Annotated in this window: 52 protein-coding genes and 3 tRNA genes (1 of these 55 running past the window's edge); 34 read left to right on the top strand and 21 right to left on the bottom strand. The window is 66.6% G+C overall.

The genetic code is table 11. The annotated features are described in order from the left end of the window. Nucleotides 1-565 carry the start of a phosphomannomutase/phosphoglucomutase gene (locus DBZ45_RS00280; RefSeq protein WP_111901992.1) on the bottom strand. Its footprint begins 854 nt before the window's first position, so only the first 565 of its 1,419 coding nucleotides appear in the window; it begins with the start codon at nucleotides 563-565; its stop codon lies off the left edge, out of view. Nucleotides 566-693: 128 nt separating this feature from the next. On the opposite strand from DBZ45_RS00280, the gene DBZ45_RS00275 reads away from it, so the two are divergent. After that, nucleotides 694-2,910 carry a RecQ family ATP-dependent DNA helicase gene (locus DBZ45_RS00275; protein WP_111901991.1) on the top strand — a complete coding sequence of 739 codons (2,217 nt, stop codon included), beginning with the start codon at nucleotides 694-696 and terminating at the stop codon, nucleotides 2,908-2,910. Here DBZ45_RS00275 and DBZ45_RS00270 read toward each other — a convergent pair. The 3 genes from DBZ45_RS00270 to DBZ45_RS00260 form a co-directional block, all read right to left on the bottom strand. Beyond that, entirely contained in the window at nucleotides 2,855-4,330 is a 1,476-nt protein-coding gene (locus tag DBZ45_RS00270; RefSeq protein WP_111901990.1) for an MFS transporter, read from the bottom strand. The genes DBZ45_RS00275 and DBZ45_RS00270 overlap by 56 nt on opposite strands. Before the next feature lie 142 nt (nucleotides 4,331-4,472). Continuing rightward, nucleotides 4,473-4,560: transfer RNA gene (locus DBZ45_RS00265), tRNA-Ser, on the bottom strand. A 95-nt stretch (nucleotides 4,561-4,655) separates the two neighbouring features. After that, nucleotides 4,656-6,905 carry a prolyl oligopeptidase family serine peptidase gene (locus DBZ45_RS00260; protein WP_111901989.1) on the bottom strand — a complete coding sequence of 750 codons (2,250 nt, stop codon included), beginning with the start codon at nucleotides 6,903-6,905 and terminating at the stop codon, nucleotides 4,656-4,658. Nucleotides 6,906-6,966: 61 nt separating this feature from the next. On the opposite strand from DBZ45_RS00260, the gene DBZ45_RS00255 reads away from it, so the two are divergent. Then, nucleotides 6,967-8,973, top strand: a complete 2,007-nt coding sequence (locus DBZ45_RS00255; RefSeq protein WP_111901988.1) for an FAD/NAD(P)-binding protein — start codon at nucleotides 6,967-6,969, stop codon at nucleotides 8,971-8,973. A 108-nt stretch (nucleotides 8,974-9,081) separates the two neighbouring features. On the opposite strand, the gene DBZ45_RS00250 is transcribed toward DBZ45_RS00255, so the two are convergent. The 3 genes from DBZ45_RS00250 to DBZ45_RS00245 all read right to left on the bottom strand — a co-directional run bounded on the left by DBZ45_RS00250 (nucleotide 9,082) and on the right by DBZ45_RS00245 (nucleotide 10,542). Continuing rightward, a complete protein-coding gene (locus DBZ45_RS00250; protein WP_111901987.1) occupies nucleotides 9,082-9,903 on the bottom strand; it encodes a VOC family protein in 822 nt (273 codons plus the stop codon). Between the two features lie 115 nt (nucleotides 9,904-10,018). Further along, on the bottom strand, nucleotides 10,019-10,150 hold the full coding sequence (locus DBZ45_RS23355; RefSeq protein WP_262982840.1) for a hypothetical protein: 132 nt from the start codon (nucleotides 10,148-10,150) through the stop codon (nucleotides 10,019-10,021). 304 nt (nucleotides 10,151-10,454) lie between these two features. Beyond that, nucleotides 10,455-10,542: transfer RNA gene (locus tag DBZ45_RS00245), tRNA-Ser, on the bottom strand. A 113-nt stretch (nucleotides 10,543-10,655) separates the two neighbouring features. Between DBZ45_RS00245 and DBZ45_RS00240 the strand changes: the two genes are divergently transcribed. The 8 genes from DBZ45_RS00240 to DBZ45_RS00200 all read left to right on the top strand — a co-directional run bounded on the left by DBZ45_RS00240 (nucleotide 10,656) and on the right by DBZ45_RS00200 (nucleotide 17,960). Then, nucleotides 10,656-11,639, top strand: coding sequence for an NAD(P)H-quinone oxidoreductase (locus DBZ45_RS00240; protein WP_111901986.1), 984 nt, complete (start codon nucleotides 10,656-10,658; stop codon nucleotides 11,637-11,639). A 133-nt stretch (nucleotides 11,640-11,772) separates the two neighbouring features. After that, nucleotides 11,773-12,387 carry a PadR family transcriptional regulator gene (locus DBZ45_RS00235; RefSeq protein ID WP_111901985.1) on the top strand — a complete coding sequence of 205 codons (615 nt, stop codon included), beginning with the start codon at nucleotides 11,773-11,775 and terminating at the stop codon, nucleotides 12,385-12,387. A gap of 487 nt (nucleotides 12,388-12,874) precedes the next feature. After that, on the top strand, nucleotides 12,875-15,175 hold the full coding sequence (locus DBZ45_RS00225; protein WP_111901984.1) for a carbon starvation CstA family protein: 2,301 nt from the start codon (nucleotides 12,875-12,877) through the stop codon (nucleotides 15,173-15,175). Next, nucleotides 15,175-15,396, top strand: a complete 222-nt coding sequence (locus tag DBZ45_RS00220) for a YbdD/YjiX family protein (protein WP_111901983.1) — start codon at nucleotides 15,175-15,177, stop codon at nucleotides 15,394-15,396. The genes DBZ45_RS00225 and DBZ45_RS00220 overlap by 1 nt, the downstream gene beginning before the upstream one ends. A 2-nt stretch (nucleotides 15,397-15,398) precedes the next feature. Beyond that, nucleotides 15,399-15,863: a GNAT family N-acetyltransferase gene (locus DBZ45_RS00215; protein WP_146617419.1), complete on the top strand. Its 465-nt coding sequence runs from the start codon at nucleotides 15,399-15,401 to the stop codon at nucleotides 15,861-15,863. 38 nt (nucleotides 15,864-15,901) lie between these two features. Further along, nucleotides 15,902-16,552, top strand: a complete 651-nt coding sequence (locus tag DBZ45_RS00210; protein WP_111901981.1) for a bacterial proteasome activator family protein — start codon at nucleotides 15,902-15,904, stop codon at nucleotides 16,550-16,552. A 6-nt stretch (nucleotides 16,553-16,558) separates the two neighbouring features. Then, nucleotides 16,559-17,002: a hypothetical protein gene (locus DBZ45_RS00205; protein WP_111901980.1), complete on the top strand. Its 444-nt coding sequence runs from the start codon at nucleotides 16,559-16,561 to the stop codon at nucleotides 17,000-17,002. 112 nt (nucleotides 17,003-17,114) lie between these two features. Beyond that, a complete protein-coding gene (locus tag DBZ45_RS00200; RefSeq protein WP_111901979.1) occupies nucleotides 17,115-17,960 on the top strand; it encodes an aldo/keto reductase in 846 nt (281 codons plus the stop codon). Between the two features lie 113 nt (nucleotides 17,961-18,073). On the opposite strand, the gene DBZ45_RS00195 is transcribed toward DBZ45_RS00200, so the two are convergent. From DBZ45_RS00195 to DBZ45_RS00185, 3 genes are all read right to left on the bottom strand, one after another. After that, on the bottom strand, nucleotides 18,074-18,253 hold the full coding sequence (locus tag DBZ45_RS00195; protein ID WP_111901978.1) for a hypothetical protein: 180 nt from the start codon (nucleotides 18,251-18,253) through the stop codon (nucleotides 18,074-18,076). Nucleotides 18,254-18,292: 39 nt separating this feature from the next. Next, nucleotides 18,293-19,339 carry a hypothetical protein gene (locus DBZ45_RS00190; RefSeq protein ID WP_111902029.1) on the bottom strand — a complete coding sequence of 349 codons (1,047 nt, stop codon included), beginning with the start codon at nucleotides 19,337-19,339 and terminating at the stop codon, nucleotides 18,293-18,295. A gap of 94 nt (nucleotides 19,340-19,433) precedes the next feature. After that, entirely contained in the window at nucleotides 19,434-19,679 is a 246-nt protein-coding gene (locus DBZ45_RS00185) for a hypothetical protein (RefSeq protein WP_111901977.1), read from the bottom strand. A 437-nt stretch (nucleotides 19,680-20,116) separates the two neighbouring features. Here DBZ45_RS00185 and DBZ45_RS00180 point away from each other — a divergent pair, with 437 nt between their 5' ends. Together DBZ45_RS00180 and DBZ45_RS22565 are read left to right on the top strand one after the other, a co-directional pair. Continuing rightward, a complete protein-coding gene (locus tag DBZ45_RS00180; RefSeq protein ID WP_003801204.1) occupies nucleotides 20,117-20,380 on the top strand; it encodes a GlsB/YeaQ/YmgE family stress response membrane protein in 264 nt (87 codons plus the stop codon). 96 nt (nucleotides 20,381-20,476) lie between these two features. Further along, entirely contained in the window at nucleotides 20,477-20,671 is a 195-nt protein-coding gene (locus tag DBZ45_RS22565) for a hypothetical protein (protein ID WP_146617418.1), read from the top strand. A gap of 44 nt (nucleotides 20,672-20,715) precedes the next feature. On the opposite strand, the gene DBZ45_RS00175 is transcribed toward DBZ45_RS22565, so the two are convergent. Together DBZ45_RS00175 and DBZ45_RS00170 are read right to left on the bottom strand one after the other, a co-directional pair. Beyond that, nucleotides 20,716-21,036, bottom strand: a complete 321-nt coding sequence (locus DBZ45_RS00175) for a hypothetical protein (RefSeq protein ID WP_223256855.1) — start codon at nucleotides 21,034-21,036, stop codon at nucleotides 20,716-20,718. A gap of 16 nt (nucleotides 21,037-21,052) precedes the next feature. Further along, a complete protein-coding gene (locus tag DBZ45_RS00170) occupies nucleotides 21,053-21,445 on the bottom strand; it encodes a nuclear transport factor 2 family protein (protein WP_223256854.1) in 393 nt (130 codons plus the stop codon). 195 nt (nucleotides 21,446-21,640) lie between these two features. On the opposite strand from DBZ45_RS00170, the gene DBZ45_RS00165 reads away from it, so the two are divergent. From DBZ45_RS00165 to DBZ45_RS00150, 4 genes are all read left to right on the top strand, one after another. After that, on the top strand, nucleotides 21,641-22,276 hold the full coding sequence (locus DBZ45_RS00165; protein ID WP_111901975.1) for a hypothetical protein: 636 nt from the start codon (nucleotides 21,641-21,643) through the stop codon (nucleotides 22,274-22,276). Beyond that, complete coding sequence (locus DBZ45_RS00160) at nucleotides 22,276-22,515, top strand: helix-turn-helix domain-containing protein (protein ID WP_111901974.1); 240 nt, start codon at nucleotides 22,276-22,278, stop codon at nucleotides 22,513-22,515. The genes DBZ45_RS00165 and DBZ45_RS00160 overlap by 1 nt, the downstream gene beginning before the upstream one ends. Nucleotides 22,516-22,646: 131 nt before the next feature. Beyond that, nucleotides 22,647-23,120 carry an SRPBCC family protein gene (locus DBZ45_RS00155; RefSeq protein WP_111901973.1) on the top strand — a complete coding sequence of 158 codons (474 nt, stop codon included), beginning with the start codon at nucleotides 22,647-22,649 and terminating at the stop codon, nucleotides 23,118-23,120. A 14-nt stretch (nucleotides 23,121-23,134) separates the two neighbouring features. Then, nucleotides 23,135-24,133 (top strand): hypothetical protein, encoded by a 999-nt coding sequence (locus tag DBZ45_RS00150; RefSeq protein ID WP_223256853.1) that lies wholly within the window; start codon nucleotides 23,135-23,137, stop codon nucleotides 24,131-24,133. A gap of 380 nt (nucleotides 24,134-24,513) precedes the next feature. On the opposite strand, the gene DBZ45_RS00145 is transcribed toward DBZ45_RS00150, so the two are convergent. Beyond that, nucleotides 24,514-24,586 (bottom strand) — tRNA-Thr (locus DBZ45_RS00145). A 225-nt stretch (nucleotides 24,587-24,811) separates the two neighbouring features. Here DBZ45_RS00145 and DBZ45_RS00140 point away from each other — a divergent pair. Continuing rightward, nucleotides 24,812-25,582: an HAD family hydrolase gene (locus tag DBZ45_RS00140; protein ID WP_223256852.1), complete on the top strand. Its 771-nt coding sequence runs from the start codon at nucleotides 24,812-24,814 to the stop codon at nucleotides 25,580-25,582. 9 nt (nucleotides 25,583-25,591) lie between these two features. On the opposite strand, the gene DBZ45_RS00135 is transcribed toward DBZ45_RS00140, so the two are convergent. The 3 genes from DBZ45_RS00135 to tmk all read right to left on the bottom strand — a co-directional run bounded on the left by DBZ45_RS00135 (nucleotide 25,592) and on the right by tmk (nucleotide 29,022). Then, nucleotides 25,592-27,166, bottom strand: a complete 1,575-nt coding sequence (locus DBZ45_RS00135; RefSeq protein WP_190242949.1) for an alpha/beta hydrolase — start codon at nucleotides 27,164-27,166, stop codon at nucleotides 25,592-25,594. Between the two features lie 63 nt (nucleotides 27,167-27,229). After that, nucleotides 27,230-28,372 (bottom strand): DNA polymerase III subunit delta', encoded by a 1,143-nt coding sequence (locus DBZ45_RS00130; RefSeq protein ID WP_111901971.1) that lies wholly within the window; start codon nucleotides 28,370-28,372, stop codon nucleotides 27,230-27,232. Next, nucleotides 28,369-29,022 (bottom strand): dTMP kinase, encoded by a 654-nt coding sequence (gene tmk, locus DBZ45_RS00125; RefSeq protein ID WP_111901970.1) that lies wholly within the window; start codon nucleotides 29,020-29,022, stop codon nucleotides 28,369-28,371. The genes DBZ45_RS00130 and tmk overlap by 4 nt, the downstream gene beginning before the upstream one ends. 109 nt (nucleotides 29,023-29,131) lie before the next feature. Here tmk and DBZ45_RS00120 point away from each other — a divergent pair, with 109 nt between their 5' ends. Further along, a complete protein-coding gene (locus tag DBZ45_RS00120; RefSeq protein ID WP_111901969.1) occupies nucleotides 29,132-30,316 on the top strand; it encodes a trans-sulfuration enzyme family protein in 1,185 nt (394 codons plus the stop codon). 9 nt (nucleotides 30,317-30,325) lie between these two features. Next, entirely contained in the window at nucleotides 30,326-30,682 is a 357-nt protein-coding gene (locus DBZ45_RS00115) for a DUF2516 family protein (RefSeq protein ID WP_102972649.1), read from the top strand. Nucleotides 30,683-30,751: 69 nt separating this feature from the next. On the opposite strand, the gene DBZ45_RS00110 is transcribed toward DBZ45_RS00115, so the two are convergent. Continuing rightward, nucleotides 30,752-31,573 carry a class I SAM-dependent methyltransferase gene (locus tag DBZ45_RS00110; protein WP_190242945.1) on the bottom strand — a complete coding sequence of 274 codons (822 nt, stop codon included), beginning with the start codon at nucleotides 31,571-31,573 and terminating at the stop codon, nucleotides 30,752-30,754. 102 nt (nucleotides 31,574-31,675) lie between these two features. Here DBZ45_RS00110 and DBZ45_RS00105 point away from each other — a divergent pair, with 102 nt between their 5' ends. Continuing rightward, nucleotides 31,676-32,422 carry a phosphoglyceromutase gene (locus DBZ45_RS00105; RefSeq protein WP_111901968.1) on the top strand — a complete coding sequence of 249 codons (747 nt, stop codon included), beginning with the start codon at nucleotides 31,676-31,678 and terminating at the stop codon, nucleotides 32,420-32,422. A gap of 94 nt (nucleotides 32,423-32,516) precedes the next feature. On the opposite strand, the gene phoU is transcribed toward DBZ45_RS00105, so the two are convergent. Then, nucleotides 32,517-33,179 (bottom strand): phosphate signaling complex protein PhoU, encoded by a 663-nt coding sequence (phoU, locus tag DBZ45_RS00100; protein WP_111901967.1) that lies wholly within the window; start codon nucleotides 33,177-33,179, stop codon nucleotides 32,517-32,519. A gap of 203 nt (nucleotides 33,180-33,382) precedes the next feature. Here phoU and DBZ45_RS00095 point away from each other — a divergent pair, with 203 nt between their 5' ends. Both DBZ45_RS00095 and DBZ45_RS00090 read left to right on the top strand, forming a co-directional pair. Further along, complete coding sequence (locus tag DBZ45_RS00095; protein ID WP_111901966.1) at nucleotides 33,383-34,657, top strand: sensor histidine kinase; 1,275 nt, start codon at nucleotides 33,383-33,385, stop codon at nucleotides 34,655-34,657. Then, nucleotides 34,654-35,334, top strand: coding sequence for a response regulator transcription factor (locus DBZ45_RS00090; RefSeq protein WP_111901965.1), 681 nt, complete (start codon nucleotides 34,654-34,656; stop codon nucleotides 35,332-35,334). Before DBZ45_RS00095 ends, DBZ45_RS00090 begins: the two co-directional genes overlap by 4 nt. 163 nt (nucleotides 35,335-35,497) lie before the next feature. Here the strand turns inward: DBZ45_RS00090 and DBZ45_RS00085 are convergent, their stop codons facing one another. Then, the gene (locus tag DBZ45_RS00085; protein ID WP_223256851.1) at nucleotides 35,498-36,070 is read right to left on the bottom strand and encodes a hypothetical protein; all 573 of its coding nucleotides are present in this window, start codon (nucleotides 36,068-36,070) and stop codon (nucleotides 35,498-35,500) included. A gap of 324 nt (nucleotides 36,071-36,394) precedes the next feature. On the opposite strand from DBZ45_RS00085, the gene DBZ45_RS00080 reads away from it, so the two are divergent. The 6 genes from DBZ45_RS00080 to rlmB all read left to right on the top strand — a co-directional run bounded on the left by DBZ45_RS00080 (nucleotide 36,395) and on the right by rlmB (nucleotide 41,337). Beyond that, entirely contained in the window at nucleotides 36,395-36,877 is a 483-nt protein-coding gene (locus DBZ45_RS00080) for a CarD family transcriptional regulator (RefSeq protein WP_003801164.1), read from the top strand. Nucleotides 36,878-37,007: 130 nt separating this feature from the next. Further along, complete coding sequence (gene ispD / locus DBZ45_RS00075) at nucleotides 37,008-37,790, top strand: 2-C-methyl-D-erythritol 4-phosphate cytidylyltransferase (RefSeq protein ID WP_111901963.1); 783 nt, start codon at nucleotides 37,008-37,010, stop codon at nucleotides 37,788-37,790. Between the two features lie 23 nt (nucleotides 37,791-37,813). Continuing rightward, nucleotides 37,814-38,326 carry a 2-C-methyl-D-erythritol 2,4-cyclodiphosphate synthase gene (ispF, locus tag DBZ45_RS00070; protein ID WP_111902024.1) on the top strand — a complete coding sequence of 171 codons (513 nt, stop codon included), beginning with the start codon at nucleotides 37,814-37,816 and terminating at the stop codon, nucleotides 38,324-38,326. A gap of 100 nt (nucleotides 38,327-38,426) precedes the next feature. Further along, nucleotides 38,427-38,753, top strand: coding sequence for a hypothetical protein (locus DBZ45_RS00065; protein WP_111901962.1), 327 nt, complete (start codon nucleotides 38,427-38,429; stop codon nucleotides 38,751-38,753). Nucleotides 38,754-38,785: 32 nt separating this feature from the next. Further along, entirely contained in the window at nucleotides 38,786-40,243 is a 1,458-nt protein-coding gene (cysS, locus tag DBZ45_RS00060) for a cysteine--tRNA ligase (protein WP_111901961.1), read from the top strand. 92 nt (nucleotides 40,244-40,335) lie between these two features. Further along, nucleotides 40,336-41,337, top strand: coding sequence for a 23S rRNA (guanosine(2251)-2'-O)-methyltransferase RlmB (rlmB, locus tag DBZ45_RS00055; RefSeq protein ID WP_111902023.1), 1,002 nt, complete (start codon nucleotides 40,336-40,338; stop codon nucleotides 41,335-41,337). A 175-nt stretch (nucleotides 41,338-41,512) separates the two neighbouring features. Here the strand turns inward: rlmB and DBZ45_RS00050 are convergent, their stop codons facing one another. Beyond that, nucleotides 41,513-42,322: a carbon-nitrogen hydrolase family protein gene (locus DBZ45_RS00050; RefSeq protein WP_111902022.1), complete on the bottom strand. Its 810-nt coding sequence runs from the start codon at nucleotides 42,320-42,322 to the stop codon at nucleotides 41,513-41,515. Between the two features lie 114 nt (nucleotides 42,323-42,436). Here DBZ45_RS00050 and glgX point away from each other — a divergent pair, with 114 nt between their 5' ends. From glgX to DBZ45_RS00035, 3 genes are read left to right on the top strand one after another with little or no spacing between them, the layout of a single operon-like run. Continuing rightward, nucleotides 42,437-44,554, top strand: coding sequence for a glycogen debranching protein GlgX (gene glgX, locus DBZ45_RS00045; protein ID WP_111901960.1), 2,118 nt, complete (start codon nucleotides 42,437-42,439; stop codon nucleotides 44,552-44,554). A 16-nt stretch (nucleotides 44,555-44,570) separates the two neighbouring features. Beyond that, nucleotides 44,571-45,056, top strand: coding sequence for a ribonuclease domain-containing protein (locus DBZ45_RS00040; protein WP_111901958.1), 486 nt, complete (start codon nucleotides 44,571-44,573; stop codon nucleotides 45,054-45,056). A gap of 4 nt (nucleotides 45,057-45,060) precedes the next feature. Next, on the top strand, nucleotides 45,061-45,417 hold the full coding sequence (locus tag DBZ45_RS00035) for a barstar family protein (protein ID WP_111901957.1): 357 nt from the start codon (nucleotides 45,061-45,063) through the stop codon (nucleotides 45,415-45,417). A gap of 36 nt (nucleotides 45,418-45,453) precedes the next feature. Here DBZ45_RS00035 and glgP read toward each other — a convergent pair whose 3' ends face one another. Beyond that, nucleotides 45,454-48,072 (bottom strand): alpha-glucan family phosphorylase, encoded by a 2,619-nt coding sequence (glgP, locus tag DBZ45_RS00030; RefSeq protein WP_190242944.1) that lies wholly within the window; start codon nucleotides 48,070-48,072, stop codon nucleotides 45,454-45,456. A 131-nt stretch (nucleotides 48,073-48,203) separates the two neighbouring features. Here glgP and DBZ45_RS00025 point away from each other — a divergent pair, with 131 nt between their 5' ends. Genes DBZ45_RS00025 through DBZ45_RS00015 form a run of 3 tightly spaced genes read left to right on the top strand, consistent with a single transcriptional unit; the run spans nucleotide 48,204 to nucleotide 55,950 of the window. Continuing rightward, on the top strand, nucleotides 48,204-50,276 hold the full coding sequence (locus DBZ45_RS00025; protein ID WP_111901955.1) for an alpha-1,4-glucan--maltose-1-phosphate maltosyltransferase: 2,073 nt from the start codon (nucleotides 48,204-48,206) through the stop codon (nucleotides 50,274-50,276). Between the two features lie 6 nt (nucleotides 50,277-50,282). Beyond that, nucleotides 50,283-52,079 carry a maltose alpha-D-glucosyltransferase gene (gene treS / locus DBZ45_RS00020; RefSeq protein ID WP_111901954.1) on the top strand — a complete coding sequence of 599 codons (1,797 nt, stop codon included), beginning with the start codon at nucleotides 50,283-50,285 and terminating at the stop codon, nucleotides 52,077-52,079. A gap of 1 nt (nucleotide 52,080) precedes the next feature. Further along, complete coding sequence (locus DBZ45_RS00015) at nucleotides 52,081-55,950, top strand: 1,4-alpha-glucan branching enzyme (RefSeq protein WP_111901953.1); 3,870 nt, start codon at nucleotides 52,081-52,083, stop codon at nucleotides 55,948-55,950. Nucleotides 55,951-56,360 lie beyond the last annotated feature (410 nt).

The raw sequence follows: 56,360 nt of genomic DNA, 5'->3' as shown, positions 1-56,360 counted from the left end.
CGGCGTCCACCACCACCTTGAGCGGGCGCGAGCCGGAGAGGTCAACCAGCGTGCGCAGGTACTCGGCGTAGTCCTTCAGCACGTCCCGGACGCCGATCTGGCCCTGCGTTTCCGCAGCGGGAATGGAGCCCGTGTTCAGGTACTGCTCGGCGAGCGCCTGGATCTCCTTGAGGCCGGTTTCGGAGGAGATGGGGACGGCGCCGGCCTTGGCCATCTTGATGCCGTTGTATGCGGCGGGGTTGTGGCTCGCGGTGAACGTTGCGCCTGCGGCGTTCAAGGCTCCGCACGCGTAGTACAGCTCGTCCGTGGAGATCAGGTCCAGCAGCTGGACGTTGGCTCCCCGCCTGGCCGCACCGCTGGCGAACGCCTTGCTGAACTCGGGGGAGGACGGGCGCATGTCACCGCCCACCAGGACCGTCTGTCCCTCAAGGCCAAGCACGTCAACGAATGCTGCGCCCACGGCTTCGACGATTTCAGCCGTGATGGATTCGCCCACGATGCCGCGGACGTCATACGCCTTGAACGAGGCCGAAAGGTCAAAAGTACGGGTCTGGTCGCTAGTCACGGCACTTATCTTACGGGCACGCGGCCGGCGGCCTGTGAAGGGGAAGTCACAGAAGTGCGCGCCGGCTGTTGTCCACATGGCGGGTGCCCTGGGTTTGGTGTGTCAGAGGCGGCTGGGATACTGAATCAATGGCAAATAACCAGCACGCTCCTGTCCTTGCTTCTGCCCCCGGCCCCTCCGGTACCGGCGCCGGAAGGGACCAGGAAGCGGCGGCCACTGGGACCCGGGGTCAGGCCCTGTCGGTGCTGCGCGAGCTGGTAGGCCGGCCGGATGCCGACTTCCACGACGGCCAGTTTGAGGCCATAGAGGCGCTGGTCGACGGCGGCCGCCGGACGCTCGTGGTGCAGCGGACGGGCTGGGGAAAATCCGCCGTTTACTTCGTGGCGTCCCTGCTGCTCCGGCGGCGCGGGGCGGGACCCACTCTGATTGTTTCGCCGCTGCTGGCCCTGATGCGGGACCAGGTGGCCGCCGCCGCCCGGGCGGGTGTCCGGGCCGTGGCCATCAACTCAGCCAACCAGCTGGAGTGGGATACGGTGCGGGAGCAGCTTGCTGCCGACCAGGTGGATGTCCTGCTGGTGTCCCCCGAGCGGCTCACCAACCCTTCGTTCCGCGAGAACCAGCTGCCGGAACTCATCCGGCGCACGGGGCTGCTGGTGATCGACGAGGCCCACTGCATCTCAGACTGGGGCCACGACTTCCGGCCCGACTACCGTCGCATTGCCGACCTCATCGCCGAGCTGCCGGACGCCGTGCCCGTACTGGCCACCACAGCCACTGCCAACTCCAGGGTGGTCCACGACATCGAGGAACAGCTGGGCGACGGCGTGCTGACCATCCGCGGCGCATTGGGCAGGGAATCGCTGCGTCTCGGGGTCCTGGCGCTGCCCGATTCGCGCGAACGTCTCGGCTGGCTGCTCACGCACCTGGCTGATCTGCAGGGCAGCGGAATCATCTACACCCTGACGGTCTCCGCCGCAGAGGACACCGCCAGGCTGCTCGCGGAGGCGGGCCACGAGGTACTGGCCTATACAGGCCGCACTGACCCGGCAGACCGGGAGAGGGCGGAGCAGCTCCTCAAGGACAACCAGGTCAAGGCACTGGTGGCCACCTCTGCGCTGGGGATGGGCTTCGACAAGCCGGACCTTGGTTTCGTGGTGCACCTCGGCGCACCGTCGTCCCCGGTCGCCTACTACCAGCAGGTGGGCAGGGCGGGCCGTGGCGCCGCCAATGCGGACGTCCTGCTCCTGCCAGGGTCCGAGGACCGCGAAATCTGGCAGTACTTCGCCACGGCCTCCATGCCCTCCGAGGAGAAGGCCACCGCTGTGCTGACCGCGCTGGCTGAGGCGGGCTCGGCCGTGTCCACGGTGGCTTTGGAAGCCCGGGTGGACCTGCGCCGGACGCCGCTGGAACTCCTGCTGAAGGTCCTCGCCGTGGACGGTGCAGTGGAACGGGTGGGCGGCGGCTGGCGCTCCACCGGGATGCCCTGGACGTACGACGCCGAACGGTACCGCCGCATCGCGGAGGCCCGGGTGGACGAGCAGGACTCCATGGTCATCTACCAGGACACCGCCGGGTGCCGGATGGAGTACATCACCTCCGTCCTGGATGACGAGACGGCTGCCGCCTGCGGCCGCTGCGACAACTGCGCGGGGAGGTGGTTCCCCTCGGAGGTCGCCTCCACGGCCACGGAGGCTGCCGGGCAGACCCTCAGCCGTGCAGGCATCGTGCTGGAGTCCCGGCTCCAGTGGCCCAGCGGGATGGACCGCCTCGGGGTGCCGGTGAAGGGCAAGATCAAACCTGACGAAAACGTAGCGGACGGCCGGGTCCTCGCCAGGCTGACGGACCTGGGCTGGGGAGGGGCGCTGCGCGAACTCTTCGCGGCCGGGGCTCCGGACCGTGCCGTCGATCCCGGCATGCTGCAGGCCTGTGTCCAGGTGCTCCGCGAATGGGGCACAGGTGATTCCCGGATTCCGGGCTGGAGCGGCGCAGGCAGGCCGGCCGCGATCGTCAGCATGCCCTCGCGCAGCAGGCCCGAACTCGTGGACTCCCTGGCCCGTGGCATTTCCCAGATCGGCCGCATCCCGTACATCGGCCAGCTGCAGCTCGAGCACGGCGGGCCCACCGGCGGACGCGGCGGCAACAGCGCGTACCGGCTGGCCGGTGTGTGGGACCGTCTCGTGGTGGGGGAGTCACTGGCGGCAGAGCTCGCCGGCCTCGGCGGCGGCAGTGTGATGCTCATCGACGACCTCGTGGACAGCCGGTGGACCGTCACCGTCGCGGGACGCGCGCTCAGGCGGGCCGGTGCGGGCGCGGTGCTTCCGCTGGCACTGGCCCAGGCCGGCTGACCTCGGCCCCCGCGTGCCGGTGCAGCATAAGGCTGTCGGCGGTGCTGAGGAGCATCAGCACCGCAATTGACAGGAACGCGCCGCGGTAGGCGGCCACGCCGCTGCCGTCCGGTCCGGCCGACAAGATGGCGCCAAACCCGGACGAGAGCAGGGACTCCGACTCGAAGAGACGCAGCAGCAGGGCGCCCACCGCGATGCCGGCCCCCGTGGCCAGCTGCACAAGCGTCGCCGAGACGGCATTGGCCGAGGTCAGCTGCCCCGGCACGATGTCCGCGTACTGGACAGATGCGTATGCGGAGAAGCCGATGGATCGGAACGCCCCGCTGCACACGAGCAGCGTGAACACCAGCGGTTCAGGTGTGGCCGGGGTCAGCGTCGCGCAGAGGGCGAAGGTGGCAGCCGACGCCAGGGACGCGAACACCAGCACCGGCTTGAACCCGAAGCGCCTGATGAGCGGCGTCGTGGCGGGTTTGATGCCGATGTTCCCGATGAACACGGCGGCCACCATGATGCCCGCGTGCAGGGGGCTCCATCCGAATCCGTTCTGGAACATCAGCGGCAACAGGAACGGCACGGCACTAATGGTCAGCCGGTACATGAAGCCGCCCGAGTTGGTGGCCCGGAAGGTGCGGGTGCCGAACACCGTCAGGTCAAACAACGGGTGGGCCGCGCGTCGCATCCAGACGACCGCCGCTGCCAGCGCGAGAACCCCGGCCAGGATGCTGGGCCAGGTCCACAAGCCGCCGGGGTGGCCGCTGGCCAGTTCAAGGCCCGCCACCAGCGCGCCCACGCCGGCTGTCGTGAGGGCAAGCCCAAGCCAGTCCAGCCGGCGGGTCCGGTCGCCGGGAACGGCGGGAACCAGGCGCAGGGCGGCGAGGAAGGCCGCGGCGCCGAGCGGCAGGTTGATCAGGAAGATCCAGTGCCAGGACAGGTAGGTGGTCAGGGCGCCGCCCACGAGTGGTGCGAGGACCGGCGCCAGCAGCCCCGGCCAGACGAGGTAGGCGGTGGCGCGCAGCAGATCCGACTTTGGCGTCCCGCGAAGCACCAGCAGCGTACCGACCGGCACCATCATCGCCCCGCCCAGGCCCTGCAGGACGCGGCTGACGGTCAGCATCGTGAGGTCCTGGCTGGCGGCGCACAGCAGCGACGCCAGGGTAAAGACAGCGATGGCCAGGCAAAATATCCGCCGGGCCCCGAGGCGCTCCGCCAGCCAGCCGCTCAGTGGGATACCCATGGCCACTGTCATCAGGTAGGCGGTCATGGTGATGTTCACGCTGGCCGACGGCACCCCGAAGTCCCTGGCGATGCTGGGGATGGCGGTGGTCAGGACCGTGCCGTCGAGGAACTCCATGAAGAACGTGGCCGCCACCAGCAGGGCCAGCCTGGGGCTCCAGGCCTCGCTGGCAGAAAGCTTGTTCATGCAATCATCCTGACACCGGAAAGCGGTTTACTGCCTTGGGGGTCCGGCACTCGGACGGCCGCAACGGCAGGACTGGCGGCCACGCGGCAGGGAATGGGCCCGGGAACGCAAACGGCCCCGGTCCGAGGACCGGGGCCAAACGCGGAGACGGGGGGATTTGAACCCCCGGTGGAGTTGTGCCCCACACTTCATTAGCAGTGAAGCCCATTCGGCCGCTCTGGCACGTCTCCAATTGCTATTCCTAGCCCACCAAGGATACGCAGAACCGGCCATCCAGCGCAAAACGGCCGGGGAGGGTCACTGCAGAGTCCCGAAGGAGCCGTGGTCAGGCCGTGCCTTCTGCCAGCGCCTTCCACAGGAAGTGCTGGCTTCGGCCCTGCAGGGCGGCGGCCTGCCGGTTGTCCGAAGCTCCGGCGTGCCCGCCCTCCAGCGCTTCGTGGAACCAGACGTTGGGGATGCCCATGGCCAGCATGCGGGCAGCCATCTTCCTGGCCTGCACCGGGCCTACCCGGTCGTCGGACGTTGCGGTCCAGATGAAGGTTTCCGGATACTCCACGCCGTCCTTCAGCTGGTGGTACGGGGAGAAGGTCCTGATGAATTCCCAGTGCTCGGGCAGGTCGGGGTCGCCGTACTCGGCAATCCACGAGTGACCCGCCGACAGCTTGGTGTACCGGCGCATGTCCAGCAGCGGCACCCCGCAGGACACGGCGCCGAACAGTTCGGGATACCGCGTCAGCATGTTGCCCACGAGCAGGCCGCCGTTGGAGCCGCCGACGCAGCCGAGACGGTCACGGCTCGTGACGCCCCGGGAGATCAGGTGCCTGGCCACCGCGGCAAAGTCCTCGTAGGCGCGGTGCCGGTTTTCCTGCAGTGCGGCCCGGTGCCAGGACGGGCCGTATTCCCCGCCGCCGCGGATGTTGGCCACAACGTACACGCCGCCCCGGCTGTGCCCCTCCGCGAGGCCGTCGCCGGGAACTGCGGCAGTCCGCCGTTCCAGCCACGCCCGGCCGATGGTGCCGCTGTACGCCGGCGTGCGCGAGACCTCGAAGCCGCCGTAGCCGGAAAGCTGGGTGGGGTTCTGCCCGTCGAGCACCAGGCCGCGGGTGGCCACCTGGAAGTACGGCACCTTCGTGCCGTCCGCGGAGACGGCGAAGTGCTGCTGCACCTCGTAGTCCGCTTCATTGAAGAACGACGGCGATGCCTTCACTTCCGCGTGGCTGCTCACCACGCCAGCCGCTGGCGTTTCGCTGGAAGACTCGCCGGAAGCCCCGCCGTCGGCGGCGACCCCGGTGAGTGTCATGCGGGTCAGGGTGCCGCGGGTCAGGGTGCTGGGCGTCGTGAAGCCGGTGGCCACGAGCCAGAAGTCGTCCCCGCACCCGCCTTCCGCCTCGTCCTCGTCATCAACGGCGAAGGCATTGACGTCGTGCAGTGGCGGGCAGGCATCGAGCAGCGAGGACCGCCACGAGTCGGCAGGATCCAGCACGCGGATCTCCGAGGACACGTCCTTCAGCAGGTTCAGCAGCAGGAAGTTCCGGGTCCAGCTCCAGGACTGCAGGGACGTGTGCGCGTCCGGGGCGAAGAGGACCGTCAGCTCGCGCTCGCCGGCCAGGTACGCCTGGAAATCGGCGGCGAGCAGGGAGCCCGCCGCGTAGGTGGTCCCGCTCACCGTCCAGTCGCGCTGCGGCCTGAACAGCAGCCATTCCCGGTGCACGCCCGTGTTCACGTCGGTGGGCACGTCCAACTGCACCCAGCCACCGTCCTGCAGCACCGAGGTGCGGCGGTTGAAGAAGTCGATCCAGTCCACCGCGAACGTCCGCTCAAAGCCGGGCGTGGAGTCGTGGGCCACGATCGCCATCATGTGGTCCTCGGGGATCTCGAAGATGCGGGGCGCATCGCTCAGGGCCTGGCCCCGGCGCATCCGCACAGCGGTGCGGGCGTACGAGGACGCCGTGCGGGGGAGATCCGCTGCGGTGCTGGCGACCAGCAGCGTGTCCGCATCGAGCCACGAGACGTTTCCCTTCGCCGTCGGGAGATCAAAACCGCCGGCAGCGGGATCAACGAAGGTGCGGGTCTCGACGTCGAACTCACGGTAGCGGTTGGCGTCGCCGCCGTCGGGGGAGAGCGCCACCAGGGCGCGCCGGTACGGCTGCCCGGGTTCAGGCCGGAGCAGGTTTGCGCCGTGGAAGACCCATTCCACGCCGTCGGCGGCCGCCAAGGCATCCACGTCGAGCAGGACGTCCCACTCCGGGTCGTCGCTGCGGTAGCTGTCCCAGCTGGTTCGGCGCCACAGGCCCTTGGGGTTCTGCCGGTCCTTCCAGAAGTTGTAGTACCACTCGCCGTGCTTGCTCACCATGGCGATCTTGTCCGTCGAATCCAACACCTCGAGGATCTCGCCCTCGAGCCGGGCGTAATCGGCGTCCTCGAGCAGGTCCTCCGTGCGGGCATTCTGCTCGCGCACCCAGGCCAGCTGTTCCTCGCCGTAGATGTCCTCCAGCCAGATGTTCTCGTCGGTGGGCGCGGGGGCGGTGGGAGCGGCGCCGGAGGCGGGGGCAGAATCAGCTGCAGTGGTGGTCATGCGCCCATCCAAACAACATCCCCGCTCAGCTAGCAAGTCACATGCCGATACTCTGGAAAGCGTGGTTATTTCGCAGAGCATCCGGACGGCGCTGATCGGCGCCGGTCCGAGGGGTACCAGCGTGCTGGAGCGGCTGCTCGCCAACTGGTCCGCCGCCCGCCCTGCGGGAGCCCGCCTGCACATAGATGTCATTGACCCGTTTCCGGCCGGCCCGGGGCACGTCTGGCAGCCCGGCCAGTCCCGCCTCTACCTGATGAACACTCAGTCGTTCTACCCCACGCTGGTCCCCGAGGACACGGGGCTGGCGGCGCCTTTGGCCGGCACCACGTTCGACCGCTGGCGGGCAGCCCAGCAGCGCAGCCCCCTGCCGGAGCTCACCGATGACGAGCGGGCGGAGCTCGGCGTACTGGGATCCGGAGACTTCCCCAGCCGCGCCATCTACGGCCGCTACCTGCGGTCCACCGTCGAGGAGCTGCTCGCCGCGCTGCCCGACGGCGTCACGATCGAGATGCACCAGGCGACGGCTACCGCTGCGCGCCGGCAACCGGACGGAAGGTTCGAGGTCGAACTGGACCGGGGAGGACTGGACGCGGGCGAACTCGACGGCGGCGAACCGGACGGTGGCGGGACCCTCACCGTCGATTCGGTGGTGCTCGCGCTGGGCCACCTCGCGTCCCGCCTCAGCCCGGAGCAGCGCGAACTGCAGGCAGCCGCCGCTCAACTCGGCCTGCGCTACTTGCCGCCCGCCGTCCCGGCCGACGTCGACTGGAGTGTGATTCCCGCGCAGGAGCCGGTGCTGGTCCGCGGGATGGGCCTTAACTTCTTCGATGTGATGGGCCAGCTCACGGAGGGCCGGGGCGGAAAGTTCGTGGAGGCAGGGGACACCCTCGAGTACCTGCCTTCTGGCCAGGAGCCGATCATCTTCGCCGCGTCCCGGCGCGGAACGCCGTACCGGTCCAAGGCCACCCTCGCGGGCTACTACCCGGCGTCGGTCACGCTCCGCTACTTCACCGGGAAAGCACTGCAGAGGTTTGCGGCCGCCGGAATCGTTCCGGCATTCGACCACGACCTCTGGCCGCTGCTGCACCGGGACGCGCTCTGGGCCTACTACACGACCCTCGTGCGCTCGCAGCCGGACGCCGTGCAGGACCACGCCGCGTTCCTCAAGGAGCTGGACGAGGCCCTGCACCCGCATGCCCACAGCACCGGCCGGTGGGAAGCGGACTTTAACGCCGTCGTCGGCCGCCATGTCCGCCAGGGCGGCAGGCTGGACCTGCGCGGCCTGGCCGCCCCGCTGTCCGGTCGGAGCTTTGCTTCGCGTGCCGAGCTGGATGCCGCCGTCGTCGAGTACCTCGACGACGATGCCCGGCGCTCAGCGCTCGGCGAGGACGACCCCGTCAAGATGGCCATCGGCGCGCTGCACCACGGCCGCGCGGTGCTGAAATCGGTGGTGGCCGACGGCGGGATCACCGACGAGTCATGGGTCGCCGGCCTGCGGGGCTGGTTTGAGTCGCTGGTGGAGGGCCTGGCCAGCGGTCCTCCGGCGCTGCGCGCCGAGCAGCTGGCAGCTCTGGCACGAGCCGGAATTGTCAGCTTCGTGGGCCCGGACCCCAAGTTCGGCGTGGCCCGCGGAAAACGCGCCTTCACCGCCGCCTCGCCGTGGGTTCGGGGCGGTGCCGCGGAAGCACACACTCTGGTGGAGGCACTGGCCCCGGCCAACCGGGTGGCCCTGAACGAGTCCCGGCTGCTGGAACAGCTCCTCGCCGACGGGCTCGTCCGGCCTCGGACCATGATGACAGTGGAAGGCACCCCGGTGCAGGCCTCCGGGCTCGACGTCCGCCCGCACCCGTACCGGCCGGTTGCCGCGAACGGCGAGGTCACGGACCGGATGTACGTGCTGGGGCTGCAGCTCTCGGCTACGCAGTGGGGCACGGCCATTGCCGCCGAGGCGGCACAGCAGGCCGGCCCGGTGTACCCCAGCGGGCAGCGCACGCTCCGCGACGCCGACGAGATCGCCCGGGCCATCCTCGCCCTGGCCCCAAACGCTTCCTCACCTCCTGCCGCCTGATCTCAAACGCGTACTCACCTCCTGCCGGAGTGCCACCCTCGGGCGCACGAAAATGCCGGCCGGCAGCTTCCTTCGAAGCGGCCAGCCGGCATCCATTGGCGAACGTGACTACAGGGTGCCCTGTCCGCCTGTTTCGGCGTCGCCCGCGTTGCCCTGGCCGGTGTCGGCCACGAGCTTGAACCTCGCCCCGGTGGGGTCCGTCAGCGTGGCCAGCCGGCCGTGGGGTGTGTCATCCGGTCCGTCAAGGACCGTCGCACCCAAACTGACGGCCTTGTCGATGGAAGCGTCAGCGTCCTCCACCGCGAAATAGACCACCCAGTTGGAGGGGACTTCGGCGGGAAGGTCGGCCGACGCGTCATAGATCCCGGCTTTCGCCTCCCGGCCGGCGCCCAGGGTTGTGTACCGGAACTCCGGGGTGTCGCTCATGACGTCGGTGTCCCAGCCAAACACGTCCTGATAGAACTTCACAGCGGCGGAGTAGTCCTTGGTGTGAAGCTCGTGCCAGGCCGGGGCGCCCGGCTCGCCAACAAGCTCGTAACCGCGCATCTCACGCGGCTGCCACACGCCCACCGTGGCGCCGGAGGCATCCCCGAAGAACGCCATGTGGCCCTGTTCGGGCACGTCCATGGGCTCCATGTACACCTGGCCACCGTTTGCGGCAACCGCCGCGGCTGTGGCGGCGGCGTCGTCGGACCACAGGTAGGTGGACCACATGTCCGGCATACCCTCCTGGTCCTCCTGCTTCTGCATGATGCCGGCGACGGTCTTGCCGTTCTTTTGGGCGGTGATGTAGCCGCCGTACTTTTCCTGGTCTCCGGTCTGGAAGTCCCAGCCGAACAGTTCGCCATAGAACTGTTTCGCCTGGTTGGCGTCGGTGGTCATAAGGTCGACCCAGCAGGGGGCGCCGGGCGTGGGTTCGGGCGTAGGCATGGTCTGCTCCTGGTGTGGTTTGCGGGACGTTCCCGCAGGTCATGGAGGTGCTACGAACAGAACCGACACTATGCCGGGGGTGTGACACTTTCAATGGGGGTGAGACGGGGTGCGCTCAGCGCTGGTCTGAGTATGACGTGCCCGGCTCCTGGTCGTCGTCGGCCTCGATCCACTCCGTGAAGTCCTTCAGCGACATGCACCAGTAGTAATCCGAGTAGCGCAGGCTCTGTTTTTCAGCCTTGCTCATGACCTCGACCCCCACATGCAACGGTGGATGCGGAATCTCCCTCCCGCGGTCGCGGGATAGAGCGGTGCTGATACAAGTGAACGCCTTTCGGCAAGGGTGCGCATCAGTGGCGCGTACTCGAATTCTGCCGGGCAGGTACTCGGATTACCTGTTTTCCAGGCCCCCGTCCGAACCCCTACTTGCTGGTGGAAAGTGCCGCTGCCTGCCTACGCAAAAGGCCGGCCAGACCAACCTTTCGATTGGCCCAGCCGGCCTTCAAAATGGCCGTCATACCGGTGCTTTTCACACGGCGCCGGCCCCTGCGCGGAAGGTAAGAGATTCGAACTCTTGGTACGGGGTTACCGCACACTGGTTTTCAAGACCAGCTCCTTCGGCCGCTCGGACAACCTTCCCTGACTAGTAGTGTTTCATAGGCAGTTGGCTGCAACAAAAACCGCCGCGTGGCAGTTGTCGCCGCCGCACAGTATTTTTGGGGCAGGAATCAGCTAGAAATCGGGAGTTCGCCATGAAAGCCGTCTTTATCTCGGAGCCCGGCGGGCCGGAAGTGCTGGAAATCCGTGAGGTGCCGGCTCCGCAGCCGGGCCACGGTGAGGTCCTCATCGATGTTGTGGCGGCGGGCCTGAACCGCGCCGACGTCCAGCAGCGGAGGGGCTACTACCCGCCCCCGCCGGGTGCTTCGGAGATCCCCGGGCTGGAGGTATCCGGCAGGATCGCTGGTTTCGGCCCCGGCGTGGCCAAGCCGTTTTCTGTCGGGGACAAGGTGGTGGCACTGCTGTCCGGCGGCGGCTATGCGCAGCAGGTCGCGGTGCCGTCCGAGCAGGTGCTGAGGATTCCCGACGGCGTGGACCTGGTTACCGCTGCGTCCCTGCCTGAGGTGGCGGCGACCGTGTACTCAAACCTCGTCATGACCGCGCAGCTGCAGCCGGGGGAGACCGTCCTGATCCACGGTGCCACGGGAGGCATCGGCACCATGGCCATCCAGCTGGCCAAGGCATTGGGGGCCACGGTGGCGGCCACCGCCGGCACCGACGAGAAAGTCAGCACCGCCAAGGCCTTCCTTGGGGCCGACATCGCCATCAACTATGCGGAGGAAGACTTCGCCGAGAGCCTCCGCGCCCAAAACGGGGGCAAGGGTGCCGACGTCATCCTGGACGTAGTGGGCGCCAAGTACCTGCAGAAAAACGTTGACGCCCTGGCGGACTACGGCCGGCTCGTCGTCATCGGGCTGCAGGGAGGCGCCAAGGGGGAACTGGACCTCGGGCAGCTGCTGCGCAAGCGTGCCGCCATCGTGGCCACGGCGCTGCGCCCCCGCCCGACAGCCGAGAAAGGCGTCATCATGACGGCGGTCAGGGACTCCGTATGGCCCCTCGTCGCCGATGGGCGCATTCACCCGCTGGTGGCGAAGACCTTTCCGCTGGACCAGGCCAGGGCGGCCCACAAATACTTCGACTCCGGCGAGCACGTGGGCAAGGTCCTGCTGGTGATGTAGCGCCGCGCCCGCGCGGGAAGGGTAGATACTCAGTATTGCCACGCTGAAAAGCAAAGGCTAGGCTCGGAGGATACGCAGTATGCACGCGTCTTGGGGGCGCGTGCATACTGCCGACTTCCAGCCAAGGAGCCAGATGTCCATCCGCCACAGCCTCCTCGCCCTCTTGCAGGACCAGCCCCGTTACGGCTACCAGCTCAGGGTCGAATTCGAAGACCGCACTGGCTACACCTGGCCGCTGAACATCGGGCAGGTCTACACCACCCTCGACCGGCTGGAACGCGATGGCCTCGTTAGCAACGACGGCGGCGACGGCGAAGGCCACGTCGTGTACAGCATTACCGAAGCCGGCAGGGCGGAGGTGCAGGGCTGGTTTGCGACACCGGTGGAACGGGGCAACCCGCCGCGGAACGAGCTCGCCATCAAGCTGGCGCTGGCCGTCACCCTGCCCGGGGTAAACGTCGCAGCCATCATCCAGGCCCAGCGCACCGCTTCCATGCGTGCCCTGCAGGACTATACGAAATCCCGGCGGGACACCGCGGCCAACCAGCGGGCGGCGGACACGGCCTGGCTGCTGGTGCTGGATTCGCTGATCTTCCAGACCGAGGCCGAGATCCGCTGGCTGGATCTGTGCGAGGCCCGGATGATGCAGCTTGCGCAAGCCACCGGGGCGCGCAGCCAGGCACGTAAGCCGTCCAACGGGGTCACCGTGGAAGAGGCGGCTCCGCTCACAGCGGAGAACCGCCGGTGAGCGTGCAGGGGCCCCAGCAGATCCTGGAACTCGCGAAAGTCAGCAGGACGTTCGGGCACGGGGCCACGGCTGTTGCCGTGCCGGTTCCGTTCTACGGCGTCATCCCCCGGGCACCGCGTCCAGGCTGGGCATCCACTTCGAAAACTCCGTACTGCTCGCCCAACTGTCCGCCTACGCGGAAGCCGCCGAGCAGGACAGGCGTCGGCTGCCCTGGCGCACGTTTACCGGATCCAGGCCATGGGTTTCTACGTTGCCCGCCTGCCCGTGTCCTGGCGAAGCGCCGGCACCTGAGAAGCTTCTGACAGCCGCACTGGACCCCTGGAGCGGACGACGGCGGTACTGGCCAGGGCCGTCCGCTCACCGCGGCGTCGCGACCGCTCGGCGATTCCTCCGGCGGTGCTCCGCAAATGGCCGCGGTTGTAGCCCTACCCGTTGGTAGGGTGCCGGTGGCACACTCCGTGCCAACTGGGAATCTCAAGGAGGAGACATGGGCACCATGCCTGAGGACGGGACCCGAACGGCGGACGGGGAACTCGATCCCGCGCCCAACGGGTCGCTGCCGCCGACGTCGGTGGATGACGCGGTCCGCGACGCGGAGGAGCGCAGATGGACCCCTGCGAAGATCGCCACGTGGGTAGCCATCGCGCTCCTGGGCGGCGTGGCCTGGTTCATGCTGGCCATCGTCAGGGGCGAAACGGTCAACGCCATCTGGTTCGTGTTCGCCTCGGTGTGCACGTACCTGATCGGCTACCGCTTCTATTCGAAGGTCATCGAGCGCTACCTGCTCAAGCCTGACGACCGCCGCGCCACGCCCGCAGAGTACAAGGCTGACGGCAAGGACTACGTCCGCACGGACCGCAATGTCCTCTTTGGGCATCACTTCGCCGCCATCGCCGGAGCCGGACCGCTCGTGGGGCCCGTCATCGCGGCCCAGATGGGGTACCTCCCCGGCACTATCTGGATCATTCTCGGCGTCGTCCTCGCAGGCGCCGTACAGGACTACCTGGTCATGTTCTTCTCGATGCGCCGCGGCGGCCGTTCCCTCGGCCAGATGGCGCGCGAGGAACTCGGCGTCATCGGCGGCACTGCCGCCCTCGTGGCCACCCTGCTGATTATGGTGATCATCGTCGCCATCCTGGCGCTCGTCGTCGTCAATGCCCTGGGGGAGAGCCCGTGGGGCGTCTTCTCGGTGGGCATGACCATCCCGATCGCGCTCTTCATGGGCGTGTACCTGAGGTACCTGCGCCCGGGCAAGGTCATGGAGGTTTCCATCATCGGCTTCGTGCTGCTCATGGCCGCCATCATCGGGGGCGGCGCGGTGGCCGGCACGGAATGGGGCGCGGCGTTCTTCCACCTGGACAAGGTCACCATCGCGTGGGGCCTCATCGTCTACGGCTTCATCGCGGCCATCCTCCCGGTGTGGCTCCTGCTCGCGCCCCGGGACTACCTCTCGACCTTCATGAAGATCGGCGTGATCGCGATGCTCGCAGTGGCCATCATTGTGGTGCGCCCCGAAATCACCGTTCCCGCCTTCAGCGAGTTTGCGGGCCGCGAGAACGGTCCGGTCTTCTCCGGTGCCCTGTTCCCGTTCCTGTTCGTCACCATCGCGTGCGGCGCGCTGTCAGGCTTCCACGCCCTGATTTCCTCCGGCACCACGCCAAAGCTCATCGAAAAGGAACGTCAGTCCCGGTTCATCGGCTACGGCGGGATGCTCATGGAGTCCTTCGTCGCCATCATGGCGCTGGTCGCGGCCATTTCGATCGACCGCGGGATCTACTTCGCCATGAACGCCCCAGCGGCGCTGACCGGAGGAACCGTCGAGACGGCGGCGCAGTGGGTCAACGGACTCGGCCTGGCCGGCGTCAACATCACCCCGGACGTCCTCGCCCAGACCGCGTCGAACGTGGGCGAGGAAAGCATCGTCTCGCGTTCAGGCGGTGCGCCAACGCTCGCCGTGGGCCTGGCCCACATCATGCAGCAGTTCATCGGCGGCACCGGCATGATGGCCTTCTGGTACCACTTCGCCATCATGTTCGAGGCCCTGTTCATCCTCACCGCGGTCGACGCCGGAACGCGCGTTGCGCGGTTCATGCTGCAGGATTCGATCGGGAATTTTGCCCCGAAGTTCAAGGAGGCGTCCTGGCGTCCGGGCGCGTGGCTCTGCACGGCCATCATGGTGGGTGCCTGGGGTGCCGTGCTGCTGATGGGCGTCACCGACCCGCTGGGCGGCATCAACACCCTGTTCCCGCTGTTCGGCATCGCCAACCAGCTGCTGGCCGCGATCGCCCTGGCGGTGTGCATGGCCATCGCGGCGAAGCGCGGCTCGTTCAGGTACCTGTGGATCGTTGCCGTGCCGCTGGCCTTCACCGCCGTCGTTACCATCACGGCAAGCATCCAGAAGATCTTCTCCTCCGTCCCGGCCGTGGGGTACTTCGCCAACAACGCCGCCTTCAGCAAGGCGCTGGCCGACGGGAAGACCTCGTTCGGCACGGCCAAGACCACGGCGGCCATGGAGGCCGTGGTCCGCAACACCATGATCCAGGGCTGGCTGTCCGTCATCTTCGTGGTCCTGAGCATCATCGTCATCGTCACCGCGGTGCTTGCCACGGTGAAGGCCTTCCGCAACACCGCGGCCGGCGTCCCCAACGTCAACAACGAGGACCGGCCACATCCCTCGCGCGTCTACGCGCCCGCCGGGCTGATCCCAACCCCCGCCGAACGCGAGCTCATGGCGGAATGGAACAAGCTGCCCGCTGAAATGCGTGTTGAGCGGGCGGGGCACCACTGATGAGTGCTGCACCCGGACCGGCTGGCGTGCTTCATCCGGTGGCGGGGGCCTTCCGCGGCTTCGCACGGTACATGCAGGGTGTCATGGGCGCCGACGCGTACCGGAAGTACCTGGAGCACCACGCGGCGGCGGGCCACGGCACGCCGCCCCTGGACGAACGCGCGTTCTGGCGGGACCGGACTGACCGCCAGGACAGCAACCCGCAGGGCAGGTGCTGCTGACCATGCCAGTTCCGCCGGCCGGATTCGCCGTCCGCAGGATCGGGCCGGCGGACGCCGGCGCGCTCGTCGCGCTGGCCGCTACGGACAACCTCTTTGACGAGGATCCGGGCACCGCGCCGTCGGGGACAATAACCCCCGACGGCGCCCGGCACTTTCTCGCTGACCCATCGGTTCGCTTCTGGCTGGCGGAGGCCGGGGGACAGACGGTGGGATTCCTGCACTGCTGCATTCAGCGGCGGCGGACGCCCGGCCCCTGGGCGGAGTTGCTGCTGATGGAGATGGGAACCCATGCAGAGTGGCGCCGCCGGGGCATCGGGCGCGCGCTTATTGCAGAGATGGAGGCCTGGATGAGGCGCAATGGAGTGGCGGAAGTGTGGGTTCCGGCCAACACGTATGCCGTCGGTTTCTACCGCAAATGCGGTTTCGCTAAGGACGAAGGCGAAATCCTGGTCAAGGAGCTTCATTGAGTGGACTCGGCATTCCGGGCCCGTGAGAGTATGAACGCATGAGCGATCCCGAAGACACTCAACCCACCCGGACTGCAGAGGACGAGGAGCCGGTGGAGGGCACCACCCTGGATGATGAGGGCAACACCCTGGACGCGGGGACAACTGATCGCCCCGCCGAGGCGGAAAAGCCCAAGGCCGCCAATCTGCAGGACCTGGTGGATGAGCCCGCCAAGGTGATGCGGATCGGAACCATGATCCGGCAGTTGCTGGAAGAGGTGAAGTCAGCGCCTTTGGACGACGCCGCCCGGGGGCGCCTGGCGGAAATCCACGAGCGCTCCATCAAGGAGCTTGAGGACGGTCTGGCACCGGAACTGGTGCAGGAGCTGGAACGGATCAGCCTGCCATTCCCGGACGACGCCACTCCCTCTGACGCCGAGCTGCGTATCGCACAGGCCCAGCTGGTGGGCTGGCTGGAAGGCCTGTTCCACGGGATCCAGACGGCGATCGCCGCCCAGCACGCCGCCCGGGAACACACCCTGGCCCAGATGCAGCTAAAGCAGCTGCCGCCAGGCACGGTCATAGCACCCGGCGTGATCATCGGTGAGAACGGTGAGCCGCAGCGTGCCAAGGCGCCTCAGCCCGGTGCAGACCCGCTGCACCCGGGCCGGAAGGAAGACCCCGACCACGGCCCCGGCCAGTATTTGTAGGCCTCTTTGGGATTTTTTACGGCCGCCCGGCAAGGGCGGAAAGACGACGCGGAACTTGGCAAGGGCTTGTGGCGCCGTGCCCATGACCGGTTCCACCGCGGCCTCGACCGCTACCACCAGGTGCTCGAGGGTGTGGAGGACGCCCAGCTCTATGGAGAGCTGGTGGAGATCGCCAATCAGCTGGCCGGCCTCTCCAGCCGTGTCCGGGAGGTTTGCGTTGAGGCGCAGCGGCGGTCGCCCAGCGACGGGCTGGACATTCCGCATGCCCTCTCCGGTGTTCACCGCTCGCTGTCCAAGGCGGGCAACTCGCTGGCGGCCACCGCCGAGGCGGCGGCGATGCTGCGGCTTGCCGTGGGACCCGTGCCAGTTGGCGCGGCCTCGGTCTGGCGCCGGGCGGAGACGGTTTTTGAGCAGGTCGCTGACGCCGAGCGGCTCCTGTCGGAGTCGTGACGGGCGGTATTCGCCTGCCGCCGATATATTCCTTCTGACGGGCCGTTACGCGGCTAGCTTAGCTTCGTCATAATCCGTGCCCTTCCGGTTTGATTGTTGGCAGGATGGACAAATGACTTCTTCACCAACACTGACATTCAATGACGGCAACACCATTCCGCAGCTTGGCTACGGGGTTTGGCAGGTTGAAGACGACGTAGCCGAGAAGGTTGTCTTCCAGGCGTTCCAGGCCGGGTTCCGCCACATCGACACCGCCAAGATCTACGGCAACGAGTCCGGCGTCGGCCGGGCGATCGCCAGCTCCGGGCTGTCGCCGCAGGAAATCTTTATCACCACCAAGCTGTGGAACGCCGACCAGGGGTACGAATCCACGCTTGCCGCGTTCGAGGAGTCCCTGGAGCGGCTGGGCCTTGAAACGCTGGACCTGTACCTGATCCACTGGCTCCAGCCCAAGCAGGACAAGTACGTGGACACCTGGAAGGCGCTGATCGAACTTCAGAAGCGCGGCAAGGTCAAATCCATCGGCGTCTCCAACTTCACCGTCGAAGGTCTGCAGCGGATCATCGACGAGACCGGCGTGGTCCCGGCCATCAACCAGGTGGAACTGCACCCGTACTTCAGCCAGTCGGAGCTGCGGGAATTCAATGCCTCCCAGGGCATCCTGACCCAGGCCTGGTCCCCGCTGGGCCAGGGCGGCGAACTCTTGGAGGACCCGGTCATTGCGGGCATCGCACAGAAGCACAAGGCCACCCCGGCGCAGGTGGTCATCGCATGGCACCTTGCCATTGGAAACGTCGTCATTCCCAAGTCCGTCACGGAATCCAGGATCCGTGAAAACTTCGACGCGCTGAACGTCACGCTGGACGCCGAGGACGTTGCAGCCATTAACGGGCTGGACCGCACCGCGGACGGAAGCGGCAGGATCGGCCCCGACCCGGCTGTCTCTGACTTCGCCTAATTCCCACGCTGCCCACGGTGAGGCCCCGCTACGTTCGCCTAGGCGGGCGGGGCGGGGCCTCTCCGTGTTGATCGGAGTCGGCTTCAGGCTTGGCTGGTCAGGCCTAACCGGCGTCAGGCGGCGAGCTGTTCCTGCTGGACTGCGACGGCATCGACGATGGCCCAGCTGTCCTCGCCGGTGATGCTACGGCTGGCGAACAGCTCTGCCGCCGCCACGGTGTCGAAGACCTCGGTCCGGATCCGGCCGCAGTCGGCGTCGAAGTAAGTTACGTGGAACTCCTGATTATTTTCCATGGCTCCATGGTGCAACCGGGGTCTGACATTTTTGGCAGTTCAGTCCGGCGTGTTGCGGAGACGGAGAACACGTTCCTTGGCCAGCACGGCCGACCGCTCGCTTTTCTCCGCCGCCCGGGCGTACTGCTTCGCTTCAGCGGCGGCGGTCTCACGTTGCTTGCGCGCGGCATCGAGTGCGAGTTCCAGGGCCCGGAGCCGCTGCCGTGCCTCGTTAACGTCCGCTGTGAGCTGGACGAAGGCTGCCGCGGCGTCCTCCTGTGCCTGGGCGCGGCGTGCGGCCTCGCTGGCGGCATCGGCGGCCGTCTCCTCCGCTTCCGCCAGTGCCGCCTGCGCCTTCTCCAGCAGGGACGGTGGAACAGGGCGGGGAGCGCTGCGGACGGCCCGGAGCCGCGGCTGTTCGTGCTCTTCGGAGTGGGCCTTGTCCGCGGACTTCGGCGACTGTGTTCGTGCGCTCCGGCTGGCCGGAGCCGTCGTGGCGGAGGATGCCTCCCGACGGCTTTTCGGCCCCTCATCAACCGGGCGCCGTGCTCCGCTGGGTCGCACCGCCGGGAGCGGCGGAGGCGGCAGCTTGCCGAGGGCGGACGGAACCGCCACGGCGTCAGTCACATCAACCTGGTCAACGCCGTCAGCGGACAGCCCGCGGAGCAACAGCCCGCTTTCGACGGCGGCGGCAGCCGCCAGATCCGCCGTGGCGGCCCGCAGTGTCTCTTCCACTTCGGTGGCCACAGGTCCGCTGATCTTCCGGCCCTGTTCCTCAGCGGCGAGCCGTGCTTCACCCACCGCGGTGCCGAGAAGCTTCCGGCGTTCCTTGGCGAGTTCCCGCAGGGCTGCGGCGTCAAGGGAAGCCTGGGCCTGCTGCATGGTCTGGCCGAGGACCCTGAGCTGCTGAACTGCCTCGGGGCGATGGTGCGCCAGCATGTTGACGGTCCAAGCGGCCACGGATGGTTTCGGCAGGGTCCTGATCGCCTGGGCAAGGCGCTTGTCGGATGCGGCGGCATCCTTGGCGGCCGCAGTGCGGGCGGCGATGAAGTCGTCGAAGGGAAGCGCGTACAGGGCCTGGGCGGCGCGCTGCAGTTCCTCCTCCATGACAGCCATCATATGTTTCGGCACGCCGGTTTCGGCATGCCCTCATGCGGGCGGAGTTCCGGCAGGACCCCCTTCGGCCGGGCGGGGTTCCGCTCTAGTGGGCGGCCAGCCTGCCGCCATGGCCGCTCTGCCACCTGTCCAGCAGGTAGTGATAAAGCCTGAGGACAGCTTTGTAGAGGCCGATGGCCATTGCATTGATGAGTAGAAGGAGCACTTGCACGGCGCCGACCCCGAGCAGAAGCAGGCCGAAAACAGCGAGCGCCGGCAGGAACATAAGAAAAACGGCTATAGCGACGCCGATATAGCCGAGGGCATAACTGACGATTGTCGCCTGGTCCACTGGAATCCCACCACAACCAGCTCGGTAATTCCGGATGCTGCGTTCCCCTCTGCAGCTAGGGTGATGTGGTCCCCGGCTGCTCGTGCAGCCGGGGACCACTTAGCGGGAAGAAGATCCGCACGCTGATGATGCTGCACCTGCACACTTTGCGCTGTGGCGTTCTCTATTAGCTCGCCGCCCGATTAGCAGCCTTTGCGTGTACCGGTATCCCGTCCCAGTCTATGAGGCGTTGACTTACTACTGCCGGGGACCCCCTCCTTGACCTCAGTTTCCGATGCTGGATACCGATTTTTATAGCACCGCTCCAACAGCCCTGACAAGAGAATTTTCAGGGCACTGGCAATGGACGCTTGCCAGCTACTAAGCATGCTGATTAACTCATCTCTATAGCCGGTGCCACACCCGCGGTACCTGTCTGGTGGAAAGGAAAGTGCGTCATGGGAATTCTTGGATTTCTCCTGCTCGGTCTGATTGCGGGGGCCATTGCAAAAGCCATTCTTCCCGGGAGGCAGGGCGGCGGTTGGATTGTCACCCTCGTCTTGGGTGTTGTCGGGGCTATCCTCGGCGGCTGGATCGGTTCGCTGATCTTCGGTGGCGGCCTGGGTGACTTCTTCGACCTCCGGACCTGGCTGTTGTCCATCCTCGGGGCCGTCATTGTGTTGCTGATCTACGGCGCCGTCACTCGCAGAAGCCGGGTCTGACCTGATTTCATAGCACCATGATCTGCAAGTGGGGTCGGCCCAAGCGAGGGCCGGCCCCACTGGTTCCAGGGTCCCGCGGCCGGATGGGAGGTGGACGTGACGTACGCTTCGGAGGATTGGACGATGCGCCGTCAGGTCATGGACGTCATTATCGATGTTCTTTCGGCTGTTGCCACAGGCCCTGATGTGCGCGTCAGCCTGTTGCGCCACCTCGAAGAGAACCCCGGCAATCCGGAAAAGGCCCTGCTGGCCCACCTGTCGGACCGGAACATCGCCGACGACGTCGCGTAGCGACCTCCGGCCGCGAATCACACAGCGGTCGGAAACTGGGGAGGCTACCGCCGTGCCCGGAGTGCGCCGCGCAGCGCAAAGCCGACGGCACATACGAGCGGTACCAGGCAAGCGGTCAGCGACAGGGGATTTGGACGGAAAGTCAGCCGGCCGCCGTCGTCGTGGGTGTAAACCCCCAGGGGGAAGACGAATCCGCCTCCTCCGCCGCCGGAGCCCGCTGCGTCCGGATCGCCGCCTTCGGTGCCGCCGCCAAAGCCGAAGGAGACCAGCGCGACGGGAACGAGTTCTTTCCCGTCGAGCCGGATCGGCTCCCCGTAGGCCCTGGACACGCCCACATTTTTGAAGGATTCGGTGAGGGACGTCATCGCATCTGCCATGGCGTCAGGACCAGAATTCGGCGGCCTTGGCGGTGTCCTCCGGGAATTCATATGCCTCGCTGATTTTCCCGTCCTGGAGCGCGAATACGATGACGGCGCGTTGGTCCATGGCCGCCCCGTTGCGTTGTGCGTGCACCCTCTGGAAGCCCACCGTATGGTTTTCCCCGCCGATCAAATCGTCCAAATCAACTCTGATGGTGCCGTCAGATCGCGTGAACAGTTCGCCGAAGTAGGCGAGGATGGCGTCCAGGCCCTGCTTGTCACCGGACAGCCCGCCGCTTCCTCCCAGATGCCAGACGGCGTTCTCGGCAAACAGGCTGCGAAGGGTGTCCATGTCTCCTGCGCCGAATGCCTCGTAGCCCCGGCGGACCAAATCAGCATCTTCCCGGGTTCCCATTTCGCTGCCTCACTGTCGTTGTTGTTGGGTCCCAGCGAGGAAAGGTTAAGCCCGTGCGGGGACCATGTCGATGATCAATTGTTTGCTCCTTTTTGCCCTGTCCGGAGCAGCAGGTTGAGCAGCATTGACTCCGGCCTCTTCAAGCCCTAGGTTATCGATTGTCGTTATTAACGAGCTTCGATAACTGGGGGATTGATGAAAGCTACCAAGCGCGCCGTTCCGGCTCCAGGCCGGAAAATGATCGTGTCCAGAACAGATGCGCTTTTTCTGATGATTGCCTCGGCAGCGGCGGCAGTCACGACGACGGTGCTCACGGTGTCGGGCATCGTTGCTTCCGCTCCAGGTCCCGTGACGCTCACACTTCCTGTGGCTACGACGCGCCAAGCCGCGTCCGGACTGTCATTGGGGGCAACCGGACACTACACCGCCCTTGATGCAACCCTTCCGGTGCTTCCTTCCGGCCCGGCCGCACTGCTGGCTTGGGGTGGGGCCCTGAACCAACTCGGCATTCTTGCCGTTTTGGCGCTGATCTTCCTGCTGGCCTACCGGCTCCGGAGTGAACTTCTTTTCACCCGTGGTTCTGCGTGGCTCGTTGGCGCCGGGGGATTTGTCCTCGCACTGGCCGGGACGGTGGGGCAGATTCTCGATTCCATCGCGCGGAGCCGGCTGGCAGACCTGATCGGAGCGAGCGGGCGTGTGCCGGGGGAGTACTACCTCTTCTCTTTGGATTTCAACGTCGGTCCGCTGGTACTGGGCATCGCCTTGCTTCTTGTCGCCGGGGTCTTCGAGTTTGGCCGCAGGCTGCAGAAGGACACCGAGGGTCTGGTCTGATGCCGGCGGAGGAAGCCTCAGGAATCCATTGCCGGCTCGACGAGCTGCTGGCAGACCGCGGGATGACCCTGACCGAACTGAGCAAGCGGGTCGGCGTCAGCCTGGTGAACCTGTCGGTACTGAAAAACGACAGGGCCAAGGCGATCAGGTTCTCCACCCTGACGGCCATCTGTGACGTCCTGGAGTGCCGGGTCGGGGACCTCCTGGTTACCGCGGGCGGAGCCGCCGGCGCTCCCTGATCCCCAATCACCTGCAAGGTCTGGACACAGGAAGCCACCGGACCTACCGTTCAGATGGCGGTTGCTGTGGGGGACGACGGCGGCTGCCGAGGGTCCGAAGGCGGGCCACCCGTGATGACAGGAGGAAGCAGATGGAAACCGTTGAAGAGACCGTTGATGTCGCAGTTCCGGTCCATACGGCCTACAACCAGTGGACGCAGTTCGAATCATTTGCGCAGTTCATGTCCGGCGTCGAATCCGTTACCCAGCTGAGCAACACCACCAATCACTGGGTCACGAAGGTCGGCGGCGTGAAACGGGAATTTGATACGGAGATAGTCGACCAGGAGCCTGATGATCGGATCGCCTGGCGCAGTACCGATGGCAAGTCCCACGCCGGCATCATCAGGTTCACCCCCTTGGACGCCAATCACACCAAGGTAAAGGTCCACTTCGAATGGGCGCCGGAAACCGTCACGGAGAAAGCAGGCGCGGCCCTGAAGATTGACGAAATGCAGGTCAAGGCCGACATGCGGAAATTCAAGGACTTCATCGAGTCACGCGGCACGGAAACCGGCGGCTGGCGCGGCGAAGTCGAGGACAGCGGCCCCACCGGGCAGTTCTAGAAAAATCGCGGGCCGTGGACCTGTTGGATGGACAACAGGTCCTGGGCCCGTGCCCTGTTGCGCACGTTTTCCCTGCGCTGAAGTCGCCAGCGGGCGCGTTCCGTAAGGGCAACCGCCGCCGGCTGAGTGTCCTGGCGGCGGTTGCCATGGCGACGGCGGTCCCTGCGCTGGCGGCCTGCACCGTGCCGGAGCCACAGGAGTCTGCTGGACCGCTGCCGATAACGGTGGAGGTGTACCAGTCGCGCGACCAGTACGGCAAACAGGCCATCCAGCTCCTGCTCACCAACGTGTCCGGCAGGCCCCTGACAGTAGCCGCGGCGCAACTGGCGTCGCCACTGTTTCAGGGGGACATCCTGTGGGAGCCGGCGGGCGGCAGCCTCGAACTGCCTCCCGGCCAGCCCAAGAGCCTCCCTGCCCGGCTGCCGGCCCCGGTCTGCGGTCAGGACCCAGCAGCTACGCAGCAATCAAGCATTCAGCAGCCAGTCGCCACCGTGAGGTATTCGGAGCCCGGGCGGCCCGGTCTGCGGGAAGTGGCGCCGGTCGCCGTCGACCCCTTCGGGGTCCTGGAGCGGAACAACAGGGAGCAGTGCCTGGCGGCAGAGGTGGCCGCCGTGGCGGACATCGTCCTGGACCGCAGACTTGAGGTTGCGCCGGACTCCCGCACCGCCGTCGTCCGGCTGGTCATCACGCCGAAAGAAGCGGGCGGCGCCGGCACGGACCTCAGGTCGGTGACCATCGCGAATATCGACGGGACCACCCTGATTGCCGCACCGGCGGACGAGCCGTGGCCGCGTAACGTCCGCATCGTGCAGGGCGCCCCGCGCTCTGAACTCCGCCTGCGGATCCGTCCCGCCCGCTGCGATCCGCATGCGATCCCGGAGGACAAAGTCGGCACGCTGCTGCCCCTGCATGTGGGTGTGGGAGACCGCGAGGGGCAGCTGAAAATCGCCGCCGGCACTGCACTGCGTGGGCAGATCTACGACTTTGTGACGGCGGTGTGCGCCCCCGCCTAGCTGTCGTGGCGTCTGCCTTACGGATGGGCCCCCTCCGCCGCGGTTCTGGGGCCAAACGACGGAGGGGACGTGTGTGGGGTTATTTGTTGGCCCGACCTGCGGACTTAGGACGACCGGCCTTCGGTGCCGGTAACCAACACTCTGCCGTTGTTGACTCAAGGTCCCATCGGATGCCGATCAATTCTGGCTCAAGAAAACCCGCCCGCGGCGTGTAATGCCACGATTGGCCTAGGTCTCCGACGACGTGCGTGGATCCGGTGAAACGGATGTGTGCGCCGACGGGCGCCAAAGATGTGCCCGGGCGAATGGCGCTCTCGGGCTTAACCAGCAAAAAACCCCGCATCATCGCCGAAATCAACGACAATACGGGGTTCTTCCCGAGCTTCCTATCAGAATCGAACTGATGACCTTTTCATTACGAGTGAAACGCTCTACCGACTGAGCTAAGGAAGCACCGCACCAATCAGCCGGGAAACCGGCCGGTTCATGCAAGAGACAACTGTAATAGAGTCCCCGTGTCCGGGTCAAAATGAGCGCCCCGCTAGCGGCGATTGACGTTGGCAGGACGTTCATTCCGCCGTCGGATCCGGTTCAGGCCGCCCACAGCAACGGCGGGAATGCTGGGTCCGACAGTGTGTCGCAGCATACCTGCGCACCAGCGGCAAAGGAGCTCAAACCATGACACTTACCAGCACAGATTCAACCGGCAGCACAGGACGCACTGCCCTCTCGGCGGATGGGGAGGCGGCGGAGCAGGGCCATCCCGTCCGGCTGGCGGTGCTGGCCATGGTGGGAACAACCGTGTACGACGGCGGCCTCATGGACCGCGCGATGTCCCGCACGCTGGTAGAGCAGGGAGTCCCGGCCGGCTCTGCCCGTTTTGAAGGCATGCTGCGCTACGCGCGGGAGCGTTCCGGCATCTCCCGGATGACGGTTTTCGCCGAACTGTTCGACGACCCCCAGGCGGCCACAAGTGCCAACAAAAAGTTCGAGCTGAACTGCGATGAACTCATCGCCGACGGCGGAGTCCGGGCCGTCCCGGGGGCCGAGGACACCATCGGGTGGCTCCGGGGCGCCGGCATCAAGATCTGCCTGGCTACCGGCTTCGGGCGCCACACGCAGAACATGGTGCTCGAATCGCTGGGCTGGATGGGCCTGGCGGACCTCAGCCTGTGCCCCGCGGACGCCGGCAGGGGCAGGCCGTTCCCGGACATGGTGCTGACAGCGGTCCTGGCCCTCGACATTGACGACGTCCGGAAGGTGGCCGTGGTGGGGGACTCCGCCGCGGACATCCATTCCGGCCTGCGTGCCGGGGCTTCTATGGCTGCCGGGGTGCTGACAGGGTCGCACTCCGAGGCGGCGCTTCGCGGCGCGGGCGCCACCGACGTCCTGCCCTCCATCAAGGACTTCCCGGCACTACTGGAGTGGCGCGCATCCCAGGCAACCTGAGGTTCGGGGTCAGCAGACGGTGTTGTCCGCCGGCTCCTTGCCGTCCACGAGGTACTTGTCCACGGCGCTGGTGATGCAGGTGTTGGACCGGCCGTAGGCGGTGTGGCCCTCGCCCTTGAAGGTGAGCAAAGACGCGTTGCCCAGCTGCTTCCGCAGTTCGCTCGCCCACTCCACCGGCGTTGCCGGGTCGCCGGTGGTACCGACGACGACGATCGGTGCGGAGCCGCTGTACTTGACGGCTGACGGGGTGCGGACGTTCTTGTACGGCCAGTCCGCGCAGTTCGCCCCGCCGTAGGCGAAGAAGTAGCCCAGCGTGGGGGAGGCCTCACGAAGCCGCTGCTCCTCGGCACGCATGGCCGCGGGATCGCTGCTCGTGGGGTAGTCCAGGCAGTTGATGGCGCTGAAGGCAAGGGCCGTGTTGGACGTGTATTTGCCGCTGGGGGACCGGTTCGCACCCAGGTCGGCCAGGCGAAGCATGGGGCTGACGTCGCCCTTCATGGCCGCGTCCAGTGCCTGCGTCAGAGCCGGCCAGCTTTCGTTGGCGTACAGCGGAACGACGATGCCGCTGACGAAGGCATTGCCGCCCACCTGCCGGCCGTCCTTGGCCGTACGGGGAGTCTGGATCACGGAATTGATGAGGTCGCGGACCTGCTGGAGGCCGTCGTCGGCCGTTCCGCTCAGGGGGCACCCCTCCTCCCCGAGGCAATGTTCCACGTAGGCGCGCAGCGCCTTCTCGAAGGCCCGCGCCTGGCCCAGAGTCAGCTCCTCAGCGCTGAGGGACGGATCGATGGCGCCATCGAGGACCATGCGCCCCACATTGTCCGGGAAGAGCGACGCGTAGGTGGAGCCCAGGAAAGTGCCATAGGAAAAACCCATGTAATTGAGTTTCGAGTCGTTGAGCACGGCGCGCAGGACGTCCAGGTCCTTGGCCGCGCTGACAGTGTCAATGTGGCCAAGCACCGCGCCCGTTTGCTCAGCGCACTTGGCGGCGATGGCCTTGTTATCGGCGCGGAGGACTGCCAGCCCGGCGTCGGTTTCCGGCGTGTAGACCTTTGCCCTCGCCTCGTCCCGTTCCTTGTCGGTGAGGCAGGTGACGGGTGCCGAGCGCTTGACGCCGCGGGGATCGAAACCGATGAGGTCGTAGTTGGCGCGCACCGTCTCAGAGAAATTACTGTTGCCGGCGTCCCTGACGAAGTCGTAGCCGGATGCGCCCGGTCCGCCGGGGTTGACCAGCAGGCTGCCCTGCTTCTTGTTCCCGGTACTGGCGATCTTCACGGCAGCGAGTTCAATCGTGTCGCCGTCCGGTTTCGCGTAGTCCACCGGCACCTTGACCTTGGCGCACTGCAGCTTTTCCTCGCAGGGCTCCCAGACAATCGTCTGGGAGTAGAAGTCCTTCAGCCCTTCGGGCGCGGCCGCCGCTATCGAGGGGTCGGCCTGCCCGGTGGAGCCGCCCTGGGAGGACCCGTCCTTGGAAAAGCCAAGGGCACTGCACGATGCCAGCAGCAGGGCCAGCGCCATGGCGCCGGCCGCCCGCATCCCGCCCGCGAGGGTCCGGGGTCGCGAGGACAGGGGCGGTGCAGACATCATGCGGTGTTCTCCTTGTGGGCGGCGTCAGCTTGGTCAGGCAAAGGGCGGGCGGTGCGTGGCTTAGATCAGGCTCGCGGCCATTGACTCTACGGCCAACAGGGGTGCGACGTTGGTGGTGGTGATGCGCTTGCGGGCGTTGTTGATGGCGTCCATGCGGGCGAGTGTCACTTCCGGCCCGGACCGTTGGGCAAACTCCTCCAGCTCGCTCCTGAGTTCAACGTTCACGAGTTCGACGGCGTTCCCCAGCTGGATGATCAGAACGTCCCGGTAGAACGACAGAAGGTCGGTCAGCGTCCGGTCGAGTGAATCGGTGATGGAACGCTTGGCCCGTCTCTTTTGATCGTCCTCGAGCTGCTTCACCTGGCTGCGCATGGCAGGCGGCAGGGTCCCGGTCTCGGGAGCACCCAGCGTTGCCAGCAGGGCGGCCTTCTCGGCGGCGTCGCGCTCCTCATTGGAGCTGGTGGCCTCCGCGGTGGCGATCTTCACGAGTTTATCAGCCATCATCACAGCGGCCGTAATGCCGCGCAGGCCCAGCGGGAACCGGACGGTCTCCAGGCGCCGTTCCCGGGCCTCGCTATCCCGCGCCAAACGGCGGGCGATGCCCACGTGGCTCTGGGCGGCCCGTGCAGCCCGCTCAGCAAGGGCAGGGTCCACGCCGTCCCGCTTCACCAGCAGGGCAGCCACGTCTGCGGCGGGCGGAAGCCGCAGGGCCACTGCCCGGCACCTTGAGCGGATGGTCACCAGGACGTCCGCAGGGGAGGGGGCGCACAGCATCCAGATGGTGCGGGGGGTGGGCTCCTCGATGGCCTTGAGCAGCACGTTGGTGGTGCGCTCGGCCATGCGGTCGGCGTCCTCCACCACGATGATCCGCCAGCGGGCCGAGGACGGCCGGTTGCCGGCGGTGGCCACGAGTTCACGGGCCTCGTCGATGGTGATGGTCACCTTTTCGGTGCGCACAAAGGAGACGTCGGCGTGGGTTTCACCCAGGATGGTCAGGCACGCCGGGCAGGTGCCGCAGCCGCGATTGGTGACGTCGTCCTGGTCGCAGTTCAGCGCCGCGGCGAAGGCCTTGGCCGCATTGGAACGGCCGGAGCCCGGAGGCCCGGTGAACAGCCAGGCGTGCGTCAGCCCTTCACCCATGGCCGCCTGCCGCAGCTGGGTGACGACGGCAGGCTGGCCCTGCAGGTCGCCCCAGACGGTCACGGCTGCATGTCCCTTGTTGCAAGGAGCTTTTCGACGCGTTCCAGGATCAGTCCCGCGATTTCTTCGACGGGCTGTCCTGCCTCCAGCACCAGGTAGCCTTCCGGCCGGGCCGCTGCGAGGTCCAGGAACGCCTGGCGGATCCGCGCATGGAATTCGTCGGCTTCCGATTCCAGCCGGTCCTCCGCGGCATCGCCGGCGGTGCGGCGGCTGCGGCCCTCTGCCGGGTGGACATCCAGGAGCACCGTCAGGTCCGGCTGCAGACCGGACGTGGCCCACTCGTTGACGCTCCGCACGGCGTCTGTGCCGAGAGCGCGGCCGGCGCCCTGGTATGCCACGGAGGAGTCGATGTAGCGGTCCGTGAGCACCACCTCGCCGCGGGCCAGGGCCGGCCTGATGATCTGGCTGGCGTGCGCGGCCCGGGAGGCGGCAAAGATCAGGGCTTCGGTGTGGGCGTCGATGTGGCCGTGGCCGTGGTCCAGCACCAGGGAACGGAGCTTCTCCCCGATGGGCGTCCCGCCGGGTTCCCGGGTGCGCAGCACGGTGAGGCCGCGCGATTGCAGTGAACCGGCCAGCCGGGCCGCCTGGGTCGACTTGCCGGCACCGTCACCGCCTTCGAAGGCGATGAAAAGTCCGGAGCTCTGCGTATTCACTTATCCAGCCTACCGATTTCCACCGACGAAAATGCCCGGCGCCCGCTTCCGCATCCGGCCGGAAGGGGCCGCTTTCCCTGCGGGCAGGCACCCAACGTACCCTTTGACCATGAGTCTTTCCGATCAGCATGCCGCATCCCTGTCCGCCGAAACGGTGGTTGTGGCCGCCGGACGTCCGCCCCGTGAACACGATGCGCCCGTCAACCCGCCCATCGTGCTCTCCTCCACCTATTTCGGCACCGGCGCACTCGACGACGGCGACCGGGGCTACGGCCGCTACTCGAACCCCACGTGGGACCCGTTCGAAGAGGCCCTCGGCCAGCTCGAAGGCGCCTCGCTGCCGGGCCTCCTTTACTCTTCGGGCCTTGCCGCGGTCAGCTCCGCACTCTCCCTGATCCCCAACGGGGGCGTCCTGGTGATGCCGTCCCACAGCTATTCCGGTTCGCTGGTCATGGCCGCCGAACTGGCCGAAAAAGGCCTCCTGGAACTCCGCACCGTGGACATCGCGGATACCGAAGCTGTCCGGACCCAGATAGCGCCGCAGGACGGCAAGGCGGCGGACATGCTGTGGCTGGAAAGCCCCACCAACCCGATGCTCGGCATCGCGGACATCCGGGCCCTGACCCAGGCCGCCCACGACGCCGGCGCCGTCGTCGTCACGGACAACACCTTCTCCACACCTCTGGTGCAGCAGCCCCTCAGCCTGGGGTCCGACGTCGTGCTTCACTCGGTGACCAAGTACCTGGCCGGCCACTCCGACGTGGTGCTGGGCGCCCTGGTGACCTCTGACGCGGAACTGCGCGAAACACTTCTTCACCACCGCATCATCCATGGCGGCATCGCCGGTCCCTTCGAAGCCTGGCTGGCGTTGCGCGGCCTGCGCACGCTGGCCCTGCGGATTGAGCGTTCACAGGCGTCGGCAGCGGTGCTGGCCGAACGTCTCAGCGCACACCCGGCCCTGGAGAATGTGCGCTACCCGGGCCTCGTGTCGGATGCTGGCCACGATCTGGCCAAGTCCCAGATGACAGGCTTTGGCTCCATTCTCTGCATCCAGGTGGCCGCCGCCGGCGGGCTCAGCGCTTCCGAAACCGCGGACAAGCTGGTGCGTGCCCTGAACCTGTGGCTGCCGGCCACCTCCCTTGGCGGGGTTGAGTCGCTCATCGAGCGGCGGCGCCGTCACGCTGCGGAACCGGCCAGCGTCCCCGAGAACCTGGTGCGCTTGAGCGTCGGCATCGAAAACGTCGAGGACCTCTGGGCCGATTTGAAGCAGGCGCTGGACGCGCTGGACCGATAGGCTGGGCGGGTGGACGGACGACTACTGATTTTCTACGTTGAGAGCACGGTCTATTACATCCTGGGGCTGATCGCACTGGCCCTCGAGGTGTGGGCCTTCTTTGACTGCGTCCGCCACCGGCCCAACGCCTTTGAAGCTGTTGGCAAGCGGACCAAAACGTTCTGGCTGGCATTGACCGGCGGCAGCCTGGCCGTCGGTGCGCTGTCCGTGCTTGGCGGCGGATCCGGCGGCCTCCTCGGCCCGCTCGGCCTGTTTGGCCTCGGAGCCGTGGTTGCGGCCTCCGTCTACCTGGCCGACGTCCGGCCGGCCGTGAAGGACGCCGGCCGCGGCGGCAGCCGAAACATGGGCCCTTACGGCCCCTGGTGACCGTCCCCACCGGCACCCTAGGCTCGCAAGCTCGCCCAGGGAACCCTGCCGGCGTGGGCCCAGCACTACTTACTGCGGCGCGACGGCTTCCCAGCCGACGGTAAGTTCCCCCAGCCGCCAACGCGAGGGGCCATCCTGCACCGGCCAGCCGCCGTCGAGCAGTGCCCGGCACATGGCCGTCCACCGCTGCCTGTTCCCAAAGGGTGCCAGCGGCGCCGCCTCGAGCCATGCCCGGTCCATCGCCTGCAGCAGCGTGTGGATGCGTTCGCCGGCGACATTGCGGTGGATGAGGGCCTTGGGCAGGCGTTCCGCGATCTCGGACGGCAGCCCGAAACTCCCGAACCGCACTGACACGGTGAGACTCAGCGGCCGCTCAGCATCAAGGGCAATCCAGGCGGAGCGCCGGCCTATCTCGTCGCATGTCCCGTCGATGAACAGGCCATCCGGAGCCAGCCGCCCCTGCACCAGTGCCCAAATGCCGCGGACATCTGCTTCCTCGTACTGACGCAGCACGTTGAACGCCCGCACAAACACCGGATTCCCGGGCACCGGAAGTTCGAATCCGCCGTCGTGGAAACTCAGGCCAGGGCGCTCCAGGGCCTTCCCCGCACGCACGCGTTCCGGTTCAATTTCGATCCCGCAGACACGCACATCCGGGCGTACCGCGCGGAGCCGTTCAAAGAGTTCGACGGCGGTGGCCGGCGAAGCGCCGTAACCCAGGTCCACCACGAGCGGGTCAGCCGCCCTCCGGAGGCGCCACGCCTGCGGCCCGGCCAGCCACCTGTCCAGCCGGCGCATGCGGTTTGGGTTGGTGGTGCCGCGGGTCACGTTGCCCACCGGCCTGCCCCGGCTGCTCCGGTTGGTCACCACCCGCTCTGCTTTCTGCACCACGGCACCAGCTTAACCGGGAGCCCTGCCTACGGGATGCGGGCGGTCCTGCCGGGTGATGTAACTCTCGGCAGCCGTGGGCCGCGCTCGGCTAGGATGAAAATCATGACTTACAAGCTGATTCTGCTGCGCCACGGCCACAGCGAATGGAACGCCAAGAACCTGTTCACCGGCTGGGTGGATGTAGACCTGAACGACCAGGGCCGCGAGGAAGCAGCACGCGGAGGGGAACTGCTGGTTGAGAACAACATTCTCCCGGACATCCTCTACACCTCGCTCCTGAAGCGGGCCATCAACACGGCCAACATCTCCCTGGACAAGGCCGACCGTGGCTGGATCCCCGTCAAGCGCGACTGGCGCCTCAACGAGCGCCACTACGGTGCCCTGCAGGGCAAGGACAAGGCCCAGACCCTGGCCGAATTCGGCGAGGAACAGTTCATGCTGTGGCGCCGTTCCTACGACACCCCGCCGCCCGCACTGGACGACAGCAGCGAGTTCTCCCAGTCCCGCGATCCCCGCTACGCGGACCTCGGCGACAAAATGCCCCGCACCGAGTGCCTCAAGGACGTCCTCATCCGCCTGCTCCCGTACTGGGAATCGGACATCAAGGAAGACCTGAAGGCCGGCAAGACCGTCCTGGTTACCGCCCACGGCAACTCCCTGCGCGCCCTGGTCAAGCACCTGGACGGCATCAGCGATGACGCCATCGCCAGCCTGAACATCCCCACGGGCATCCCGCTGGTCTACGACCTGGACGAGAACTTCCAGCCGATCACCCCGGGCGGCACCTACCTCGACCCCGAGGCAGCCGAGCAGGCCATTCTGGCCGTCGCCAACCAGGGCAAGAAGTAAAGTTCGCTGCCTGTCGAAACCACAACGGACGACGCCGGCCGGTCACCTCAGGTGACCAGCCGGCGTCGTCCGCTTTAATGCACTCGGGTTTTTGTTAGCCGTGCTCGATGCTGTTCGGGTGCCAGGCGCCGGTCACGAGGTAGATGACCTTCTGCGCCACGGATACGCCGTGATCAGCGAACCGCTCGAAGTAGCGGCTGGCCAGTGCAACGTCCACGGTGGTGGCCGGGGATTCCTGCCAGTCGGGCCGGGCGATCGCCTTGAAGACACTGAGGTGGAGGTCGTTCACCGCGGAGTTGGCCTTGAGGATGTCGCGGGCAACCTCGAGGTCGCGGGTCTCCAGCAGCTGGGTGAGCTTGTTCGCGATCTCGATGTCCTGCTCGGCGAAGCTCTTGAAAGTCCCGGTCAGGGACTCCGGGATCACCATGGAGGGGAAGCGCAGCCGGGCCAGCTGGGCAATGTGGCGGGCGAGGTCACCCATGCGCTCCAGGGAGGCGCTCATCCGCAGCGACCCGACGATCATGCGCAGGTCGCTGGCCACGGGGCCCTGCAGGGCGAGGATGTCGATGGCGCGCTCGTCGAGGCTGTTCTGCAGGAAGTCGATCCTGGCGTCCGCGGCGATGACGTCCTGGGCCAGATCGACGTCGGCACTCTCGAACGACGTCGTTGCCTTGCCGATCGCTTCACTGACCAGCTTTGAAATCTCGATGAGGTCCTCGCCCACATGGGCCAGCTCCTCCTGAAAAACCTTGCGCACGTAGGCGTCCTTTCCTTGGAAACTCCGCCCCGCCGCGGCGGTCAGAATTTCGTGTCACCGTTCCGGCAGTCCAACCGCACACTCTTCCAGTGTTCGGTGAACTGTTACACACCTCAAGATGAACGTTAGCTGAATCCGCACCGCGTGGGCCGTTTATCGGATATCGGGGGTTCCCGGAAGCATAAGCTGGAGGCGTGGATCCAATGCTCTTAGGTGTTATCGCCGGCCTGCTGGGCCTGTCGTTCGGCGTCTTTGGCGTGCTCGCCTTCCGGGCCAGCGAGAAGCAGCGCGAGCTCGTGGACATCGAATACGACGAACCCGCGCTGCCCCATGGGTCCGCGGAAGTCCTCGCCGTCGTCGGGCAGGCGTTCGTGGTGGTGGACGCGATCGACGGCGTCGTCCGGGCCAGCCCGGCGGCCTACGCCTACGGCCTGGTGCGCGGCCACACGGTGGTGCACCGCGAGCTGCTGGACATGACGGCGAACGTCCGGCGCGACGGCGTCATCCTGGAGAGGCAGCTTGAACTGCCCCGGGGGCCGCTCGGCCAGGGAACCATCATCGTGCAGGTCCGGGCAGCGATGCTGGGTGAGGAATACATCGTCCTGCTGGCCGATGATCGCACCGAGATCACCCGGACCGAGGAGATCCGCAACGACTTCGTGGCCAACGTGTCCCACGAACTGAAGACGCCGGTGGGCGCCATCTCGCTGCTGGCTGAAGCGCTGGAATCGTCGGCCGACGACGAGGACGCCGTCCGCCGCTTCGCCAAACGCATGCACAAGGAGTCGGCCCGCCTCGCCGCGCTGGTGCAGGACATCATCGAGCTGTCACGGCTGCAGGGCGCGAACGTGGCGCAGCAGGGGCACCCCGTGGACATCAACGACGTCATCTCCGAAGCCGTCGACCGGTCGCAGCTGCCCGCCGAGAGCAAGAACATCCAGATCGTCATTGGCGGCCGTGCGGAGGCGAAGGTCTACGGCGACCAGGACCTGCTGGTGACCGCGCTGCGCAACCTCATCGACAACGCGATCCGGTACTCGCCGGAGAACACCAGGGTGGGCATCGGTGTGCGGTCCAGGGAAGGACTGGTTTCCGTCTCCGTCACGGACCAGGGCGAAGGCCTGTCACCTGAGGACCAGGAGCGGGTGTTCGAGCGTTTCTACCGGGTGGACGCAGCCCGGTCCCGCCACACCGGCGGAACCGGCCTGGGCCTGAGCATCGTCAAACACGTCGTTTCCAACCACGGCGGGGAAGTCACGCTCTGGTCCCAGCCCGGCCAGGGCTCCACGTTCACCCTCCGGTTGCCGGAGATGGAAGGGCAGGAAGACCCGTCCGCGCCGGAACCGCGCGCCGCCCGTACTGCCCAGGAAGCCGGCAACCTGGCCCCCGCCCCACCGCAGGGCCAGACCGACCGGCCGCAACACGCCACCGAACCACGCGACGCCGCCGGCGTCCACGAACGAGGAGCTAACGCTTGAGCAGGATTCTTATTGTCGAGGATGAGGAGTCGTTCAGCGATCCCCTGTCCTATCTACTGGGCAAGGAAGGATTCGAGGTGGAGGTCGTGGACAACGGCCTCGACGCCATCACGGAATTCGACCGCAACGGGGCAGACCTCGTGCTGCTCGACCTGCAGCTGCCGGGCCAGTCCGGCACGGAGGTCTGCCGGCAGCTTCGTCAGCGCTCCACCGTCCCGGTCATCATGCTGACCGCCAAGGACACCGAGATCGACAAGGTCGTCGGACTGGAGCTGGGCGCGGACGACTACGTCACCAAGCCCTACTCCTCCCGCGAGCTGGTGGCCCGCGTCCGCGCGGTGCTGCGGCGCCAGGGCGAACCGGAGGAACTCATCGCCTCCACCGTCCACGCCGGCCCGGTGCGGATGGACATCGAGCGGCACGTGGTGAGCGTCGGCGGCGAGCAGGTGTCGCTGCCGCTGAAGGAGTTTGAACTGCTGGAGATGCTGCTGCGCAACTCCGGTCGCGTGCTGACGCGGGGCCAGCTGATTGACAGGGTCTGGGGCTCCGATTATGTGGGCGACACGAAAACGCTCGACGTCCACGTGAAACGGCTGCGCAGCAAGATCGAGCCCGACCCGTCCCTGCCGCGGTACCTCGTCACCGTTCGCGGACTGGGCTACAAGTTCGAGCCGTAGGAGTTGGCTGCCGGCCCGGGCGAGGCGCCCGGGCGGCGTGCCTGGGCGGCGCGGGGCCGGCACACAAAAGCACCGATAATACGAAGAAGGAGGGGTTCCCGGCCGGGAACCCCTCCTTCTTCGTATTGCTGCTCTAGTAAGCGGCCGTCAGGGGCCCGCGCTGCTAGTGGCTTTCGGTGGGCGTGGCCGATGCGGTGTCGCTCGGCGCTGCAGTCTCACTCGGAGTGGCAGTCCCGCTGGGCGTGCCGCCCGGAAGGTAGGCGGCGTATTCCTTCAGCGTGCCGTCCACCACGGGAATCTTAACGGTCTTGTTGACGTTGGTGCCGTCCTCGGTCACCTGGACGTCCACGAGGGATCCGGGTTTGCCGCCGGAGGTGCTCAGGATGGCTTCGTCCGCGGATTCGTTCAGCAGGGTGTAGGCGTTCTGCTTGACGGAAACTTCAGTCTGCGCGCCTTCAGCTCCCTTAAGGGTGACCTTGACGTCCTTCGAGGAGGAGTTGTAGACGGCGCCGATGACGCGGCCCGGCTGGTTGTCGCCCGCAGAAACGATCAGCATGTTGCGCAGCTGCACCGGTCCGACCTCGGCCCGGGTTCCGTCGGAGGCAGCGTACTGGTGAGAGGTCTGCTGGGCGTTGATGTAGCCGCAGCCCGTCAGGGCCAGCAGGCCGGCACTCAGGGCGGCTGCTGCCATTGCCATCTTGCCGCTCTGGCCCCGGTTCATCGCAGTGAAACGCACGTCACGCACTCCTCGAAAAGTCTTGAAACAGTTTTCAGGCATAGCCTATCGGCAAAGAGGACCAAACAAGGATTCGGTCCCTCCACATGACCGCCCCTTCCGACGCCTCCTTGGGGGTCCTCGGGGCCGTCGATGGCACCCGCAACTACCCGCGCGTAACGCTTGTGGGCCCGCATGCGATGCACTATTGTTCGCATTCGTCAAGGGGTCTGAGCGACCGATTTCGGCTATTTTCCGCGGATTTACGGGGTTCTTCGACCGTTTCCGTGCCAGTCATATGCCTTAATCGTGATAAACTGGTCTGCGGGAAAGGGGAAAGTCCACATGGTTTTTGAGGTCGGCGAGACAGTAGTTTACCCTCACCACGGTGCAGCAAAAATTGAAGAAATCAAGATGCGCACTGTCAAGGGCGAAGAGAAGATGTATCTCAAGCTCAAGGTGGCTCAGGGTGATCTGACCATTGAAGTTCCAGCAGAGAACGTTGACCTTGTTGGGGTTCGCGACGTAGTGGGCAAAGACGGTCTGGAGCACGTGTTTGACGTGCTCCGTGCCGAGTTCACTGAGGAGCCCACCAACTGGTCGCGTCGTTACAAGGCAAATCTGGAGAAGCTTGCTTCCGGTGACGTCATCAAGGTTGCAGAGGTCGTCCGCGACCTGTGGCGCCGGGATCACGACCGGGGCCTTTCCGCAGGCGAGAAGCGAATGCTGGCCAAGGCCCGGCAGATTCTGATCTCAGAATTGGCCCTGGCTGAAAAGACCGACGAAGAGAAGGCTGCAAGCGTTCTCGACGAGGTCTTGGCTTCCTAACAAGAATTGAACCCCGGTGGCAGAGTGCCGCCGGGGTTTCTTCTTGCCCAAAAACACCCATCCCATAACCCCATCCACGGAGCACCTGGAAGATGGAGGGCGAGTGCGGCTGGGACGTAGGCTAGAGCGCATGAACACTGCACCCAAGCGCCCCGTGACCGCCGTGATCCTCGTCGCCGCCGGGTCCGGGCAGAGGCTGGGGTATGGCATGCCCAAGGCCGCCGTGCCGTTGGGCGGTGAACCGATCCTGATGCACGCGCTCCGCGGGATCGTCGCGGCAGGCATCGCCAGTCAGGTCTGCATCGCGCTGCCGGCCGGTGACGAGGCACTCCGCCGGCTCTGCGAAGACTTCCGGGTGGAGCTGGTCGACGGCGGCCCGCTCCTCACAATGGTCGACGGCGGGGCGTCCCGGGCGGATTCCGTCCGTTCCGCTCTGGCGGCCGTCGAGGACGGCACCGAAGCGGTTCTGGTCCATGACGCCGCCCGCGCCCTGGCGCCGGAGCAGGTTTTCCACCGGGTGGCCCAGGCTCTGGCAGCCGGCGCCGATGCAGTGATTCCGGTGATCCCGGTGGTGGACACGGTCAAGACGGTCGCCGCCACCGAGGGGCCAGCCACGGACATCGCACCTGAACTCGTCACCGGAACCGCGCCCCGGGAGGAGCTCCGGGCAGTCCAGACCCCGCAGGGCTTCAGGCTCTCCGTGCTGCGGCAGGCGCACCAGGCGGCCTCGGCCTTCGATGAGCGCCAGGCCGCCGCGGTGACCGACGACGCCATGCTGGTGGAGCTTCTCGGCGTGCCGGTGCACGCCGTCCGGGGAGCCAGCCAGTCGCTGAAAATCACCACCCCGCTGGACCTCATCATCGCCGAGGGCCTGCTCGAGGGGCCCCTCGGCGCCCGCTGGGTGGAGGGCTGACAAACCACATGACGGAAGGCGCCATGACCCACAACGCTTCACGCACCCCGGTACTCCTGCCCCGGACAGGCATCGGCATTGACGTGCACGCCTTTGCCCCGGACAGCGACCCGCAGCCGCTCTGGCTGGGCGGGCTTCTCTGGGAGGGGGAGCGGGGCCTCGCCGGCCATTCCGACGGCGATCCCGTGGCCCACGCGGCCGCCGACGCACTGTTCTCCGCATGCGGCATCGGCGATCTGGGCACTCACTTCGGCACAGACCGGCCCGAATTCGCGGGGGCCTCCGGAGTCACGCTTCTGGCCGAAGCAGCCCGGATCGTCAGGGCGGCAGGCTTCGAGATCGGCAATGTCGCGGTGCAGTTCGTGGGCAACCGGCCCAAGTTCGGCCCGCGCCGGGAAGAGTCCCAGCGCGTCCTCACCGAGGCTGCGGGCGCCCCGGTCACCGTTACCGCCACCACCAGCGACGGCCTCGGCTTCACCGGCCGCGGCGAAGGCATTTCCGCAGTGGCGACGGCCCTGGTCTACCCGGCGTCGTAACTGTCCCGCCGTCACCGGCCCACAGGGCGGCTGTCCGCACCTGCAGCCAAATCACCTACGCTGGAATAAGCACCAGTACCGCAATCCCAGGAGACCCGCCGTGAAAAAGCTGCTTCCCGCCGTCGTGATCGCAGGGATGCTGCTGGCCGGCTGTGCCGGCAGCCCCCGCATGAGCGTGGAGGAGAGCTGCAAGTTCCTGCAGGGCGACACGTTCAAGCCCACGGGCAACCAGCAGCAGCAGGCCGACCAGATCGCCAAGCACTACCAGGAGGTCGCCGACAAGGTGGCCCAGAACGTCGCCGACCCCATCCAGAAGATGGCCGACATCATGAAGCAGGTGGCCGGCACCTCGCTGGGAAACAAGAGTTCGGAGCAGACGGCTGAACTCGCCAGGCAGAACAACCGGATCGGCGAAGTCTGCAAGTAAGCGGGAACATTGGCATCGGCTAATCTGGAGCGGTGACCCTGCGCTTTTACGACACTGCATCCGCCGAAGTCCGCGATTTCGTTCCCCTGGTACCGGGCAAGGTAAGCCTGTATTACTGCGGTGCCACGGTGCAGGGCATGCCGCACGTGGGGCACATCCGCTCCGCCATCGCCTTCGACCAGCTCAGCCGCTGGCTTGAGTACCGCGGCTTCCGCGTCACGGTGGTCCGGAATGTCACCGACATCGACGACAAGATCCTCGCCAAGTCCGAGGCCTCCTTCCACCCTGACTTCGAGCAGGAGCCCGGGGCCGTGCCGGAGGAGGAATGGTGGGCGCTGGCCTACCGCTACGAGCAGGAGTTCCTCAAGGCCTACGACACCCTCGGCGTGTCCCGGCCCACGTACGAGCCGCGGGCAACGGGGCACATCCCGGAGATGCACGCACTGATCCAGCAGCTGATCGACCGCGGGCACGCGTACCCTGCCCTCGATGGCTCCGGGGACGTCTACTTCGACGTGCGCTCGTGGAACAAGTACGGCGCGCTGACGCGGCAGAAGATTGATGACATGCAAGGTGCCGCGGACGCGGACCCGCGCGGCAAGAAGGACCCCCGCGACTTCGCCCTCTGGAAGGGCTACAAGGAGGGGGAGCCGACGACGGCGAGCTGGGTTTCGCCGTGGGGCACCGGCCGTCCGGGCTGGCACCTCGAATGCTCGGCAATGGTCACGAAATACCTCGGCACCGAATTCGACATCCACGGCGGCGGCCTCGACCTGCGCTTTCCGCACCACGAAAACGAGATGGCCCAGTCCCAGGCGGCGGGCCACGGCTTTGCCAACTTCTGGATGCACAACGGCATGGTCACATATCAGGGCGAGAAAATGTCGAAGTCCGTCGGCAACACCGTCAGCCCGGCCGAGATGCTGGAAATCGCGCCGCCGCGCGTGGTCCGTTACTACCTGGGCCAGGCACAGTACCGCTCGGTGCTGGATTACCAGCCGACGTCGCTGCAGGAGGCCGCGGCCGCCGTCGAACGCATTGACGGTTTCATCAGCCGCGCCCTTCGGAGCACGATGACGCAAGACGGCGCTGCCGGCCTCTTCAGCCACGGCACCGTTCCGGAGGCGTTCGCCGCTGCCATGGACGACGACCTCAACGTCCCGCAGGCCCTCGCGGTTCTGCACGATACGGTCCGCGCCGGCAACTCAGCCCTCACCGATGGCGACCTGGCGGCGACGCGGCAGGCCCTGGCCAGCGTGACCGACATGCTGAGGGTCCTGGGCATCAGCGACGCCGCGCAGCCCGCCGTCGACGACCAGGCCACCAGTGCACTTGGTACGCTCATTGAAGCGCAGCTCGCCGCCCGCGCCGAAGCCCGTTCCAAGAAGGACTGGGCCGCCTCCGACGCCATCCGGGACACCCTCGCCGCGGCCGGCGTCCTGGTCGAAGACAACGCCGACGGCGCCACCTGGAGCCTGCAGCGCGGCTAGCCTCCCAGGCTCAGCGCCCGCCCGGTCAACGATTTGAGGCCAGTCAGTAGACTGGAGTCCAGACTTACTCAATACAACCAAGGGTGGAATTCATGGCCAACAAAGGTCGCCCGGGCGCAGTCCGCAAGCTCAAGAAGGGCCCCACCACCGGAACCGGTGGCCACGGCCGCAAGGCTCTCGAAGGCAAGGGGCCAACCCCCAAGGCCGAGGACCGCCCCTACCACAAGGCGCACAAGAACAAGCAGCTCGCGGATCGCTCCGCAGCCAAGCGGCCCGCTGGTGCCGGCGGCACCCGCAGTGCCGGTGCCCGGTCGGGCCCGAAGGGGCGTGCCACCGAAGAGGTCGTCACCGGCCGCAACTCCGTCGTGGAGGCGCTGCGCGCCGGCATTCCCGCCAAGGCACTGCACGTGGCCATCCGCATCGAGATGGACGACCGCGTCAAAGAGTCGCTGAAGATCGCCGCCGAACGGGGCATCCCGCTGCTGGAGACCGGCAAGCCCGAGCTGGACCGGATGACCGACGACGCCGTGCACCAAGGGCTCGTCCTGCAGATCCCGCCGTACGAGTACCAGGACGCCTACGACCTGGCCGAAGAGACCGTGGAAGGCTGGAAGAAGGGGCACATCGCGAACGCACCCCTCTTCGTCGCCCTGGACGGCATCACCGACCCCCGTAACCTCGGCGCGATCATCCGCTCGGTCTCGGCGTTCAGCGGCCACGGTGTCATCGTCCCCGAGCGCCGCTCCGTGGGCGTCACGGCCGCTGCATGGAAGACCAGCGCCGGCGCGGCTGTCCGCGTTCCCGTGGCCCGCGCCTCCAACCTGAACAACGCCATCAAGCAGTTCAAGGACATGGGCGTCTTCGTGCTGGGGCTCGACGGCGACGGCGACGTCTCGCTGCCGGACCTCACCGTTGCCACCGAACCCGTCTGCATCGTGGTCGGCTCCGAGGGTAAGGGCCTTAGCCGGCTCGTCAGGGAAAACTGCGACCAGATCGTCTCCATCCCGATCGACTCCGCCATGGAATCCCTGAACGCCTCCATGGCCGTCGGCATCTCCCTCTACGAAGTCTCCCGCCAGCGCTCCGCGAAGTAACCCCGGCCAAACGCTCTCTCAGTTCCTGCAGGGAAACACGAAACGCTTCCTCAGCTTTCGCAGGGAACCGGCAAACGCTTCCGCACCTGGGTGCGGAAGCGTTCCGTTTTAAGCGGCAGGAGCTGCAGGAGGGTTTGGGGATTTCCGGCAGGATCTGAGGAAGCGTTCTGGCGCCTTAGAACTCCCGGCGGTTGGCCAGGACCGGGAGCTTGGCGCGGGCTTCCTTGACCAGATCGGGATCCAGGTCGGCGAAGATCAGGCCGGGGGCGCCGTCGAGCTCTTCCAGGACCTGCCCGAAAGGCGAGACGACCGCGCTGTGCCCCACGCCCGTGGGCGCCGCGCCCCGCGGTTCGATGCCCTGGGTGGCGGGATCGCCCTGGCCGCAGGCGAGGACGTAAGTGGTGGTGTCCACGGCCCGGGCACGGGCAAGGAGCTGCCACTGGTCGACCTTGCCGGGGCCGGAACCCCAGGACGCGCAGACGATGTTGGCCACGGCTCCGCGGTCAGCGTTGGCCGTGAAGAGGGCCGGGAAGCGGATGTCGTAGCAGGTGGCCAGGCCAAAGGTGAGGCCGCCGACGTCGAACGTTACGGGGCCGGTCCCGGCGTCAACGGTGTCCGACTCCAGGAACCCGAAGGCGTCGAAAAGGTGCACCTTGTCGTAGCTGGCGTCCACGCCCGGCCCGGCCACCAGCAGCGTATTGCGCACCTTCGTCTGCCCTTCGGACGGCGCTGAACCTGGAGTGAACATTCCGGCAACGATCACTATCCCCAGCCGGTCAGCGATCGAGCGGACGCGGCTGGCCCAGGGGCCGTCCAGAGGCTCGGCGATGTCCAGCAGGGAATTGCCGAAGGCCCGCATCGTGGCCTCGGGGAAAACGACCATCTCGGCGCCGCCGTCCTTGGCGCGGCGGGCATACTCCTCGACCACGGTGAGGTTCCCGGCCACATCCCTGCCGGTGATGATTTGAGCCAATGCAATCTTCACGAAAACCTCCACGTCGTTGCGTCATTACAGCGTTTAGCGTGCCGCCACGTACCCCGCATGCGTAACATGCCGGAATAGATCAGCGATTTCGATGTGACAGCTAAGCTTTAATTGATGGTAATGCCCCTTTTAGACACAACCTCGATGGTGGACGACCCCCAGGCCTTTCCCCTCGGGGTCAGCGAAGCGCGCCAAGTTCCCGGCGCAGGCGGGGTCTCAGGCGGCCGCGCCCGCGTTGCGGTTTATGCGCCCGGCATCACCAAGCTGGAGGTGGCTTACCAGGCGCCCGGGCAAAGCTGGCGCCTTCAGACCCTCTCCGGCCTTCCGAACGGCGTCCACCACGGTGTGGTCGACGGATTCCCCGTGGGCTCACGGTACGGCTTCCGCGCCGTCCCCCAAGGCGAAGAGGTCCTGCCGCTTGCGGTTCCCACTGTTGATTTCGACGACGACGGCGGCAGCCGGCAACCGCTGTTGCTGGACCCCTACGGCCGGGCCGTCGACGAACGCGACGGATTCCTCACCAGTGTCAGGATGTCTTCGGACTTCGACTGGGCCGCCGACGAGAAGCCGAATACACCGTGGCGCAACACCATCGTCTACGAGGCGCACGTCCGCGGACAGAGCATGCTCCATCCGGACATCCCGGAGGCCCTGCGCGGCACATACGCCGGCATGGCCCACCCCGCCATGATCGAGCACCTCACCGGTCTCGGCATCACAGCCCTGCAGTTGCTGCCCGTGCATTTCCATCTGGACGAGCCACACCTCCAGAACCTCGGCCTCACCAACTACTGGGGTTACAACACGGCAGCGTTCTTTGCGCCGTCCCCCGGGTACGCCACCAAATCGGCCCAGGAAGCGGGGCCGCAGGCCGTCCAGGACGAGTTCAAGGGAATGGTCAAGCTGCTGCACGCCGCCGGCATCGAGGTCATCCTCGACGTCGTTTACAACCACACTGCCGAAGGCGGGCCGGACGGCCACACCCTGAGCTTCCGGGGCCTCGGCGAGCAGAAGTACTACCGCACCGACGGCAACGGAAAATACGTTGACACCACCGGCTGCGGCAACAGCCTGAACTTCGGCGAACCCCGCGTGATCCAGATGGTGCTGGACTCCCTGCGGTACTGGGTGAACGAGTTTCACATCGACGGCTTCCGCTTTGACCTCGCGGTCACGCTCTGCAGGAACGCAACCAACGAGTTCGATCCCCACCACCCCTTCCTCGTGGCGGTCGCCGCGGATCCGGTGCTCTCGCGCGTCAAACTGATCGCCGAACCGTGGGACGTGGGCTACGGGGGCTGGCAGACCGGCCGGTTCCCCAGCGGCTGGGTGGACTGGAACGACCACTACCGCGACGCCGTGCGCTCCTTCTGGGTGGCGGACCGGGCCGCCCTCGACAACGGAGGCCGGGGAGCGTCCGTCGCCCGGCTGGCCGATGCCCTGTCCGGCTCGGCGAGCCTGTTCGAACCATCGGGCCGCTCGCGGCTGGCTTCGCTGAACTACATCACCTCCCACGACGGTTTCACCATGACCGACCTCGTGTCCTACGACCGCAAGCACAACGAGGCGAACGGTGAACAGAACCGGGACGGGCATGGCGACAACCGAAGCTACAACCACGGCTTTGAAGGACGCACCGAGGACGAGGGCATTTTGGCGCGCCGCCACCAGAGCAAGCGCAACCTCATGGCCTCGCTCATGATTTCCCTCGGCGTTCCCATGATCACGGCAGGGGACGAGCTCGGCCGCACCCAGCAGGGCAACAACAACGCGTACTGCCAGGACAATCCCCTCACGTGGGTCGACTGGACCAGCACGCCGGAGTCCCATGCCATGCTGCGGAGCACCAAGCGCGTGATCCGCCTCCGCCGGGAGTTCCTGACCGCCCAGCCGCCCGACTACCCCGTCCGCGACGCCCGCTCGTACCTCTACTGGTACGACCAGGGCGGGCAGCCCATGACCATGGAACGGTGGAACGATTCCGGGAACCGGGTGGTTCAGCTGCTGCTCGGCTCCGATGACGGGCACGAGGCCGGGCTCATCGTGGTCAACGGCGGTCCCGAGGACATCGAGGTCACCCTTCCGCAGGTAACCAACGACGGCACCGGCAGGCGGGTCTTCGATCTGCGCCTCACCACGTCCGAGCTCCACGACCGGCGCCAGGGCACACTGGTCGCTTCCGGCGAGCCTGACGAGGTGCAGGCTTACACCATCAACATCTACCGCACATAACATAGAGGGAACGGGCATGCGCAGGCGTTGGAATGTCGGAACGCTGCTGCTGGGGCTTGCCGTGGCTGCCCTCGTGGTCTTCAACCTTTTCATCGCGCCGGGCGGCACGCCTCCCAGTGGAGTTCAGCCCAGTGGGGTTCCGGGAACGACGACGTCGGCACCTGCCGCAGCGCCGCCGTCGTCGGCCGGCAAAGGCACTGGCGTGCCGAACGTCTCCGGGCTCCCGATCATCCGGGAGTCCCAGCTACCGGCGGAAGGCAGGCGGACACTGACGCTGATCCGGCAGGGCGGACCCTACCCGTACCCCCGCGACGGCGTGACATTCGGAAACTTTGAACGCATCCTGCCGCGCAAGGCCGGCGGGTACTACAAGGAGTACACGGTGCCGACGCCCGGCGAGTCGGACCGGGGCGCCCGCAGGATCGTGGCGGGACAGGCCGGCGACAAGTACTACACGGCGGACCACTACGAATCGTTCAAGTTCATAGCAGAAGGCAAATAGCACCATGAAGATCTATTCCGGCGACACCTGGACCCTCGAGGAACTCCGGGACCAGGTAGCCGACGCCGGCCGCCGGAGCCTGCTGGTCCCTGCTGCCGACTCCAAGAAGTCCGTGCTCGCAGCCTTCGGCGAGGCGCTGGATTTTCCGGAGCACTTCGGCGTCAACCTCGATGCGCTCAACGACTCACTGCATGACTTCGCCGACGCCATTTCCGACGACGGCGCGAAGCCCCTGACCGTGATCTGGCAGGTCCCCGCAGCCTTCCGCGGCGACCGCTCATTCGGCGTCATCTGCGAGATCCTCCAGGACGCCGAGAGCTACGCCGGCGAGGACCTCGCCGTCATCGCGGTGCTGATCTAGCCCGCCTGGGCCCACGCCGTCAGGAGACGGTAGGGACTAGGCGTTGACGATCAGCCCCAGCTCGGCCCTGGACGCGAGGGCGTCGTGCTTGGGGAGCACCCGCACGGTGTAGCCAAAGGATCCGGAGCGGTCGATCACGATGGACCCGGCGAAGAGGTAGCGGCCGTTGCCGAGCTCCTCCTTGGCCTCCAGTTCCACCATGGTCACGTTGGCCAGCTCGTCGCTTTCGGCTGCCTGCCCGTAGGCCACCTCCACCGCCACGTCCTGCGGGGACAGGTTGTGCAGTCCCACGTAGGCATGGACCTGGAGGGTGTCACCGATCTGCGGGTCCTCGGAGACGCCCAGCGAGTCGACGTGCTCCACGTGCAGCTGGGGCCAGGCAGCGCGGACCTTGGCGACCCATGCCGCCAGCGCCTTGGCCTGTGCGTAGGAGCCTGCCACCGCCTCGCGTCCCGAAACCGCCGCGGGCCGGTACAGGACGTTGACGTAGTCCTGCAGCATCCGCTCCGCCGAGACCGCCGGACCCAGGTGGGCCAGCGTGTGCTTGATCATGGAGACCCAGTGCGTGGGGATCTTCTCGTGGCCGGACTCGGACGGCCCTGCGGCGCCGGCCGCCTCGGAGACGGTGTTGCCATAGAACCGCGGCGCCACCTGCGTCTCGAGCAGCTCGTACAGCGCCGCGGCCTCGATGTCGTCGCGCTCATCGGCGGACGCGCCGTTATTGGCCGTGGGGATCGCCCAGCCGTTTTCGCCGTCGTACATTTCATCCCACCAGCCGTCCAGGACGGACAGGTTCAGGGACCCATTGATGGCGGCCTTCATGCCGGAGGTGCCGCAGGCTTCGAGCGGCCGCAGCGGGTTGTTCAGCCAGACGTCGCAGCCCGGGAACAGCGTGCGGGCCATGGCGATGTCGTAGTTCGGCAGGAAGACGATGCGGTGCCGGACGGCGGGATCGTCCGTGAAGCGGACCAGGTCCTGGATCATCTTCTTGCCGGCGTCGTCCGCAGGGTGGGACTTGCCGGCGATGACCAGCTGGATGGGGTGTTCCTTGTGCAGCAGGAGCGCCTTCAAGCGCTCGGGGTCCCGCAGCATGAGGGTCAGCCGCTTGTACGTGGGCACGCGCCGGGCGAAACCGATGGTCAGGACGTCCGGGTCCAGCACCGAGTCCGTCCACGCCAGCTCGGCATCAGCCGCACCGCGCTTCTTCCACGCAGCCCGCAGCCGGCGCCGCACATCCTCCACCAGTGAAACGCGCATCTCGCGCCGGAGAGCCCACACCTCGGCGTCGGAGACGTTGTAGGCGAGGTCCCAGCGGCCCATGACCTCGGCTTCGGGTCCGAACCGCTCCCGGGCGAGCTTCGCGATCCGGGGATCCACCCAGGTGGGCACGTGCACGCCGTTGGTCACGGAGGTGATGGGCACCTCCGAGTGGTCGAATCCCGGCCACAGCGCCGAGAACATGCCGCGCGAGACTTCACCGTGCAGCTTGGCAACGCCGTTGGCGCGCTGTGCGAGGCGCAGGCCCATCACGGCCATGTTGAACACGAAGGGGTTGCCTTCGCTGAAGTTTTCGCGGCCCAGGTCGAGGATCCGCGAGGTGGGAACGTCCGGTGCCAGCCCGGCTTCGAAGAAGTGCTGGATCTGCGCGGCTTCGAAACGGTCGATGCCGGCGGGAACGGGCGTGTGGGTGGTGAACACGGTGGACGAGCGTCCGGCGGCGAGGGCCTCGTCGAAGGTGAGCGCCTGCTCGCCGGCCATCAGCTCCTGGATCCGTTCGACGCCGAGGAATCCGGCGTGGCCCTCATTCGTGTGGAACACCTCGGGCGCGGGCGTGCCGGTGAGCTTCTGGTAGGCGCGCAGCGCCTTGACCCCGCCCATGCCGAGCAGCAGTTCCTGCTGCAGCCGGTGGTCTCCGCCGCCGCCGTACAGGCGGTCGGTGATGCCGCGGGCGGCGTCGTCGTTTCCGGGAACGTTGGAATCCAGCAGCAGGAGGGGGACACGTCCGACGTCGGCACGCCAGATGTGTGCCAGAAGGCACCGTCCGTTGGGCAAAGGCAGTGAGATCTCCAGCGGCTTGCCGTTCCCGTCCGGGGCGGGCTCCCGCAGCAGGGTCAGGGGCAGGCCGTCGGGATCAATGACCGGGTAGGTCTCCTGCTGCCAGGCGTCCCGGGAGAGTGACTGCTTGAAGTAGCCGGCCTGGTAGAGCAGGCCGACGCCGATCAGCGGCACGCCGAGGTCGGAGGCGGCCTTGAGGTGGTCGCCGGCGAGGATGCCGAGGCCGCCGGAATACTGCGGCAGGACTTCGGTGATGCCGAATTCGGGGGAGAAGTAGGCGATTGAGGCGGGGGCGTCGCTGCCCAGCCCCTGGTACCAGCGAGGTTCCGTCAGGTACCGGTCCAGGTCCGCCGCTGCCGCCTGGACGCGGGCCACCACGTCCTGGTCGATCGCGAGCCGGTGCATCTCCTCACGGCCCACCAGGCCCAGGAAGCTGACCGGGTCGTTGCCGCACTGTGCCCAGACACGCGGGTTCAAGCTTTCGAACAGCTCCCGGGTGGGCCGGTGCCAGGACCAGCGGAGGTTCGTCGCCAACCGGGCCAGTGGCCGGATCGGCTCGGGAAGAACGGTACGGACGGTAAATCTGCGGATTGCCTTCACCTGCGCCACACTAACCGACCGGGTGAACGGCCGGAACCGCTTTTGATTACTTTCCGGTAAATGACGAATCGCTTCACTAATTAAGTTCGCAGGCTTAGCAATTCGCCCCATTTCTCGCTAACGTCGAGCTTGTGACGACTAACACGCGAACCAGTGCCCCAGCAAAGCAAACGCCGAAAGTTTCGGTCACGGAAGGCCTTCGGTTTGGCCGTTTCCCTATCACGGACGTTCAGCCTGTTGTCGAAGGGGGGAAGTTCCCGGCCAAGGCGCTGCCCGGTGAAGGAATCGTGGTCAGCGCCAGGTCCTTCCGCGAGGGCCACGACCAATTGGGCGTCAGCGCGGTCCTCTTGGATCCCAAGGGCAACGAGCGCCAGCGGGTCCGGCTCCAGCCGCCATCCGGTGACCGCGGCAAGGGAACCGACCTCTGGGAAGGCCTGCTCACCCCGGAATCCACCGGGAACTGGTCGTTCGTCATCGAGGCCTGGCACGACCGCTACGGCACGTGGCACCACAATGCCGAGGTCAAGGTGGACGCGGGCATCGATGTCGAGCTGATGCTTGCGGAGGGCGCCGCGCTGCTGTCCGAGGCGGCCGAGGAACCCGCCCGCGACGATGCGGACCGGCAGACGCTGCGCTCGGCAGCCACCATCCTTTCGGACACCTCCCTTTCACCCGAGGACCGCCTGGCCGCAGGTTTCAGCCGGGAGGTCGCCGGCGTGGTGGAGCGCGAGCCGATCCGTGAGCTTGTCACCGTCTCCGAACCGTTTCCCCTGCTCGTTGAGCGGGACCGCGCAGGCCGCGGGTCCTGGTACGAGTTCTTCCCGCGCTCCGAGGGCGCCGTGCGCGACCCCGGCACGGGCGCCTGGACGTCCGGCAACTTCCGGACTGCGGCCAAACGGCTGGATGCCGTGGCCGGCATGGGTTTCGACGTCATCTACATGCCGCCGATCCACCCGATCGGCGTGCAGCACCGCAAGGGCCCCAACAACACGCTGATCGCCGGCCCGAACGATCCCGGGTCGCCGTGGGCCATTGGCGCCAAGGAAGGCGGGCACGACGCCATCCACCCCGACCTCGGAACCTTCGAGGACTTCGACGCCTTCGTGGCGCGGGCGAATGAGCTGAATCTGGAAGTGGCGCTCGACCTGGCACTCCAGGCCGCCCCCGACCATCCCTGGGTCACCGAGCACCCGGAATGGTTCACCACCCGCGTGGACGGCAGCATCGCGTATGCCGAGAACCCGCCGAAGAAGTACCAGGACATCTTCCCGCTCAACTTCGACAACGACCCCGAGGGCCTGTCCAAGGAAATCCTGCGGATCGTCGAGCTGTGGGTCAGCCACGGCGTGAAGATCTTCCGGGTGGACAACCCGCACACCAAGCCGGTGTGGTTCTGGGAGTGGCTCATCGGCACGGTGAACAAGAAGGACCCGGACGTCGTCTTCCTGGCTGAGGCCTTCACCCGCCCCGCCATGATGCACGCGCTGGGCAGGGCAGGCTTCCAGCAGTCCTACACCTACTTCACGTGGCGCAACACCAAGAAGGAACTCGAGGAGTACTTCCACCACGTGAGCCGCGAGTCGGCTGCCTTCTTCCGGCCCAACTTCTTCGTCAACACCCCGGACATCCTCACCGAGTACCTGCAGTACGGCGGGCCGGCGGCGTTCAAGATCCGTGCTGCCCTGGCAGCCACCGCGAGCCCGCTGTGGGGCGTGTACGCCGGTTACGAACTGTACGAGCACGTGGCCCGGCCCGGCGCCGAGGAGTACATCGACAATGAGAAGTTCGAGTACAAGGCCCGCGACTGGGAAGCGGCCTCCGCCTCCGGCCGGACCCTCGCGCCGTACCTGACCAGGCTCAACGAAATCCGCAAGGCCCACCCCGCGCTGGGCGACCAGCAGAACCTCACCGTGCACCAGTCCACTGACGACGCCACGGTGGTCTACTCCAAGCACAAGACCCTCCCGGACGGCACGAGGGACACCATCATCGTGGTGGCCAACGTGGACCCGCACAGTGCGAGGGAAGGCATGGTCTCGCTGGATCTGTCCGCGCTGGGGCTCGACCCCGCAGACCTCACTCCGAACGGCGGATTCTGGGTGGATGACCTCATCTCCGGCGAGTCTTGGGAATGGGGCGAGTACAACTACGTGAGGCTGGATGCACATGTTGAACCTGCACACATCCTGAGCATCCGGAGGTAGCCGCCAGTGAGTTTCAGTCCGCAGGGCTCCACCCAACACTTCACCCCCAAGAGCACGTTTGAACTCAATGCACCGGGTTTGCAGCATGATCCGCTGTGGTACCGGAAAGCGGTGTTCTATGAAGTGCTGGTCCGGGGCTTTGCGGACGCCAACGGCGACGGTTCGGGCGACTTCCACGGGCTGATCGAGAAGCTCGACTACCTGCAGTGGCTGGGCGTGGACTGCCTGTGGCTGCCGCCGTTCTTCCAGTCACCCCTGCGGGACGGCGGGTATGACATCTCGGACTACAACTCCGTCCTGGACGAGTTCGGCACCATCAGCGACTTCAAACGGCTGGTGGCCGAGGCGCATGCACGAGGCGTCCGGGTCATCATCGACCTCCCCCTGAACCACACCTCGGACCAGCACCCCTGGTTCCAGGAGTCCAGGAAGGACCCCGACGGTCCCTTCGGCGACTTCTACGTGTGGAGCGACACGGACGAGAAATACCAGGACGCGCGCATCATCTTCGTGGACACGGAGGAATCCAACTGGACCTTCGACCCCATCCGGCGGCAGTTTTTCTGGCACCGGTTCTTCAGCCACCAGCCCGACCTGAACTTCGAAAACCCGAAGGTCATCGACGCCGTGTTCGACGTCGTGCGGTTCTGGCTGGACCAGGGGATCGACGGGTTCCGGGCGGACGCCATCCCGTACCTGTTTGAGGAGGAGGGGACCAACTGCGAAAACCTGCCGGCGACGCACGAGTTCCTGCGCAAGCTGCGGAAGATGGTGGACGAGAGCTACCCCGGGCGGGTCATCATTGCCGAGGCCAACCAGCCGCCCAACGAGGTGGTGGAGTACTTCGGAACCGAGGAGGAACCGGAATGCCACATGGCCTTCCACTTCCCGATCATGCCGCGGCTCTACTACGCACTGCGTGACCAGAAGGCCGCCCCCATCATCGAGACCATGCACGACACCCCGGCCATCCCGGAAGGTGCGCAGTGGGGAACATTCCTGCGCAACCACGACGAGCTGACGCTGGAAATGGTCACCGCCGATGAGCGGGCCGCTATGCTCGGCTGGTACGCACCGGACCCGCGCATGCGGGCCAACATCGGCATCCGGCGCAGGCTGGCGCCGCTGCTGGACAACTCCAGGGCGGAAATCGAGCTGATCAACGCCCTGCTGCTGTCACTGCCGGGCAGCCCGTTCCTGTACTACGGCGACGAGATCGGGATGGGCGACAACATCTGGCTCGAGGACCGTGACGCCGTCCGCACCCCCATGCAGTGGAATCCCGACCGCAACGCCGGGTTCTCCAACGCCGATCCCGGCAAGCTGTACCTCCCCGTGATCCAGTCGCTGGTCTACAACTACGCCATGGCAAACGTGGAGGCCGAGGCCGCCCATTCCGGCTCGCTGCTGCGCTGGACCCGGCAGATCCTCAGCGTGCGGAAGAACCATCCGGCGTTCGGGCTCGGGGCGTTCAGGCATGTGCAGGCCGACCACGAGGTGGTGCTGGCCTATCTCCGCGAACTGCCGGAGGGCAACACGGCGGGAGAGCCGGCCGAATCCATCCTGTGCGTTTTCAACCTTTCCCAGCACCCGGTGTCCTCCACGCTGAGGCTTCCGGACTTTTCCGGCCGGGGTCTGCGGGACGTCTTCGGGGGCCAGCCGTTCCCCGGCATCAGCGACGACGGCCAGCTGACGCTGACGCTGGGCAGCCACGACTTCTTCTGGCTGCGCGTGCGGGCCTCTGCTTCCAACCCAGCTTCACCCTTTACGCAAGCGATGCCGATACTGTCGATTGAGGGATGAGATGATCCAAACAACGCTGACACCCACACTCGAACACCTGCTCCGCGACTGGCTTCCGGCCCAGAGGTGGTTCCCGGTAAAGTCTCTGGACTTCACCCTGGCGCCGGTGGGCGGCCTGGTCCTGGATGACCCCACCGGCCAGGCCGGCCTGGAGGTGTTCCTTGCCTCCGTCGAGTCCAAAACGGCCGACGGCGTCTCCCGCACCGACGTCGTCCAGATCCCGCTCAGCTACCGCAGCCAGCCGCTGCCGGGCGCCGAGCGGGCCCTGATCGGTGAGAGCGACGATCCCGAACTTGGGCACCGCTGGGTCTACGACGCCGTCCACGACCCCGCCTTCATCGCCGCCTGGCTGGACCTGATCCGGACGGAGGAAGCCGCCGGCACGGCCAGCGGCCACCTTTCCGGGGGCGGGCAGCCGCTGCCGCAGGCCTCCGGGACGGTCCGTGTCCTGTCAGGCGAACAGTCCAACACGTCGGTAATAGTGGACGACGGCGATTCCGCGGCCATCGTGAAGTTCTTCCGGGTGCTTTCGGCCGGGCGAAACCCGGAGGTGGAGATCGGCGCCGCGCTGTCCGCGGCCCGCACCCCCGAGGTCCCCGCCACACTGGGCTGGGTCACCGGCGAGTGGTACCCGCAGGCTCAACTTCGCCAGGATGAGACTGCCTCAGGCGGTCCAGCCCGGGGCGAACTGGCAGTGGCCCACGAATTCCTGGCCGGCGGCCGGGACGCGTGGCGGCTCGCCGTTGACGCAGCGGCCGGGGGAGTGGACTTCACGGCCGAGGCGCATGCCCTTGGCCATGCAACGGCCACTGTCCACCGCAGGCTCGCCGAAACGCTGGGTGTTTCGGCCGAAGCGGTTCCGGGCGGGGACATTGCCCCCGGCGTAGCCCAGCGCGTGCGTCAGATGTGGGCGGAGGCGGGACCCGCCGTCGGGCCTTACGAAGAAGCGCTGGAAAGCCTGCTCAGCCGGCTTGAAGGCACCCCCGGCGGAGCGCTTCAGCGCATCCACGGCGACCTGCACCTCGGCCAGATCCTCCAGGTTCCCGGCGCCGAAGGCGGCCATGACCGGTGGGCCATCCTCGACTTCGAGGGGGAGCCGCTCCGGCCGATCTCCGAGCGCAACTTCCCCGACGCCCCGCTCCGGGACGTGACGGGCATGCTTCGCTCCTTTGACTACGCGGCGGGCGCCGCCGAAAGGGAGCAGCCGGACGTCCGCGTCCCGGACTCCTGGGTGGACGACTGCACCGAGGCCTTCCTGGCAGGCTACGCGGAAGTAACTCCCGGAACGGTGGACCGCAATTCGCCGCTCTTTGTGGCATTGTGGCTGGACAAGGCGCTCTACGAAGTCGTGTACGAGTTGCGCAACCGGCCGGGCTGGCTGGCCATTCCGGTGAATGCGGCCAGGCGGCTCCTCAGCACTAAAAGCTCCGGCGAACCGGCCGGAGCAGCAGCGGAAGGTAATAACATGACAGGCTCTGCACACACCGACAGCCCCCACGCACCGTTGCACGTGGACGCGCACACGCTCTCACGCGTCGCGGCCGGTGAACACCACGCCCCGCACTCGGTGCTTGGTGCCCATTTGGACGACTACGGACACGTGACCATCCGCACCGTCAAGCACCTCGCGGAAGCGGTCAACGTGGTGACCCAGGCCGGAACCGTGCCCATGACCCACGAGGCCGAGGGCGTCTGGGTGGCGGTGCTCGAGCCGCTGCAGCACGGTCACGTGCCGGACTACCGCCTTGAAGTGACGTACGAGGGCGCTGAGCCGGTGACCGCGGACGATCCATACCGCTACCTCCCCACCGTGGGCGAAGTGGACCTGCACCTGATCGGCGAAGGACGCCACGAAAAGCTCTGGACCGTGCTGGGCGCGCACGTGCAGCACTACAAGTCCGCAATGGGCGACGTTGACGGCGTGTCCTTTGCCGTGTGGGCGCCCAACGCCGAAGCGGTCCGGGTCAAGGGCGACTTCAACGCCTGGGACGGGCGGGAAAACTCACTGCGGTCCCTCGGTTCCTCGGGCGTCTGGGAACTGTTCATCCCGGGTGTCCCGGCCGGCGCCTGCTACAAGTTCGAAATCAAAACCAAGGGCGGTTACTGGGTAGAGAAGGCCGACCCGCTGGCCTTCGGCACCGAGGTGCCGCCGCTCACCGCGTCGAGGGTTGTCGAGTCCCACTACCGGTTCGAGGACGCGGACTGGATGAAGGAACGCGCCGCCCGGGATCCGCACAACTCGCCCATGAGCGTCTACGAGGTCCACCTAGGATCCTGGCGCCTGGGCCTGAACTACCGCGAGCTGGCCAAGGAACTCGTCGAGTACGTCAAGTGGCTCGGGTTCAGCCACGTCGAGTTCATGCCCGTGGCCGAGCACCCCTTCGGCGGCTCCTGGGGCTACCAGGTCACGTCCTACTATGCGCCCACCTCCCGTTTCGGGCATCCCGATGAATTCCGGTTCCTGGTGGACTCGCTCCACCAGGCCGGCATCGGCGTGATCCTGGACTGGGTGCCGGCGCACTTCCCGAAGGACAACTGGGCCCTGGCGCAGTTTGACGGGCAGCCGCTCTACGAACACGCAGACCCGAACCTTGGCGAGCACCCGGACTGGGGCACCCTGATCTTCGACTTTGGCCGCACCGAGGTCCGGAACTTCCTCGTGGCCAACGCGCTGTACTGGCTCGAAGAGTTCCACATCGACGGCCTGCGCGTGGACGCCGTCGCGTCCATGCTGTATCTGGACTACTCGCGGGAAGACGGCCAGTGGCAGCCCAACCGCTTTGGCGGCCGCGAAAACCTGGAGGCCATCTCGTTCCTCCAGGAGACCAACGCCACGGTTTACAAAACCCACCCCGGCGCCGTGATGATCGCGGAGGAATCCACCGCCTTCCCCGGCGTCACAGCGCCCACCAGCCAAGGCGGCCTCGGCTTCGGACTCAAGTGGAACATGGGCTGGATGCACGACTCGCTCAAGTACACCTCCGAGGACCCGGTCAACCGCAAGTGGCACCACGGAACGGTCACGTTCTCCCTGGTGTATGCCTTCACCGAGAACTTCCTGCTGCCCATCAGCCACGATGAGGTAGTCCACGGCAAGGGCTCCATGCTCCGCAAGATGCCAGGCGACCGCTGGCAGCAACTGGCCAACCTCCGCGCCTTCCTCGGCTACCAGTGGGCACACCCGGGTAAGCAGCTGATCTTCATGGGCACGGAATTCGGCCAGGAAGCCGAGTGGTCAGAACAGCACGGCCTCGACTGGTGGCTCGCAGACATCCCGGCTCACAAGGGCATTCAGCTGCTGCTCAAGGAACTGAACGAGCTCTACAAGTCCACGCCGGCACTGTACTCCCGGGACAACGAGCCCGGCGGGTTCCAGTGGATCAACGGGGCCGACGCCGACCGCAACGTCCTGACCTTTGTCCGCTGGGACACCGAGGGCAACCCGCTGGTCTGTGCCGTCAACTTCTCCGGCGGCCCGCACAAGGAGTTCGCCCTGGGCGTGCCCTCGGCCGGAGCTTGGACCGAGGTCCTGAACACAGACTCCGAGGACTACGGCGGATCGGGCGTCCTCAACGGCGGCACGCTGACCGCGGAGGACGAGGGCATCGACGGCCAGCCGGCGACTCTTACGGTTACGCTGCCTCCGCTGGGCGCCGCGTACTTCAAGCCGGCTGAGTCCGGCGTGATCACCTCGGCGGCCGCAGCCAAGGCCAAGGTTACCGAGGCTGAATCAGTCTTCGCCGCGCCCACGGCTGCTGAGACCCGGCCCGCCGAGACCCGAGTCGTTGAACCGAACAGTGCTGAGCCGAAAGATGCTGCACCGAAGGGCGGTACGGGAAAATCGGCTCTGCCCGGCGGGCCCCTCGCCTGAGTCCAGACGCACCGCTCATCGGAGCGTTCATCTAAGTCCCGACGGACCGCCGGTCTAAGACCCGGCGGAGGCCGGAGACCCGGGTGGTTGTTTCGCTAGGAGGAGGGCCCGGAATCCCGTGGGATTCCCGGCCCTCCTCTTCGTTGCTCCGGTGCAGTTGGCATTCTGCCAGGGTAGTGGTAGAGTTTATTTCCGCGCCGCTCCCCGGAGCGAGTCGGCAAGGTGATCCGGAAGCCAACAGGCTGGGCCGGACGGAAACCGCTGATTTGACTCGGATGAAGCGAGCGGGTAAGTTTGAAAAGTTGCTCCGGAGCGATCCTGAACGTTGGTTTGGGTGGTGCCGGGTGTGTCTGTTGTTTGAGAACTCAATAGTGTGCCAAGTTTGTTGATACCGATTTTTTATTAAATTG

The organism is Arthrobacter globiformis (genome assembly GCF_003261175.1).
In the GTDB taxonomy this organism is placed as follows: Bacteria; Actinomycetota; Actinomycetes; order Actinomycetales; family Micrococcaceae; genus Arthrobacter; species Arthrobacter globiformis_A.
The sequence above is the reverse complement of the archived record's forward strand: the minus strand, read 5'-3'. Positions and strand labels throughout refer to the sequence as shown.

Coding starts and splice junctions, on each gene's coding strand:
- DBZ45_RS00275 (WP_111901991.1), top strand. CDS start 694: ATGGCAAATAACCAGCACGCTCCTGTCCTTGCTTCTGCCCCCGGCCCC.
- DBZ45_RS00270 (WP_111901990.1), bottom strand. CDS start 4,330: ATGAACAAGCTTTCTGCCAGCGAGGCCTGGAGCCCCAGGCTGGCCCTG.
- DBZ45_RS00260 (WP_111901989.1), bottom strand. CDS start 6,905: ATGACCACCACTGCAGCTGATTCTGCCCCCGCCTCCGGCGCCGCTCCC.
- DBZ45_RS00250 (WP_111901987.1), bottom strand. CDS start 9,903: ATGCCTACGCCCGAACCCACGCCCGGCGCCCCCTGCTGGGTCGACCTT.
- DBZ45_RS23355 (WP_262982840.1), bottom strand. CDS start 10,150: ATGAGCAAGGCTGAAAAACAGAGCCTGCGCTACTCGGATTACTACTGG.
- DBZ45_RS00240 (WP_111901986.1), top strand. CDS start 10,656: ATGAAAGCCGTCTTTATCTCGGAGCCCGGCGGGCCGGAAGTGCTGGAA.
- DBZ45_RS00235 (WP_111901985.1), top strand. CDS start 11,773: ATGTCCATCCGCCACAGCCTCCTCGCCCTCTTGCAGGACCAGCCCCGT.
- DBZ45_RS00225 (WP_111901984.1), top strand. CDS start 12,875: ATGGGCACCATGCCTGAGGACGGGACCCGAACGGCGGACGGGGAACTC.
- DBZ45_RS00220 (WP_111901983.1), top strand. CDS start 15,175: ATGAGTGCTGCACCCGGACCGGCTGGCGTGCTTCATCCGGTGGCGGGG.
- DBZ45_RS00215 (WP_146617419.1), top strand. CDS start 15,399: ATGCCAGTTCCGCCGGCCGGATTCGCCGTCCGCAGGATCGGGCCGGCG.
- DBZ45_RS00210 (WP_111901981.1), top strand. CDS start 15,902: ATGAGCGATCCCGAAGACACTCAACCCACCCGGACTGCAGAGGACGAG.
- DBZ45_RS00200 (WP_111901979.1), top strand. CDS start 17,115: ATGACTTCTTCACCAACACTGACATTCAATGACGGCAACACCATTCCG.
- DBZ45_RS00195 (WP_111901978.1), bottom strand. CDS start 18,253: ATGGAAAATAATCAGGAGTTCCACGTAACTTACTTCGACGCCGACTGC.
- DBZ45_RS00190 (WP_111902029.1), bottom strand. CDS start 19,339: ATGGAGGAGGAACTGCAGCGCGCCGCCCAGGCCCTGTACGCGCTTCCC.
- DBZ45_RS00180 (WP_003801204.1), top strand. CDS start 20,117: ATGGGAATTCTTGGATTTCTCCTGCTCGGTCTGATTGCGGGGGCCATT.
- DBZ45_RS00175 (WP_223256855.1), bottom strand. CDS start 21,036: ATGACGTCCCTCACCGAATCCTTCAAAAATGTGGGCGTGTCCAGGGCC.
- DBZ45_RS00170 (WP_223256854.1), bottom strand. CDS start 21,445: ATGGGAACCCGGGAAGATGCTGATTTGGTCCGCCGGGGCTACGAGGCA.
- DBZ45_RS00165 (WP_111901975.1), top strand. CDS start 21,641: ATGAAAGCTACCAAGCGCGCCGTTCCGGCTCCAGGCCGGAAAATGATC.
- DBZ45_RS00160 (WP_111901974.1), top strand. CDS start 22,276: ATGCCGGCGGAGGAAGCCTCAGGAATCCATTGCCGGCTCGACGAGCTG.
- DBZ45_RS00155 (WP_111901973.1), top strand. CDS start 22,647: ATGGAAACCGTTGAAGAGACCGTTGATGTCGCAGTTCCGGTCCATACG.
- DBZ45_RS00140 (WP_223256852.1), top strand. CDS start 24,812: ATGACACTTACCAGCACAGATTCAACCGGCAGCACAGGACGCACTGCC.
- DBZ45_RS00135 (WP_190242949.1), bottom strand. CDS start 27,166: ATGTCTGCACCGCCCCTGTCCTCGCGACCCCGGACCCTCGCGGGCGGG.
- DBZ45_RS00120 (WP_111901969.1), top strand. CDS start 29,132: ATGAGTCTTTCCGATCAGCATGCCGCATCCCTGTCCGCCGAAACGGTG.
- DBZ45_RS00105 (WP_111901968.1), top strand. CDS start 31,676: ATGACTTACAAGCTGATTCTGCTGCGCCACGGCCACAGCGAATGGAAC.
- DBZ45_RS00095 (WP_111901966.1), top strand. CDS start 33,383: ATGCTCTTAGGTGTTATCGCCGGCCTGCTGGGCCTGTCGTTCGGCGTC.
- DBZ45_RS00080 (WP_003801164.1), top strand. CDS start 36,395: ATGGTTTTTGAGGTCGGCGAGACAGTAGTTTACCCTCACCACGGTGCA.
- ispD (WP_111901963.1), top strand. CDS start 37,008: ATGAACACTGCACCCAAGCGCCCCGTGACCGCCGTGATCCTCGTCGCC.
- ispF (WP_111902024.1), top strand. CDS start 37,814: ATGACCCACAACGCTTCACGCACCCCGGTACTCCTGCCCCGGACAGGC.
- rlmB (WP_111902023.1), top strand. CDS start 40,336: ATGGCCAACAAAGGTCGCCCGGGCGCAGTCCGCAAGCTCAAGAAGGGC.
- glgX (WP_111901960.1), top strand. CDS start 42,437: ATGGTAATGCCCCTTTTAGACACAACCTCGATGGTGGACGACCCCCAG.
- DBZ45_RS00040 (WP_111901958.1), top strand. CDS start 44,571: ATGCGCAGGCGTTGGAATGTCGGAACGCTGCTGCTGGGGCTTGCCGTG.
- DBZ45_RS00035 (WP_111901957.1), top strand. CDS start 45,061: ATGAAGATCTATTCCGGCGACACCTGGACCCTCGAGGAACTCCGGGAC.
- DBZ45_RS00015 (WP_111901953.1), top strand. CDS start 52,081: ATGATCCAAACAACGCTGACACCCACACTCGAACACCTGCTCCGCGAC.